Annotated in this window: 35 protein-coding genes (2 of these 35 running past the window's edge); 14 read left to right on the top strand and 21 right to left on the bottom strand. The window is 70.4% G+C overall.

Annotation, left to right across the window (positions count from 1 at the left end; translation table 11 throughout):
- From K7G60_RS02785 to K7G60_RS02775, 3 genes are all read left to right on the top strand, one after another.
- A protein-coding gene (locus tag K7G60_RS02785) for an acyl-CoA dehydrogenase family protein (protein WP_225799154.1) crosses the window boundary here: on the top strand, positions 1-956 show its 3' portion. 271 nt of this gene lie to the left of the window's left edge; only the last 956 of its 1,227 coding nucleotides appear in the window; the start codon falls outside the window, past its left edge; it ends in the stop codon at positions 954-956.
- The gene (locus tag K7G60_RS02780; protein WP_225799153.1) at positions 953-1,366 is read left to right on the top strand and encodes a RidA family protein; all 414 of its coding nucleotides are present in this window, start codon (positions 953-955) and stop codon (positions 1,364-1,366) included. The genes K7G60_RS02785 and K7G60_RS02780 overlap by 4 nt, the downstream gene beginning before the upstream one ends.
- A 91-nt stretch (positions 1,367-1,457) precedes the next feature.
- On the top strand, positions 1,458-3,011 hold the full coding sequence (locus tag K7G60_RS02775) for an MFS transporter (protein WP_225799152.1): 1,554 nt from the start codon (positions 1,458-1,460) through the stop codon (positions 3,009-3,011).
- 8 nt (positions 3,012-3,019) lie between these two features.
- On the opposite strand, the gene K7G60_RS02770 is transcribed toward K7G60_RS02775, so the two are convergent.
- Positions 3,020-3,847, bottom strand: coding sequence for a hypothetical protein (locus tag K7G60_RS02770; protein ID WP_225799151.1), 828 nt, complete (start codon positions 3,845-3,847; stop codon positions 3,020-3,022).
- A 233-nt stretch (positions 3,848-4,080) separates the two neighbouring features.
- Between K7G60_RS02770 and K7G60_RS02765 the strand changes: the two genes are divergently transcribed.
- Entirely contained in the window at positions 4,081-5,736 is a 1,656-nt protein-coding gene (locus tag K7G60_RS02765; protein ID WP_225799150.1) for an N-6 DNA methylase, read from the top strand.
- Between the two features lie 45 nt (positions 5,737-5,781).
- On the opposite strand, the gene K7G60_RS02760 is transcribed toward K7G60_RS02765, so the two are convergent.
- Genes K7G60_RS02760 through K7G60_RS02750 form a run of 3 tightly spaced genes read right to left on the bottom strand, consistent with a single transcriptional unit; the run spans position 5,782 to position 11,009 of the window.
- Positions 5,782-7,926 (bottom strand): UvrD-helicase domain-containing protein, encoded by a 2,145-nt coding sequence (locus K7G60_RS02760; protein ID WP_225799149.1) that lies wholly within the window; start codon positions 7,924-7,926, stop codon positions 5,782-5,784.
- A 36-nt stretch (positions 7,927-7,962) separates the two neighbouring features.
- The gene (locus tag K7G60_RS02755; RefSeq protein ID WP_225799148.1) at positions 7,963-9,213 is read right to left on the bottom strand and encodes an McrC family protein; all 1,251 of its coding nucleotides are present in this window, start codon (positions 9,211-9,213) and stop codon (positions 7,963-7,965) included.
- A complete protein-coding gene (locus tag K7G60_RS02750) occupies positions 9,210-11,009 on the bottom strand; it encodes a DUF4357 domain-containing protein (protein ID WP_225799147.1) in 1,800 nt (599 codons plus the stop codon). Before K7G60_RS02750 ends, K7G60_RS02755 begins: the two co-directional genes overlap by 4 nt.
- Positions 11,010-11,215: 206 nt before the next feature.
- Here K7G60_RS02750 and K7G60_RS02745 point away from each other — a divergent pair, with 206 nt between their 5' ends.
- From K7G60_RS02745 to K7G60_RS02730, 4 genes are read left to right on the top strand one after another with little or no spacing between them, the layout of a single operon-like run.
- Positions 11,216-12,649 carry an RNA polymerase sigma factor RpoD/SigA gene (locus K7G60_RS02745; RefSeq protein ID WP_225799146.1) on the top strand — a complete coding sequence of 478 codons (1,434 nt, stop codon included), beginning with the start codon at positions 11,216-11,218 and terminating at the stop codon, positions 12,647-12,649.
- Between the two features lie 39 nt (positions 12,650-12,688).
- Positions 12,689-15,838 carry a helicase-related protein gene (locus tag K7G60_RS02740; protein ID WP_225799145.1) on the top strand — a complete coding sequence of 1,050 codons (3,150 nt, stop codon included), beginning with the start codon at positions 12,689-12,691 and terminating at the stop codon, positions 15,836-15,838.
- Positions 15,835-17,718, top strand: a complete 1,884-nt coding sequence (gene drmB / locus K7G60_RS02735; RefSeq protein WP_225799144.1) for a DUF1998 domain-containing protein — start codon at positions 15,835-15,837, stop codon at positions 17,716-17,718. Before K7G60_RS02740 ends, drmB begins: the two co-directional genes overlap by 4 nt.
- Entirely contained in the window at positions 17,715-18,827 is a 1,113-nt protein-coding gene (locus K7G60_RS02730) for an AAA family ATPase (protein WP_225799143.1), read from the top strand. Before drmB ends, K7G60_RS02730 begins: the two co-directional genes overlap by 4 nt.
- Before the next feature lie 20 nt (positions 18,828-18,847).
- On the opposite strand, the gene K7G60_RS38755 is transcribed toward K7G60_RS02730, so the two are convergent.
- From K7G60_RS38755 to K7G60_RS02700, 5 genes are all read right to left on the bottom strand, one after another.
- Positions 18,848-21,352, bottom strand: a complete 2,505-nt coding sequence (locus K7G60_RS38755) for an Hsp70 family protein (RefSeq protein ID WP_263985412.1) — start codon at positions 21,350-21,352, stop codon at positions 18,848-18,850.
- A 46-nt stretch (positions 21,353-21,398) separates the two neighbouring features.
- Positions 21,399-22,016: a nucleotide exchange factor GrpE gene (locus tag K7G60_RS02715; RefSeq protein ID WP_225799142.1), complete on the bottom strand. Its 618-nt coding sequence runs from the start codon at positions 22,014-22,016 to the stop codon at positions 21,399-21,401.
- Positions 22,013-22,303 carry a hypothetical protein gene (locus tag K7G60_RS02710; RefSeq protein ID WP_225799141.1) on the bottom strand — a complete coding sequence of 97 codons (291 nt, stop codon included), beginning with the start codon at positions 22,301-22,303 and terminating at the stop codon, positions 22,013-22,015. The genes K7G60_RS02715 and K7G60_RS02710 overlap by 4 nt, the downstream gene beginning before the upstream one ends.
- Positions 22,300-24,135 (bottom strand): hypothetical protein, encoded by a 1,836-nt coding sequence (locus K7G60_RS02705; protein WP_225799140.1) that lies wholly within the window; start codon positions 24,133-24,135, stop codon positions 22,300-22,302. The genes K7G60_RS02710 and K7G60_RS02705 overlap by 4 nt, the downstream gene beginning before the upstream one ends.
- Positions 24,136-24,221: 86 nt before the next feature.
- The gene (locus K7G60_RS02700) at positions 24,222-24,728 is read right to left on the bottom strand and encodes an ATP-binding protein (RefSeq protein WP_225799139.1); all 507 of its coding nucleotides are present in this window, start codon (positions 24,726-24,728) and stop codon (positions 24,222-24,224) included.
- 176 nt (positions 24,729-24,904) lie between these two features.
- Between K7G60_RS02700 and K7G60_RS02695 the strand changes: the two genes are divergently transcribed.
- Complete coding sequence (locus K7G60_RS02695) at positions 24,905-25,786, top strand: helix-turn-helix transcriptional regulator (protein WP_225799138.1); 882 nt, start codon at positions 24,905-24,907, stop codon at positions 25,784-25,786.
- Entirely contained in the window at positions 25,783-25,974 is a 192-nt protein-coding gene (locus K7G60_RS02690) for a DUF397 domain-containing protein (RefSeq protein WP_225799137.1), read from the top strand. Before K7G60_RS02695 ends, K7G60_RS02690 begins: the two co-directional genes overlap by 4 nt.
- A gap of 47 nt (positions 25,975-26,021) precedes the next feature.
- Here the strand turns inward: K7G60_RS02690 and K7G60_RS02685 are convergent, their stop codons facing one another.
- The 11 genes from K7G60_RS02685 to K7G60_RS02635 form a co-directional block, all read right to left on the bottom strand.
- On the bottom strand, positions 26,022-27,671 hold the full coding sequence (locus tag K7G60_RS02685; protein WP_225799136.1) for a hypothetical protein: 1,650 nt from the start codon (positions 27,669-27,671) through the stop codon (positions 26,022-26,024).
- Between the two features lie 56 nt (positions 27,672-27,727).
- Positions 27,728-28,504, bottom strand: coding sequence for a hypothetical protein (locus tag K7G60_RS02680; RefSeq protein WP_225799135.1), 777 nt, complete (start codon positions 28,502-28,504; stop codon positions 27,728-27,730).
- Between the two features lie 66 nt (positions 28,505-28,570).
- Positions 28,571-29,584: an EcsC family protein gene (locus K7G60_RS02675; protein ID WP_225799134.1), complete on the bottom strand. Its 1,014-nt coding sequence runs from the start codon at positions 29,582-29,584 to the stop codon at positions 28,571-28,573.
- Between the two features lie 146 nt (positions 29,585-29,730).
- Positions 29,731-33,819, bottom strand: coding sequence for an Eco57I restriction-modification methylase domain-containing protein (locus tag K7G60_RS02670; protein WP_225799133.1), 4,089 nt, complete (start codon positions 33,817-33,819; stop codon positions 29,731-29,733).
- Positions 33,819-36,770 carry a DEAD/DEAH box helicase gene (locus tag K7G60_RS02665; RefSeq protein ID WP_225799132.1) on the bottom strand — a complete coding sequence of 984 codons (2,952 nt, stop codon included), beginning with the start codon at positions 36,768-36,770 and terminating at the stop codon, positions 33,819-33,821. Before K7G60_RS02665 ends, K7G60_RS02670 begins: the two co-directional genes overlap by 1 nt.
- 41 nt (positions 36,771-36,811) lie before the next feature.
- Positions 36,812-43,144, bottom strand: coding sequence for a protein kinase (locus tag K7G60_RS02660; protein ID WP_225799131.1), 6,333 nt, complete (start codon positions 43,142-43,144; stop codon positions 36,812-36,814).
- A 129-nt stretch (positions 43,145-43,273) separates the two neighbouring features.
- Positions 43,274-45,343 (bottom strand): Hsp70 family protein, encoded by a 2,070-nt coding sequence (locus tag K7G60_RS02655; protein ID WP_225799130.1) that lies wholly within the window; start codon positions 45,341-45,343, stop codon positions 43,274-43,276.
- Complete coding sequence (locus K7G60_RS02650; RefSeq protein WP_225799129.1) at positions 45,340-45,762, bottom strand: hypothetical protein; 423 nt, start codon at positions 45,760-45,762, stop codon at positions 45,340-45,342. The genes K7G60_RS02655 and K7G60_RS02650 overlap by 4 nt, the downstream gene beginning before the upstream one ends.
- Before the next feature lie 269 nt (positions 45,763-46,031).
- Positions 46,032-47,624, bottom strand: a complete 1,593-nt coding sequence (locus tag K7G60_RS02645) for a hypothetical protein (protein ID WP_225799128.1) — start codon at positions 47,622-47,624, stop codon at positions 46,032-46,034.
- Between the two features lie 251 nt (positions 47,625-47,875).
- Positions 47,876-49,405: a UDP-N-acetylglucosamine 1-carboxyvinyltransferase gene (locus K7G60_RS02640; RefSeq protein WP_225799127.1), complete on the bottom strand. Its 1,530-nt coding sequence runs from the start codon at positions 49,403-49,405 to the stop codon at positions 47,876-47,878.
- Between the two features lie 48 nt (positions 49,406-49,453).
- Positions 49,454-49,813, bottom strand: coding sequence for a VOC family protein (locus tag K7G60_RS02635; RefSeq protein ID WP_225799126.1), 360 nt, complete (start codon positions 49,811-49,813; stop codon positions 49,454-49,456).
- Positions 49,814-50,093: 280 nt separating this feature from the next.
- On the opposite strand from K7G60_RS02635, the gene acnA reads away from it, so the two are divergent.
- On the top strand, positions 50,094-52,808 hold the full coding sequence (gene acnA / locus K7G60_RS02630; RefSeq protein ID WP_374115568.1) for an aconitate hydratase AcnA: 2,715 nt from the start codon (positions 50,094-50,096) through the stop codon (positions 52,806-52,808).
- 96 nt (positions 52,809-52,904) lie between these two features.
- Here the strand turns inward: acnA and K7G60_RS02625 are convergent, their stop codons facing one another.
- The gene (locus K7G60_RS02625) at positions 52,905-53,825 is read right to left on the bottom strand and encodes a VCBS repeat-containing protein (protein WP_225799124.1); all 921 of its coding nucleotides are present in this window, start codon (positions 53,823-53,825) and stop codon (positions 52,905-52,907) included.
- Between the two features lie 528 nt (positions 53,826-54,353).
- Between K7G60_RS02625 and ngcE the strand changes: the two genes are divergently transcribed.
- From ngcE to K7G60_RS02610, 3 genes are all read left to right on the top strand, one after another.
- Positions 54,354-55,796 (top strand): N-acetylglucosamine/diacetylchitobiose ABC transporter substrate-binding protein, encoded by a 1,443-nt coding sequence (ngcE, locus tag K7G60_RS02620; RefSeq protein WP_225799123.1) that lies wholly within the window; start codon positions 54,354-54,356, stop codon positions 55,794-55,796.
- Positions 55,797-55,903: 107 nt separating this feature from the next.
- On the top strand, positions 55,904-56,833 hold the full coding sequence (locus K7G60_RS02615) for a carbohydrate ABC transporter permease (protein WP_225799122.1): 930 nt from the start codon (positions 55,904-55,906) through the stop codon (positions 56,831-56,833).
- On the top strand, positions 56,833-57,671 hold the 5' portion of the coding sequence (locus K7G60_RS02610; RefSeq protein ID WP_225799121.1) for a carbohydrate ABC transporter permease. 100 nt of this gene lie beyond the right edge of the window; 839 of the gene's 939 nt are visible here — the first part of the coding sequence; its start codon is at positions 56,833-56,835; its stop codon lies off the right edge, out of view. Before K7G60_RS02615 ends, K7G60_RS02610 begins: the two co-directional genes overlap by 1 nt.

Here is a 57,671-nt window from a genome sequence, read left to right as displayed (position 1 = left end):
CCGCCTTCGGCACCCCCGCCCAGCGCGCCCGCTGGCTCCCCGAGGCCACCGCCGGACGCGCCGTCGCCGCCTTCGCCCTCTCCGAACCGGACGCCGGCTCCGACGCCGCCGCCCTCGCCCTCGAAGCCGTCCCCGACGGACGCGGCGGCTGGCGCCTGCACGGCGAGAAGCGCTGGATCTCCAACGCCCCCGAGGCTGACTTCGCCACCGTCTTCGCCCGCACCACCCGGGGCGCCGGCGCCCGTGGCGTCACCGCCTTCCTCGTCCCCGCCGACCGCCCGGGCCTGGGCGGGGAACCGCTCGACATGCTCGCCCCGCACGCCCTCGGCACCCTCACCTTCGACGGCGTCCCCGTCGGCCCCGAGGACCTCCTCGGCGCACCGGACCAGGGCTTCCGGGTCGCCATGAACACCCTCAACCTCTTCCGGCCCAGCGTCGGCGCCTTCGCCGTCGGCATGGCCCAGGCCGCCCTCGACGCGGCCCTCGCCCACACCGCCGCGCGCCCCGCCTTCGGCGGCGTCCTGGCCGACCTCCAGGCCGTCTCGCACCGCATCGCCGAGATGGCGACCCGCACCGAGGCCGCCCGCCTCCTCGTGTACGCGGCGGCCGTCGCGTACGACGAGGGCGACCCCGACGTCCCCCGCCGCTCCGCCATGGCCAAGCTCCTCGCCACCGAGACCGCCCAGTACGTCGTCGACGCCGCCGTCCAGCTGCACGGCGCCCTCGCCCTCCAGCGCGGCCACCTCCTGGAACACCTCTACCGGGAGGTCCGCGCCCCCCGGATCTACGAGGGCGCGACGGAGGTGCAGCGCACGATCATCGCGAAGGAGCTGTACGCGAAGGTGCCGACCACGAAGGTCCCGGCCACCGAGGCGCCGGCCACCGAGGTGCGGCCAGGCGGGCAGCGGCCCGCGGGGGACACGTACGCCCTGGACCCGAAGGAGGCGACCGCATGAGCCTGCACCGCCACAACCCCGCCGAACTCTCCCCGCCCACCGGCTTCTCCCACGCCGTCACCGCCACCGGGAGCCGGCTCGTCTTCCTCGCGGGACAGACCGCCCTCGACACCGAGGGCAAGGTCGTGGGGGAGGGGATCACCGAGCAGTTCACCACCGCCCTCGGCAATCTGCTCACCGCCCTGCGGCACGCCGGCGGCACCCCCGCCGACCTCGCCCGCGTCACCGTCTACACCACCGACGTCCCCGGCTACCGCGACCACGCGCACGAACTGGGCCGGATCTGGCGCCGCTTGGCGGGCCGCGACTACCCGGCGATGGCCGTCATCGGAGTCGTACGCCTCTGGGACGAGCAGGCCCTGGTGGAACTCGACGGCTTCGCGGTCCTGGACGAACCCGCCCCCGCTTGATCAACTGGTCACCCGTCCGGCCCGGGCTTAGTGTCGAAAGGTGGACTGACCGGCCCACGGCACACTCACCAGGCGAGTCCCGAGGCGCCACATGAGTACACCCAAGCCGACGACACCTGCACAGACCACCGCCCCGAAGAAGGGCGGGGACGGCAAGGGCATCGCCCTGTTCGTGATCGCCTCCTGCCAGCTGATGGTCGTCCTCGACATCACCATCGTGAACATCGCGCTGCCGCACATCCAGACGGCGCTGGACTTCTCGACCACCAGCCTCTCCTGGGTCGTCAACGCCTACACGCTCACCTTCGGCGGCCTGCTCCTCCTCGGCGGGCGCGCCGGCGACATCCTGGGCAGACGACGCGTCTTCATCTTCGGCGTGCTGCTCTTCGGCCTCGCCTCCCTCTTCTGCGGGCTCGCGCAGAGCGAGTGGCAACTCCTCGCGGCCCGGGCGCTCCAGGGCGTCGGCGGCGCGATAGCCTCGCCGACCTCGCTCTCCCTGATCACCACGACGTTCGACGAAGGACCGGAACGCAACCGGGCCTTCGGCGTCTTCGCGGGCGTCTCGGCGGGCGGCGGCGCGATCGGCCTGGTGGCCGGCGGCATGCTCGTCCAGTGGCTCGACTGGCGCTGGATCTTCTTCGTCAACGTCCCGATCGCCGTGCTGATCGCGCTCCTCACACCGCGACACGTCAAGGAGTCCGAGCGGCACCCCGGCCACTTCGACTTCGCCGGCGCGCTGACCTCGACGCTCGGCATGGTGGCGCTGGTGTACGGATTCATCCGGGCCGCGCAGGAAGGCTGGAGCGACCCCTACACGATCGGCTCGTTCGTCGCCGCGATCGTCCTCCTGAGCACGTTCATCCTCATCGAGCGGCGCTCGCAGCAGCCCATCACGCCCCTGCACATGTTCGCCGACCGCAACCGCTCGGGCACCTACGTCATCATGCTCTGCCTGGCGGCGGCCATCTTCGGGATGTTCTTCTTCCTCACCCTCTTCGTGCAGCAGGTGCTGGGCTTCAGCCCCCTGACGACGGGGCTCGCCTTCCTGCCGGTCAGCGCGATCATCGCGGTCGGCGCCGGCCTCACGTCCAACCTGCTGCCCAAGTACGGCCCGAAACCCTTCATGGTGGTGGGCTCGGTGCTCGCCGCGGCCGGCCTGTCCTGGCTGACGCTCACCGATGTGAACTCCACCTATGCGGGCAGCATCCTCGGACCGATCCTCGTCTTCGGTCTCGGCATGGGCCTGATGTTCGTCTCGCTGACCATCATGGCGCTGTCGAACGTCGAACAGAGGGAGTCCGGCGCGGCGTCCGGCCTGCTCAACGCCATGCAGCAGGTGGGCGGTTCGCTCGGCCTCTCGATCCTGGTGACCGTCTTCGGCACGGCCAGCCGCAACGAGGCGGACAAGCAGGTCCCCGCCTTCCTCTCCCAGGCCGGCCCGCTGGAGAAGGCCCAGTTCGCCAAGACCGGCCAGCTCCCGCCCCCCTGGGGCGACCAGGTCCTCACCGCCGGCGTCTCCGCGGGCTTCGTCACGGCGGCGATCTTCGCCGTCGTCGGCGCCCTGGTCGCCCTCTTCGTGATCCAGGTCCGCGCCTCCGACATCGAACGGCTCAAGGGCGGCGGAGTGATGCCGGGCGCCGGCTGAGCCCTCCGCTACGGCGTCGGCGCGGGACGCAAGGTGGCGTACGGCCGCTCGGGACAGACGGCATCGGGCGGCGCCAGCTTCAGATAGACGGTCCCGAACTGCGGGTTCTCGACCGTCCCGCCCGGCTCGGGATCCTGGAAGCAGACCTTCCACGGGTCCGCGACGCCGGGCAGCGCCACATCGGAGTACGCGCTCTCCGGCTCGACCTTCCTGAACCCGATCGGCCCCAGCGCCTCCGCGGCCCGCTCGAAGGTCATGGCGGTGACGACGGGCATCTTCGGCCAGGGGATCTTCTCCCCGTCGACGGCCGGACAGGGCGCCCCGACGCGCACCACCCCGAGGTCCAGAACGGGCCGACCACCCTCCCGCTGCCCCGCCGACGTCTGGAAGCACACCGTCCACTCGTCCGCGTCCCACTGCCTGGCGTCCTGCTCGGAGGCGTCGTGCGACACGACGGAGTACCCGGCGGCGGAGGCGACCTCCCCCGCCTCCTGGAGACTCTTCCCGACGAGGGAAGGAGGCCCGGAGGGCTCAGGGGAGGCGGAGGTGGAGGCAGATGCGGTGACCGTGACCTTCGACGGCCGGTCGTCGCCCCGCACCGGCTTCTTCTCCGGCGAACCACCACCGAAGAAAAGCAGCACGAACCACACGGCCGCGAGCACGGTGGCGAGGACCTTCCGGTTCCGCTCCCAGCGACTCGTCCACGCCAGCACGATCCCGAGGGGCGGCAGCACCACCAGCGCCCCGACGACAAGCCCCGGATGCTGCCACCACCGCCGAACAGCCACCTGCGGGGGCAACGGGGGCGGCGGCGGGGCATAGGGGTACGTGTCCACGCCGGGATCGTAGACACCACCGGCACCCCGTCACTTCCCTGTGGCCGTATCGAGACCCGTCCGCCCCCGCTCCCGGCAGGAGGACCTCCGCGAGGGGCGCAGGGAGCGTGGCATGCCCTCGCGACATGGTCGGACGAGGTACTTCGTACACGAGAGAAGTTGAAGATTATCTGTGTATGATGTCAACGGGTCTCACTCTGGAGAGCTTATGGCGTCGCGTGTACGCTGTGGCTATGACAGAGAATGCCGCTACATCGGTCGGCGCCTTGGTCACCGGAGCCGAGATCGCTCGGTTGGCCGGTGTCACCCGGGCGGCTGTCTCCAACTGGCGACGGCGCTATGACGACTTCCCCGCACCGGCCGGAGGTGCCGCGAACAGTCCGCTCTTCGCGCTTGCCGAGGTCCAGGCCTGGCTGGACAAGCAGCGCAAGGGCCAGGAGATCTCGCCCGAAGTCGAGCTGTGGCAAGCCCTGCGCGCCGTCTACGGGGAGCAGATGGTCGCAGGCCTGGCCGAGGTGGCCGCGGCCCTGGCCGGGGCGCCCTCGCCCGGCCTGCCGGACGAGGTGGTGGCCCACGTGCGCCGGATCGTTCGGAGCGAGGCACCTGTCGACCTTGTCGACGGACTGACGGAACGGTTTGTGGACTCGGCGCGGCGGGCGGGATCGGATCAGGTGACCCCCGAACGCCTCGTGCGCGCCGTATGCCACTTCGCACCCGAACTTCCCGCGAATGCCACGGTCTTCGACCCCGCGTGTGGCATCGGGGTGCTGCTTCTCTCTGTCGCTTCGGGTGAGGACACGCGCTGCTGTGGCCAGGAAGCGGATGCCGACAGCGCTCGTTTCGCGCAGCTCCGCGCCGATCTCCTGGAACGCGCACAAGTCGCCATCACAGCCGGCGATTCCCTGCGCGCGGACGCGTGGCCGGACCTCAGAGCGGATCTTGTCGTCTGTGATCCGCCGGCCGGCGTCACCGAATGGGGGAGGGAGGAGCTGCTGCTCGACTCCCGCTGGGAACTGGGTACACCGTCCAAGGCGGAAGGGGAGCTCGCGTGGCTCCAACACGCTTACGCGCACACCGCGCCGGGCGGCCATGTCCTCATGGTCATGCCGGCCTCGGTCGCCTACCGTAAGGCAGGGCGTCGCATCCGCGCGGAGCTCGTACGCCGCGGCATCCTGCGCCAGGTGGTGGCCCTCCCGCCGGGGGCGGCCACCTCGCACTCCCTGCCCGTGCACGTATGGTGCCTCCAACGGCCTGAAGGCTCCGCGAAGACGGAGACGAACCACACCGTGCGCATGGTCGATCTGACCGGCAACAGCCCGGACGGTGCCCTGGACCCGCGTTCCGATCAGGTCGCCGACGTACCGGTGATCGAACTCCTCGACGACACCGTCGATCTCACACCTGGCACCCACCTTCGCTCCCGGCACCGCGACTATCCCGGTGAGTACGCCACCCTGCGCAAGCAAGTGGAGAAACGAATCCGCCGCCTTGCCGCGCTCCTGCCCGAGCTGGTCGAGGGGGACGGACCTGGCTCTCTGGACGCCGTGACCACCAGCGTCGCGGACCTCGCCCGGGCGGGGCTGGTCAGCTATGCGGAGTCGGAGCCGGTGTCGGCCAGTGATCAGCTCGACACGGACTACCTGCAGGGATTTCTGCGGAGTTCCGCGAACATGCGCCGGGCCACGAGCACCAGCGGGAGCTACCGCCTCGACACGCGCGGCGCACGCATCCCCCGCATGGGCATCGAAGACCAGCGACGGTACGGCTGCACCTTCCGCGCCCTGTCCACCTTCGAGCAGGACATGCGTGAGATCGGTGAACTGAGCAGGCAGCTCACCGATCTCGCCCGGGACGGTCTGGCGACGGGCGCACTGGCACCCGAGGAATGAGAGGTGGTGCGGGGTGGCGCCCGCCCCACCCCGCACCGGGGCCGGTCAGACGGGGCGGGCTGCGAGGGGCAGGAACGGGCTCGGGGCGGAGCCCCATGTGACGGCCAGTGCTTCGCGGGCGCGTGTACAGGCGACGAAGAGCAGGCAGCGTTCGCGGAGCAGGTCGGCCTCGTGCTGCAGTGGATCCGATTCTCGTGCCGTGATCTCGCGCGCGAACGGGACGGCCCCCTCGCTGACCCCGAGGACGGAGACGGCCCGGAATTCGAGTCCCTTCATCGCGTGCATGGTCGCCAGCCGCACGCCCTCTGTCCCGTACGGGACCTGACCCTTGACCCGCACGGCCGGGATGCCGGCGGCCCTCAGCTTTTCCTCCGCTGTGTCCAGGGAGAGGTTGAAGCGCGCGCAGACGCCGATCTCGTGCGGCGCGAGCCCATCGGCGACCCATGACCGGACTCGGTCCACCAGGGCCTCGGTCTCCTCCGCCCGCGTCGCGTACCCCTGGAGCTGAGGGCGGCTCCCGTGCAGCAGCGAGCGGTACCCGGTCAGCGAGTCCGTCCCCTCGCCCTCCAGGGCGTCGACGGTCACGGGGGTGAGGAGCCCCGCCGACCAAGTGAGGATCTCCTCGGTGGAGCGGTAGTTGACCCGCAGCCGGAAGCTGCGGCCGGTGGTGGCGATGCCCAGGGAGCCGAGCGACACCCGGGAGTCGTAGATCCGCTGATGAGGGTCGCCGGTGACGAAGAGGTCGTCGGGACCGGAGCGGACGGCGGCGCGCAGCACCCGCCATTGGGCGGGGTGCAGGTCCTGAGCTTCGTCGACCACGACGTGTGCGTACGGCGCCGGCCCGTCCGTGAGGATCTCCGCGGCTCGGGCACAGATCCGCAGGTGGGTGGTTTCGCCCCGGTCGCGCAGAAGCTGTTGGAAGTGTTCCACGCCGTTCCACACCGCGCGGCGGCGCGTGGGCCCGAGGCCGGTTCCGCGGCCTCGGCGGCTCGCGCCGAGGTAGGCGTCGAGATCACGCAGGTCCTGGCCGAGGACGACGTGACGGTACTCCTGCGCCAGGAACTGCGCCGTGAACGGCAGACCGAGCTGCTTGACCGTCTTCTCCCACAGCTGCCGCTGCTCCCGGTCCGCTATCGGTCTGGGCGAGGCGTTCGAGTTGGACCGTACGACTCCGCCGGCGAACGCGTCGACCGTCGTCACGTCCACGCGTGCGAGCGCTTCCTCGTTTTCGTCGAGGAGCAGACCGAGCATGTCCCGCAGTCCTGTGGCGAGGGCGTTCGTGTAGGTGGTGAGCAGGATGCGGCCGTCCGCGGACCTGCCGAGAAGGTGCCGCACCCGGTGCAGGGCGGCCACCGTCTTGCCCGTTCCGGGGCCGCCGGTGACCTGGACGGGGCCCCCGTAGGAAGCGCGGTAGGCGACGCGTCGCTGGGAGGGGTGGAGGAAGACCCGCCAGGCCTCGAACGGCTTCTCCAGGATTTCCTCAAGCTCCTGCGGCCCGGTGACCAGACGGATGCGGGCGGTGGTGTTGGCGATCACCGTGGCCAGGTCCTCGACCGGCTCGGCCGGTGCGTCCGCGGGTCGGCGGACGGCCACCACATCCCGGTACACCTCCTCAGGGCTGAAGCCTTCGGCGAGGTACTGGAGAACCTCCAGCTGGTCCTCCGGCAGAAGCGTGGCGAAGGCGTCGAGTTGTTGCTTGTCCACCAGCGAGCGGGCGGCGCGCAGCACCTGGTCGTCGATGCCCAGCTCGCGGAGGGTTCCGTCGGACACCTTGGCGAACAGCAGCTGCGGAGCCTGGCGTGCAGCCGTCTCGTAGAGCGGTGTCAACTCGTCCAGTGCCACGGCGTTGCGGACCTCCAGGGCCCGCGTCGCGGAGTTCGCGCTGTACAGACGCTTTGCCGCCCAGGTGTATGCGTCGTCGTGCGGAAGTACCTTGACCAGGAGGAACACGTCGCTGCCGTCATCGGGAGCGAGCACGACGCCCCGCCAGAAGTCGGTGATGCGAATGGTCCGCATCCGTGCGTCGCGGGCCTTCTCCACGGACTCCAGGTGCAGTCCCTTGTCCGCGTTGAGTCCGGCGACGCTCAGGGCCTGGAACTTCTCCATGGCCTTGCGCACTCCGGCGCGAACCGGTTTCTCCAAGGTCTCGTAACCGTCCCAGAAGCTCTGGGCGAAAGCGAGCCGGGGCATGAGTCCTCCCAATATCTGCCGGGGCGTGGTTCATGATCAAGGATTCGGCAGGGCTCCGGCCAACCGCCGGGCGAGCCCTTCAAGGGCCGAAAGAAGCCCTTCGGGCGAGCGCGAGAGGTCGAGGCTGTGCTGGAAGAGCCGGATTCCCGCTCCGTGCACCTCGTGGACGCGCATGGGCTCCCGACCGGCCGCGTACACCAGGTGCGCCGCGTCCAGGCCGAGGACGGTGGCGTAGGCGAGCGCCTGGTAGAGATCGGCGTTGAGGAGACCATCGGCCTTCTCGACCTTGTACTTGGCGTCGACGACGGCGACCGGTGTACGGCCGTCGCCGCTGCGCACGACGAGATCGGGGCGCATTCCCACGCGCCCGGCGGTGTCGAGGTGGTGGGGGTCCTGCAGGCGCGCGGTCAGATCGTGCTCCCGCAGGGCTTCGCGCAGTCCGACGGTGACGAAGTCCTCGAACAGCTTGTTCATGTCGAGCAGGAAACCGTCCACGGCGAGTGGGGCCGTCCCGGTCGGCCGGTGCTCCGGGGAGGTGCCGCGCAGGACGGCCTCGGCCAGCCGGAGCGCCGGCTGGTAGCGGGAGTTGAGGCGGGACGATTGCCAGCGGGGCAGCGCGTGGCCCCTCACCAGGGGCAGGGCGTCGGCGAGGCGGGCGCGCTGACGGGCCAGGCGCCGCCGGACGGGCGCGGCGACCCCGGGCAGGCGGAGCAGCCGTTCGACGGCGGCGCGCAGGATGCGGTTCTCGGCGGTGTCGGCCGTGTAGGCGTCGTACCCGATCTCGACGGGCGGTGTCCGACCGAAATGCCTGCGGACCTGATCGGCTTCGCGTATCCGACCGCGCACGAACAGCGCGGACTCCTCCACGGTGCGGTATCCCTGGAGGACACCCTGCCTCAGAGCCGCGTCGATCTGTCGCTCCACGGCGTGCGCGAGCGCGGGGACGACGTCGTCGTACCCCCCGGTGTCAACGGTGCCTTCCCGGCTGTCCCGCCACGCCCTGGCCGGATCGAGGCTGAAGCCGAGCAGGAAGAACAGCCGACTCACGGGCGTCTTGGGCATGATCCGCAGGACAGGACCGCCCGGGATCCGTACCGTACCGACGCTGCTTCCCGCACGCAGGAGCCAGTGGCCGGCGCGGCCGGGGTCGGGGGTGGCGCTCCGCAGGATGCCGGCGGCGGCGAGGGCCCGGCCGGTTTCGGTGCCGAGGGCCACGGAGACGGCGGGACCGTGCTCGCGCAGCGACACCTCTTCCGTGCTTGACGGTGACGTCTCCTCCTCGTTCACGGAAGGTGCTTCCGCAGCGCGTCGAGGCCGTAGCGGGCGGCGACGTCGATCCCCTCGCCGTAGTGATGCTCTTCGAGCAACGGCAGGATCTTCGTACGCCACGTCCGGTCGAGCCCGCCGTCGCGGTACACGCCCGGCTTCATCAGGTACGACGGGCCGACGGCGAAGTCTGGGTCGTCGATGAGCGCGTTGAGAGCGTGGAGGAGACGGGCGGGTTCCGCTTCCTTGCCCTCGCGTTCCAGCCAGCGCTCGAGGAGGCCGGCGGTGGGCTCGGTACGGGGGGACAGCTCTACGAAGGCGAAGCGTCGGCGCATGGCCGCGTCCACCAGCGCGATGGACCGGTCGGCGGTGTTCATGGTGCCGATGACGAAGAGATTGGGCGGCAGGCCGAAGTCGTCCCCCGAGTAAGTGAGACGGACGGATCGCTTGCGGTACTCGAGCAGGAAGTAGAGCTCGCCGAAGACCTTCGCGAGGTTGGCGCGGTTCATCTCGTCGATGATCAGGAAGTGGGGGATGTGACGGTTGCCCTCGCGGGAGGCGAGGTCGGCGAGTTCCCGGAGCGGCCCGGCCGTCAGGCGGAAGGCCACCTCCCGCGTCTCGGGGTCCTCCACGGGCCGGAATCCCTCGAAGAAGTCCTCGTAGGCGTACGACGGGTGGAACTGGACGATCTTGACCTGTTCGGGACCGCCCCCGAAGTACTCCGCCAGCTGCATGGCCAGATAGGTCTTGCCGGTCCCCGGCGGGCCGTAGAACACCAACTGCCTTTCATCGGTGAGGAGTTCACGCACCTCATCCAGCCAGGCCCGGTCACGGACGAGGAGCTTGGCCGCCAGGGCGTCCGTGACCTCCGGCAGGATCACCTCCCGCTGAGCCTGCCCTTCGGCGGCGGGTGGCTGGATGGAGATGCCGCCCTCCTCCGGGCTGACGGACCCGGTCAGTCCGTCCAGTGCTTCCAGCACACCGGTCAGGTCGACGACGTCGTGCTGCACGGACAGCTTCTGCTGCACCTCCTCGACGAGTTCCTCGTACGGATGGCTTCCGGGCATCCAGGACACGGTGCGTCGCAGATTCGACAGCCCGCCCTGGGACGCGGTCTGGACGGCTTCCCCCGTGATCCGTCCGGCGTGCAGCCGTCCGTCGCTTATGGTCGCGACCGTGTCACCCACCCTCATCTGGGTGAGGAAGGCGTGGAGTTCGTCGACGAGGCCGCGCTTCTGGTTGTACGAGGCCGCTCCCTCGTAACCGTCCTCGACGAAGCGACGCAGCACGCTCTTGGTCGGATCGCTCTCCTCCAGCACCGGCAGATGGGCTCCGGCGAGCGAGACGATTCCCTCCTTCAGCCACAGCTGTCGCACCAGGTTGTGCCCGGAGACGTTGGAGCCGCGTACCAGCCAGGCTTTCCGTGGTGCCCGCCAGCCGATGGAGAGGTAGTCGGCGAGCGGATGGCCCTCGGAGGTCCGCCAGGACTCGGGGCCGGAGGCGTCGTAGCCGTAGACCAACGCGGCCGCTGCGGACGAGGAGTTGCAGACGATGTCCCGGGTCGCCACCCAGTGCGGGTGTGCGCCCGGTACGTCGGCGAGCGCGCCGTCCGCTCGGAGCTCCGCACGTGAACGGCGGGCGTGGTCGCCCAACCCGGGCCATTCCTCGGCGGCGACCGGCGAGCCCTCGCGCAGAACGAACTTGTGCGTGCCGTTGCCGCCGAACTCGGTGAGGAGGTGGCCGTGCGCCACTCCGCCGCCCTTGGGCAGCCTGATGTGGAACTCGGGCGTGCCGGGGAGGTGTTCGGGCTGAGGCATGGGCGACCTTCCGGGGCGGGCCTGCGCGATCACGCACACCCTACCTGTTGACAATGTCAATGGACTCCTACTTGCGAGTACACAAATTTAAGGACTACGTTGACGATGTAAACAAACTGGGTCTAGGCTGATTATGTCGCCGGCACTTTCGTAAGGCACCGGCACATGGTCTCTGGGGTGGGGGCGCGATGTCTGGGGAATCAGAGATGTCCGAGGTCGAGCGCCGCGCGATCGAGGCGGAACTGCCTGCCGTGATCGAGCGGCTGCGGCGCTGCGCCTCTCGTGGCGGGATCGTCAGTCAGCAGGCCTTCGCGAGGGAGGCCGAGGGGCTCGGGCTCACCACGGATGAGCAGCGGCGAAGGCTTCGTACGGGACTCATGGCCTTCGATCTCCATGTGAAGCGCCAGGCACGGGCGACGGGCGCGCCGGATCGCCCTCCCGGGCCGCCCCCCGCTGCCACCACCCCAGGACCGCTCGCCTCCGAGGCGGCCTGGCGGCTGGCGCAGGCACGGAAGATGCTGGGGCGCTACGCCGACGCCGACGGCCGTGTCAGCAAGCTCGCTCACGACGGCGTGGTACGGCTCCAGGGGCTCGGCCCAGCCGAAGCGCGGGAGCTGAGCGTCGAATTCCCGATCAACAGGCCCCGGCCGGCCGGCGCGGTGGTCTGGCCGGAGCCGACCGCCAAGGCCAGGAAGGAGCGCGTCGGCCCCGAGATGTCCGCTGGGGACTCCTCGATGTCGGAAGCGGTTCGCGCGGCCAGGGCGGTGCTGGAGGAGGACCGGTGGCGGCGCGACCCCAAGGCGCGCCTGCTGAAGGCGGAGGAGGAGGTGGGCCTCGCCGTCCTGCTGCGCGATGGTGTCGGGGACCTCGGCCGGGACATCCCGGAGGAGGAGATCGCTGCCCTGCCGTACAACAGCGACCGGTGGCGCGCTCACGAGTGCCTCGTCCTGCACAACTTACGACTGGCGGGCCGGATCGCGCAGGGCTACCAGGGGCACGGGCTGGACATCGAGGACCTGGTCCAGTGGGGAACCATCGGGCTCTTGCGCGCGGTCCGTAAGTTCGATGCCACCAAGGGCTACAAGCTGTCGACGTATGCGACGTGGTGGATCAAGCAGTCCATCGGCAGGGCCATAGCCAACGAAGGCACCCTGATCAGGGTGCCCGTGCACATGCGCGAGAAGGTGAGCAAGGTCGCCAATGCCGAACGCCGGCTGGCGAGCGAGGGGCGGCCCAGAGGCGTTGCCGACGTGGCCTACGCGACCGGCCTCACGTTCGCCGAGGTGGAGGAGGTCCGCAGGATCAGCCGGCCCACCGATTCCCTGGACCGGATCATCGGTGACGACACGGCCCTCGGAGACCTGCTCATCGGACCGAGTCGACTGCCCGGCCCCGTCGCCGTGGTGATGCGCAAGGAGCTGCAAGCGAACCTCCGGCATGTCCTCGGGCACCTCTCCGAGCGCGAACGGCACGTCCTCATCCGGCGTACCGGACTCGACGGTGACGATCCGGAAACGCTGGAGGAGATCGGAGTCGTCTTCAAGGTCACGCGCGAGCGCATCCGCCAGATCGAATCCAAGGCCAAAGCGAAGTTCCGGGGCGAGCTGATCCGTCACCGGATGATCCGGTCCCACGTCTGACCACCCGCCACTGCTCCCGCTCACTCGAAGGAACCGCCCATGGACCCGCGCCAAGAGCTGGTCGACTACCTCACCCGCCAGCTCGTCGGCCCCGCCGGTGGAGAGGACGAGGTGCTCGACGCGCCGCCCGACCGGCAGTACCTCATGGGGACGCTCTATCCGCAGCAGGCGGACCTCCAGAGGCAGCTCGCCCACGCCGCCGACGACCCCGAGGCGCCGGGGGCCGAGCAGGACGCCCCGGACACCAACCCCGCCACCGATCCCGTGCCCGAGACCAACAGCTGGTTGCCCGCGTCCCTCGGGCTCAGCTTCTACACCGCCGCCGCGCAGATCGAGGTGACCTGTGCGGCCGCCCGCTACGAGACGCAGAGGAACGAGCCCGGACGTGGCCGCCGTTGGCGCCGGATCCCCCTTCCGTCCGAGACGCACGTCATCGGCCCCGACCGGGAGACCGTGACCGTCCTCGACGGCCGTGCGGAGCTCCGTCTGCGCCGACGTCCGTACGGTGGCGGGACGCTCGTCACCGTCGCCCTGGTGAACAAGGCGCGCCACGAGGGCTCCGACGGCAAGACGCCCAGCTGGGACGACATGCTGTTCCAGTGCCGCCTCGCGGCCCGGCCCGTCGACGGCCCTGTGCTGCCCTACCCCAGCGTCCGGCTGGCCAGCCGAGATCCCGAGGAGCGTGAACTCCGCCTGCAGTACCGGCACGTCGTCACCCACGCCGTCGGCCACGGCTGCGCCGTCCGGGAGGAGACCGTCGACCGCAAGGGCGTCGACCGTCTCGTCTGCGAGACCCTGCCGCACGCCGAAGTGCCCGCCGTCCGGGCCGGCGGACCGCTCGACGCCCCCGTCCTCACGATCTCCCACCTCGCGGATCCCACCGTGAGCGCGGACCAACTGCGTGAGGAACTAGCCGAATTCGCCGCGGCCTACCACGCCTGGTACGTGGGCCAGAGGTCCGTCGAGGTGCCGGCCTGGGGCCAGGAGGCCGCGGAACGGGTCCTCGGCCGGGTGCGTCAGGCCGTCACCCGGATCGAAGCGGGGGTGCGTACCCTCTGCGACCCGGCCAGGCCCGAACTCCTCGACGCCTTCCGCATCGCCCAGCGCGCCATGTTGCTCCAGATGCGGCACTCCGCCCCCGACCAGGCGGGCCAGCGGCGCCCCCGGTCCGAGTCCGTCGCCGTCGACCCGCCTGTCGACCCAACGGCGTCCTGGCGGCCGTTCCAGCTCGCCTTCTTCCTCCTCGCGCTCGACGGCGTCGCCGACCCCGGTCACCGTGACCGCGAGACCACGGACCTGATCTGGTTCCCGACCGGTGGCGGCAAGACGGAGGCGTACCTGCTCCTCGCCGCGTTCACCGTCGCGCTGCGCCGGATCCGCGGCGAGGGCGGCGGAACCACCGTGCTCAGCCGCTACACCCTCAGCCTGCTGACCACCCAGCAGTTCCAGCGGGCAGCGACCACGGTCTGCGCCCTGGAGCACCTCCGCCGGCGCGAACCGGGACTCGGGCTCGGCGACGAACCGATCACCGTCGGCCTGTGGGTGGGCGAGACCACCACCCCCAACAGCTTCCAGGCGGCCAAGGACGCCTTCGACCAGCAGCGCGAGGCCAGCCACCCCGAGGACGTGTTCATCCTCGACCGCTGCCCCTGGTGCGGTACACGCATCCTGCCGCCGGCCCGTTCCACCGTCCGTTCCGACTACGGGATCAAGGCCGAGACGGACGCGTTCGCCTTCCACTGCACCCGGGACGAGTGCGCCTTCCACGACGTCCTGCCCGTCGCCGTGGTCGACCAGCACCTGTACGAGCGGCCGCCCACCTTCGTCCTCGGCACGGTCGACAAGTTCGCCCGGCTCGCCTGGGAGCCTCTGTCCGGCCGACTCTTCGGAGCGGGCACGGGGAACCCGCCCCCGTCGCTGATCATCCAGGACGAGCTGCACCTCCTCACCGGGCCGCTCGGCACCACCGTCGGCCTGTACGAGGCGGCCGTACTCGAACTGTGCACCGGCCCCGACGGCCGCCCGCCCAAGATCGTCGCCGCGACGGCCACCATCCGGCGCTCGGCCGAGCAGGTGCGCGCCCTGCACCACCAGGACGTCCAGCTGTTCCCGCCGCCCGGACTCGACGCCGACGACAGCTTCTTCGCCGTTCCCGACACCGGCCGTCCCGGCCGGCTCTACCTCGGCGTGATGGCGCAGGGTCACACCGCGGGCCGTGGTGCCGTCACGACCACGGCCGCCATGCTGCAGGGCGTCCACCAACTTCCCGAGGAGCACCGCGACGACTACTGGACGCTCGTCGCGTACCACCACAGCCTGCGCGAACTCGGCCGGACCGTCACCGCGGCGGGCGACGACATCCCCGCCCAACTCCGGGGACTCGACGAGGGCACGGGCACCCGCTCGCTCGGCGGCGGTGACGTGCAGCAGCTGGACAGCACGGTGGCGCGCGCCGACCAGCCGATCCTCCTCGACCGCCTGGAGAAGCCCTGGACGGACCCCCGGGCCGTCTCCTTCCTGCCCTGCACCAACATGCTCTCCGTCGGCGTCGACGTGAAGCGGCTCGCCTACATGCTCATGCAGGGCCAGCCCAAGACCACCGCCGAGTACATCCAGGCCACCAGCCGTGTCGGCCGCCACCAGGTGCCCGGCCTCGTCGTCACCTACTTCAACGCCACCCGTCCGCGCGACCGGTCCCATTACGAGACCTTCATCGACTACCACCGGGCGCTGTACCGGTACGTCGAGCCCGCCAGCGTCACCCCCTGGTCCGTCCCGGCCCGACGCCGGGCCCTGCACGCCGCACTCGTCGTCCTGGTCCGCCACCGGCTCGGCCTGGCGGCAGAGAACCGGGCCGGACGGATCACCGGCCACCGGGCGGAGGCGGACCGGATCGCCGACGCGCTCGCCCTGCGGGCGGCGATCGCCGAGAACGGAGCCACCGGCCGCGACGGCGACACCGTCCGTGCCGAGGTCCGCGCCGAACTCGGCTACCTCCTGGACGACTGGTACGAGCAAGCCGCCAGAGCCGAGGCGGAGGGCAAGGACCTCTACTACCGCGGCCAGGGCAAGGGCCACTACAACCTGCTCAAGGCCTTCGAGCAGCGCTACGGCCTGTGGGAGACCCTCAACTCCATGCGCAGCGTCGACCGGGAGTGCCAGATCACCGTGACAGGAGCGGGAAAGTGAAGCGTAAACTCCGGGTCCGCCAGGCGCAGACCGTGCTGCCGTTCGGCGTCGGGGCCGTACTCGACGTCCAGGGCGAGTCCTTCGTGGCCGCCGGAATCGCCAACTGGCCGCAGAACAAGACTCCCGTGGCTTCCGAGCGGCTCGCCAAACGCCTCGGCGTCACCGGATTCTTCGCGGCCCCCCACACCCTCAACGACCGGTACGACGACCACGACCGCCCCGGCGTTCCCTACGTCCGCTTCCCCGGCTGGCTGTTCTGCGGTGCCTGCCGGACCATGGTCCGCTTCCTGCGCGAACACGAGAAGCCCGGCGAGCCGCCCGTCTGCGCGTCGTGCGCCGCCGCGCCGCGCCTCACCCCGATGCGCTTCGTCCGTATCTGTCCGGACGGGCACCTCGACGACATCGACTGGTGGTACTGGGCCCATTCCAAGCTCACGCCCGAACAGCGGACCACCTGCTCCGAGGAGAAGCGGGCATGGCAGGCCCGCCGCCTCAGCTTCCGCGTCGCCGACCGGGCCTCCGGCCTCGAAGCGCTCTCGGTGCGCTGCGGAGCGATCGGAGCGGCCGGCGGGACCTGTGGCGCGGAGCGCGACCTCCTCGACGTCCTCGGCCCGCAGGCCGGACGTTGCTCCGGCCGCAACCCCTGGCAGCGCTGGGAGGAACGTGCCACGTGCGGCCAGCAGGTCCACAACGTGCAGCGCACCGCCGGCAACGTCTATTACCCGGTCGTCTACTCGGCGCTCGACATCCCGCAGACCGCCGAGGCCCCGCGCGCGGAGCGGGACGCGGCGGAGTCCGTCCTGGGCCATCAGTACTGGACGAACCTGCTCGACGCCCTCGGCACGCCCCGGGCCGACCTCTTCCGCGGCCTCATCAAGGAAGACACCCAGGCCCCCGACAGCCTCATCGACCAGCTCGTCGGGGAGGCCACCGGGGCGTCCGCGCCATCGACCGCCGCCCGCCCGAACGCCGGAAAGATCGACCTGAGCCGCGACGAGTGGTACGCCTTCGACGCCGAACACCTTCCGGAAGCCACCCAGGAGTTCGCGGTCCGCCGGAGCGGCCTCGGCCTCGACGGGGAGACCGAGGAACCGTGGGCCTCCCTCGACGCCCACATCGGCGGAGTGGTCCTCGTCGACCGGCTCCGCGAGGTACGGGCACTCAAGGGATTCCGTCGTCAAACGGTGAGCGGCACCCTCGTCCCCGCCGACACCAGTGCCCGGCTGCGCTGGCTGCCGGCGACCGAGGTGTACGGCGAGGGAATCGTCCTCACCCTCGACGAGCAGCGCCTGACCGCCTGGGAGAACGACCCGCGCGTCCAGGCCCACGTCAACGGGGTCCGCGCGGACCTCGACGCGTCGTTCCGCGACGAACAGCTCGCCGAGACCGTCGGAGCGGAGCTCTCCCCCCGCTTCCTCCTCCTGCACACCCTCGCGCACCTGCTCATCCGCCAGCTCTCCTTCGACTCCGGCTACACCACCGCGAGCCTGCGCGAGCGCGTCTACGGCCGCCCCGAACACGACCAGCGCGGGCTGCTGGTCTACACGGCCGCGGGCGATGCCGAAGGCACCCTGGGCGGGCTGGTCCGGCAGGGCGAGAAGCCGCACTTCTCGGAGACGCTCATCCGGATGCTGGAGGCGGCGGCCTGGTGCTCCGCCGACCCGCTGTGCGCCGAGCACACGGGCCAGGGCTTCGGAAACCTCAACCGGGCCGCCTGCCACGCCTGCACCCTGCTGCCCGAGACGAGCTGCCAGACCGGCAACACCCTCCTCGACCGTGCCCTGGTCGTCGGCTCGGCCCGTGTCCCCGGCTACTTCGCCGACGTCCTCACCGCGAGCCGTGAGTACGCGGCCGCCACGGCCCTGGGACGACGCCCATGACCGCCGCGAACGCCCCCGTCCTCCACCCCGATCTCTCCCAGGCCCAGCGTGACTGCCTGGACGCCCTGCCGCTGACGGGCCACCACCTGGTGAGCGGACCGCCCGGGAGCGGCAAGAGTCTGCTCGCCGCACACCGCACGGTCCACCTCGCCCTCACCGGCCGTCCGACACTCCTGCTGTCCTACTCCAACCTTCTGCGCCGGCTCCTCGAAGGGACGCTCCAGGGCCTCGCCGTCCCCGGTGTCCCCGCGGTCGCGGCCACCGTCCACAGCTGGATCCACCGCCACTTCGGACGGGACGCCCGGAGCACCGCGGACGGCTGGTTCGACTGGCCGGCCCTCATCAACCGGGCGGCCGCCTCGTACGGGAACGACGATCCGGCCACACCGCACCTCGTCGTCGACGAGGGACAGGACCTGCCGCCCGGCTTCTACCAGCTGGCCCGCCTCCTCGGCACCACGGTCACGGTCTTCGCCGACGAGTGCCAGCGCCTCACCGAGACGAACTCCACCCTCACCGAGATCACCACCGCCCTCGGACGGCCCACGCGGCACCTCGAGATCGTCGGCAACCACCGCAACACCCGGGAGATCGCCGCCCTGGCCGAGCACTTCCGCACGGGAGGCCCCCACCCCGAGGTCCCCGGGCGTGGTGGACGGCTCCCGCTCGTCCGTCACTACACCGGTGACGGGGCCCTCGTCGAGCACATCGTCACCCTGGCCGCCCAGCGGCCGTACCACCGGATCGGCGTCATCGTCGGCTCCTCGCGCACCGCGGCCGACCTCATGCCACGCCTGGAGCGGGCCGGTCTCGCCCAGGAGCCGCAGCTGTACAGCTCGGCGGCGGCTTCCGGCCGCTACCGGGACCTGGACCTCACCCGCCCCGGTGTCGTCCTCGTCCACCGGGCCAGCGTCAAGGGCCAGGACTTCGACACCGTCGTCATCGCCGACGCCGAGACCGACGCGGCCTGTGACCCCACGGCGGCGGACCTCCGCATGACCTACTACGTCATGATCACCCGCGCGCGGGAGGAACTCGTCCTGGGCTGGCGGGGCAGCCGGCAGCCCCGCCATCTGGAGGGGCTGCACGGGCTGGTCAGGACGGCCTGAGGCGCTGTCGGCGCCCCCTCTCACCGCCGGGAGGGCAGGACGATCTCGGAGTTCGCGAGAGCGCCGCGTGTCGCGGACTGGTCGCGGCCCTGCTTGCCGAGTCGCCCGAGGCGGACGATCTGGGTGTCCAGGGCGTTCCGGTCGTCGCGGGCCACGGCGCCCTGCAGGGCATCCCGGGCGGCGATGACCTCGGTGTGCAGAGTCGCCGGGTAGGCGCCCTGTTCAGCGAGGCGAATGGTGTAGAGCGCGTTGCGGATCGCCGGGTCGATGCCTGCCGAGAGGTCCTCCACCCGTTCTGTGGCGGCCTGCATCGCGGCGGTGTCCATGCCCTCGCGTGCGTCCTTGACGGCCTCGGCCGCGTTCCGCAGGTCCGTCAGGAGCGCCGTCGGCAGCAGCCCGCGTCCGCCCTGGGCGAAGATCCCCGCCGAGGCCTGGGCGACCCGGGCTGCTGTGCACAGGGCCAGGGTGTCGCGGGCGGATTCGAAGAATCCGTCGAGGGAGCGGCTCACGGGCTCCCCGCGGCCGAGTGCCGCGAGGTCGTCTGCGATCTCGGTGAGGGCGTCGTGTTCGGCGTGGGTGAGCTCCCGCGACCATTCCTTCAGGAACGTGGCGTACTCGCCCCGGAGGGCGGCGGCCCTCCGGCCGACGGCGGGGGAGACCGGGTTGCGCCGGAGCCGGGCCCCGTGCTCGTCGCCGGAGCCGATGCGGTACCGCAGGGCGATGGTCCGGTCGCCGTCGAGCCTCACCTGGAGGGTGAGCGGCAGATCGCCCCCGAGCCCCTCGGACTGTTCGTGGAGGTAGCCGCCGCAGAACTCGTTGCGCCGCGCCGAGCGCAGGTGAGGTCCCTCCCAGACGTTGAACTGCACGGACGTGCCGTCGTCGCCGCGGATCGCGAGGTGCTCCACCCGGTGCCATTCGGTCGGGTAAGGGGTGCCGCCGGGGAAGACGACCTCCACGCTGCCGTCCGCCAGCTCGACGCCGATGTGCTGGGCCGTGACCTGCTGGGGACGGGTGGTGCCGAAGTCGCCGCCGCAGTACGAGCAGGCGCTGAGTCCGGCGGCGTTGATCATGGAGCAGCCGGGGCACTTCAGGCCGCCGGTGTCCAGGGCCGCGTCGCAGTCGCCGCACACGGTCGCGCCGGCGGGGTTGTCGTCCCGGCCGCATGCCGGGCACTCGGCGAGGACGACGGTCGGAGCGGCCGCGCGCAGCCCGGACAGGTCCGTGGTGCACACGGGGCAGGCGGCGGTGAGTTCGGGGGCGGGGACGTGGCAGCCGGGGCAGTCGACCGTGGCCGTGCCGAGCAGGGGGGTGGCGCAGGCCGGACAGGCGCCGGAGTCGACGGGGATCCTTTCGACTGTGCAGCTCTCGGACGGGCAGTCGAGCGTGTCGAGGAGACCGGCATCGACAGCGGCGCCGTGGGCGACGGCCGTCATGGGGTCCACCGCGTCGGACACCGTGTCCTCGCCGAAGAGGTCCTGGAGGCCGCGCCGGACGGCCGGGACCAGGGTGGAGCCGCCGACCAGCAGGACCCGCTGGATGTCCTCCGGCGTCGCGCTGTATTCCGTCAACACCCTGTCGACCGTCTCCCGCATCCTGCGCAGGTGGTCGGCGAGGAGCTCCTCGAAGTCCGCGCGCCGCACCGCTCCGGACCAGGAGCCGCCCTGTCGTCCGAGCGGGGCCAGAACCACCTCCGAGGAGTCCTGCGCGGACAGCTCGATCTTCGCCCGCTCGGCGGCGGCCCGGATGCGGGAGGCGTCGCCGTCCCCGTCGTGGTCGCGCTCGCCGAGCCGCTCCCGCAGGTGCCCGTCGAGCAGCGCGTCGAAGTCGGCACCGCCGAGGAGGTTGTCCCCGCCCAGCGCGGCCACCGAGAAGTGGCCGGGGCCGAGGGTCAGGAGCGACACGTCGAAGGTGCCGCCGCCCAGGTCGAAGACGAGTACGGTGGCGTAGTCCTTGAGACCGTCCTCGCCCGGTCGGACCCCGAAGGCGTGCGCCGCGGCGGTGGGTTCCTGCACGATCCGTGCCACGTGGAATCCGGCGAGCCGCCCGGCTTCGCGCACCGCCGCGAACTGCGGCTCGGCGAAGTACGCGGGCACGGTGATCACCGCGCGCCGGAACGGCACTCCCGCCGCCTCCTCGGCGTCCTTCCTGAGCCGGCGGAGCAGGACGGCGGAGACCTGCACGGGGGAGAGCCAGTGCGCGCCGAGCCGGATCTCCACCGAGCCCTCGGCGCTCTCCCGGACGGGCGGGGCGTCGTCGGGCCGGGTCTTCAGCACCCGCTGGACGAGCTCGTCGTCCCAGCGGCGTCCGATCAGTCGCTTGACCTCGGTGATCACGGAACCGGGGGCGCCGGAGCGCCAGTTGAGGGCCTCCTGCCCGACGAGCAGGCCGCCGTGGAGGTCGACTCCGACGGCCGAGGGGGTCGCCTCGCCGCCGTCCCGGTTGCGCAGGACGACGGGGACGCCGTCGCGCATCCAGGCCGTGACGGAGTTGGTGGTGCCGAGGTCGATGCCGAGAGTCCGGTGCATGAAGGGGTGCTTCCTGATCGTCGTGGTACGGCGGGGGCGGGGCGGGTCAGGCGCGGCGGGACCGGTGTCCCCGCGCGGCCGATCGCTTGCGGAGAAGCCGCCGCTGGGAGCGGGTGGTGCGCCGCGGCTGAGCTCGTGCGGGTTCGGACACGGGGTCGGGTTCCCGTACGGCATCGGGTGCGGGCTCCGGCGCGGGACCCGGCACCGCGACGACCACCTGCGCGGGCCGCAGGGTGGTGGAGCCCAGCCGGAAACCGGTGGCCTTCTCCCGCAGTACGGTGCCACCCGGCAGGCTCGGGTGCGGCTCCGTGCCGACGACGCGCATCTCCGCGGGATCGACGGCCTTGCCCACGACGTCCATCGGGCTGACGTCGTGCCGCTCGAACTCGACGCGCAGCATCAGGTGGGCCGCATCGATCTGCGCGCTCAGCGCGAGGGCCGCCGAGGCCGTCTCGCGGGCGGACCGCGCCTCGTGGAGGGCACCGGCCCGGCGGCGGGTGTCGGCGAGCACGTCGTCCAGCGACAGCAGCGAGCCCAGCAGGACGTGCAGCCGGGCCTCGGCCTCCTCGCGTTTCCCGGACAGGGCGGCGACCCTGCGCCGCAGCTTGTCGAGCTCGGACGGCGGACCGCCGGCGTCGGCGGGGAGGGGGCCAGGACCGGTCACGGGCGTTCCTCGGTGTCGGGGCGGGGCAGGGGCGGGGTGAGCATCTCGGCGACGAGGGCGGCGACGGGCGTGTGGGAGTTCTGGTCGGCCCGGTGGACGAGCGTGTGCCTGACCGGGTCCTTCCGGGCGCGGGCGGCGCTCAGTTCCCGGGCCGCCAGCGGTCGTAGCTTCACCGGCCGGGTGCCGAGCGGGGCGTCGGGCAGGAGTTCGTGGAGGGTGGGACCGAACCAGGGGAGCGGGGGCGGTTCGGCGCCGGAGGGCCGCGGGGAGGGGGTGGCGGTGCTCAAAAGAGGGTGTCCTGTCCGGGGTCGTTGCGGCGGGATGCGCGGCGGGCGGGGCCGAAGAGCGGGGTCTGGGGCGACAGTCCGTCGCCGATCCGTTCCGCGTGTTCGAGGTCGCGCAGCGCCCCGCCGAGGTCGCCCGCCCGTTTGCGTACGGCGGCACGGAGCACATAGGCGTTCTCCACGACCTTGTCGAAGCGCGCGCTGACCCCGGTCCGGATCAGGTCCCGGAGGAACAGTTCGATGACGTCGGAGGGGGAGGCGGTGGCCTCCAGGTGCTCGGCGAGGTGGAGGAGAGCCTCGTCGAGATCCTCTCGGACCCTGCCCTGGAGACGACTCGGGATCGCCGCAGCCGTGTGCAGGAGTTCGACGCGGCGTTCGAGACCGGCGCGGTCGCCGGAGTCGGTGTGCCGGGCCGCGACGACCAGGAGGCCCACGAGCATGTTGTCGTTCTTCTGGCCCGGCGGCCGTGTCGGGTCCTTGTACCGGAGCATCTCGCGGACGGCGCTCCGCGCCTCGTCCGTACGCCCGCTGACGGCGAGAGCCACGGCTTGCTCTTCGCTGTGGCGGCCCAGCCACTGCCGGGCCGGTAGACAGTCCGGGGCCCGTGTGAGAAGGTCCCGCACCTCGTCGGCAAGGGGCTCTTCGCCCACGTGCGCGCCGTCGAGCGTCCGGCGCAGGTCTGCTTCGAGGAGACCGTCGAGCCCTGCCTGGGCGGCCGGGTTCCCGGGCGTCACGACCAGGGCGCGGGTGAAGCGGTCCCGGCTCTCCCGGGGGTCGGTGCGGGCGACCTGCCTGCCCCGCCGTACCAGTTCGGCGGTCAGCTCGGCGGCCAGGGCGGAGTCCTGGGGCAGGAGTACGCGGGCCTGCTCGAGCCCGTCGATCCGTACGAGGGGGTCGTTGTCGCGGCCGGTCCAGCTTCGCCCGACGTTCTTCCACGCGCGGGCTACCGCTTCCTTCTCGTCGGCCTTGAGGGAGTGCCCGAGCCGTACCGCCGCACCGAAGTCGGCGAGCGCCTCGCTCCACTTGCCGCCTTGCGCCCGGTCCCGCCCCCGGCCCGCGAGGGCCCGGGCCAGCGGGACGGCACACGCACGGTGCTCGGGCGCGTCCTCGACCCAGGTGCCGGGGTCGGGGCGGCGGGCGGTGTAGGCGGCGAGGAAGGCGTCTCGGTGTCCGTACTCGACGAGGTGCCAGGCGGCTTCGTCGAGAGTGATCAGGGCATACGACCCGGGTTCCGCGGGCAGGTCGTCGAGGTAGACGATTCGGCCCTCGCACTGGGCCTCCCACGCCGTGTGCCAGGCCGAGAGGACGTCCCGCCCGGCCCGGGCGTCCAGGGCGCGCAGCAGGTCGGCGACGCGACCGCGCAGCTGACCGAGGGCCTGCTCCCAGAACTCGTCGGGCACGGGCGCGCCCCGTCGCTCGGTGAGCAGCGCGCGGAAGTCGCCGAAGTCGTACTCGTCCAGGAGGTACGCCCACAGCACGATCGCGACCGCCGCGGTGCCGGTGTCGGTGTGCCGGCCTTCCCGAGCCAGCTCGCGGAGGGCGCTGACCGCGAGGGAGTGGAGGACCCCGGTCTCCGCCAGGTCCAGGTCTCCGGAGTCGGGGCAGCGGCGGACCGCCTCCGGCCAGTTCTCGGCCCGCGCGGCCAGCGCGCCGAGGAGAGCGTCGTACCGCACGGCGGCCGAATCGGTGCCGGGCGCGCCGAACTCGCTCCGGAGCCGCTGCAGAAGCGGCCGTACGATGTCGAACTCGGCGCGCAGGAAGGCCTGCTCCGCAGCGTCCAGCAGGGAATCCGCTGTGACGTCCCGGCCGACCCCCCCGGCCTCGCCCACCTGCACGCGCGTCGCCCCCCTTGCTCCCCCACGCAACAAGAGTCACCGTATGGAGGTGTGTTGGCGACGTCAACGCGCTCCCCCCGAGGTAGTCAATCTTGGCGTGATTTCGCCTTGGAGGGCTCTTTTCGGGCGCGGAGGCCGGCCGGGTCCGGTGCCGTCAGGACGACCCGGACGGTCTTGCCGCCGGGCGGGTGGGGGACCGTCTCCCAGCGGTCGGCGAGCGCGGCGACGAGCGCGAGGCCGTACCCGTCCGTGGGGAGTTCCCCGGACGGGCCGTCCCCGTGGGGGAGCCGGGGGAACCGGGGAAGCCGCTCCCCGCGGGCGTCGGTCACGTCCGCGCGCAGCAGGTCGGTCACCGGGTCGAAGTGGAGTGCGAGCCGGAAGTCCCGACCCGGCACGTACCCGTGGACGACCGCGTTGGCGGACAGCTCCGCGACGACCAGCTCGGCACGCTCCGTGAGGTCCTGCGGCGCGCCCCAGGACCGCAGCGCGGAGGCGGTGAGCAGCCGGGCGAGCCGGGCGCCGCGGCGAGTGGACGACAAGAGCTGGATGAAGCCGCATGCGGGTGGGGCGAGTTGGGGGAGGGATTGGTTCATGGCGTCAGGGTGACGGGCGGAAGCGGCCGGAAGCGAGCGTCGAGCCCCGTACGCCGAGTCAGCGTACGGGCACGCAGGGTGGACGGTACGTGAGGCGACCCGTCACGCTGAGTCGTGAAGTCGAGCGACGTGCGCGCGAGTCGTCGCGGCTGCGGCGCGGAGGAAAGGGGCGGCGGATGAGCATCGCCGAAGAGGAGACGGCGGGGGCCGTCGAGACCCGGACGGTACCGGTGGGGGAGGGGGAGCGGGAACCCCGACCGTCGGACAGTCTGCGCACGTTCGGTGCCGTCGTCCAGGCCCTGCGCGAACACGCGGGTCTGAGCCGGGCGGAGTTCGCCGCCCTCGTCCGGTACTCCAGACACACCGTGGAGTCGGTGGAACTGGGCCGCCGCATGCCGGACGAGGCGTTCGTCGAGCGTGCGGAGGAGGCGCTCGGCAACACGGGTGCCCTGAGGAGGGCCGCTCGCTTCCTCAGCCGGGACGAGGTCGGCCTCGCGGCCTGGTTCCGGCGCTGGGCCCGCCTGGAACGGGAGGCGGTGAGCCTGTGCACGTACGAGTGCCGGCTCGTGCCGGGGCTGCTGCAGTCGGAGGCGTATGCGCGGGCGGTGTTCGAGGGCACGATCCCGCTGCGGACCGACGCCGAGCTGGAGGCCCAGCTCGCCGCGCGAATGGAACGGCAGCGGATGATGAGGGAACGGCCGACCGTGCCGTTCAGCTTCATCGTCGAGGAGCACGTGTTCCGGCGGCGGTTCGGGGACGCGGAGGCGATGCGCGGGCTGGTGGACCACGTCCTTGAGCTCACCGCTCCGCGCAACGTGACGCTTCAGGTGGTGCCGGTGGGGGCGGGGTTGCACGCGTGCCTGGACGGGCCGGTGCAGGTCCTGGAGACCCGTGAGGGCCGCCGACTCGGTTACTCCGAGGGCCAGGAGAACGGACGGCTCATCTCCGACCACAAACAAGTGAGTGTGCTCTGCCACCGCTATGAAACACTGCGCTCGCAGGCCCTGGGGCCCAAGGACTCCCGGGACCTGCTGGAGCGACTGCGAGGAGAGCTATGAACAGCGGTACGACGGAACTCGCCTGGTTCAAGTCCAGCCACAGCGGCAGCCAGGGCGACAGCTGCGTGGAGATCGCGGTCGCCGAGGACGCTGTTCACGTACGGGACTCCAAGGACCTGGCCCGCCCGGCCTTCGCAGTGGGGCGCGCGGAGTGGGCGCCCTTCGTGAGGTTCGTGTCGGGAAACTGACGGAACGACCGGTGTGCCGCTGCCGCAGCGGCACACCGGACTCTTGCTCAGGTGAGCGTGTTGCGCAGGTGCGGGCCGAGATAGCCCACGTAGACCTTCCCGGACCGGGGGCCGTCCTCGTAGAAGTGGAGGCGCGGGGCGACGGTGTTGCCACCGCCGATCTTCAGATGCGCCTGCATGAAGACCCGGCCGCCGGCGTCGACCGTCTTCGGGACGGGCAGCATGCGCTCGCCGCGCAGCTTGCCGTTCTTGGCGACCGTGTCGGACTCCCGCATGGCCACCTTGGCCGCCGGGAACGGGAAGTCGCCGGACGCCTCGGACTTGCACCAGCTCAGGAAGTCGCCGGAGACCTTGCCGAGAGCCGAGGCCTCGGCGAAGTGGTTGAGCGCCAGGAGACCGTCCCAGGCCACGTTCAGCCAGTTGTCCACCGACTGGCTGTCGAGCTTCTGGGTGGTCTTGTGGTGGCCCGTGAAGACGAGGAAGGGAAGCTCCTTCAGCCGGTCGAGAAGGTCGGCGAAGGTCTCCGGGTAGGTGATGACCGGAATGCCGGCCGCGCCGTAGGCCGTGGCGAAGTCGCCCGCTGCCTCAAGGCGTTCCCGCAAAAAGCGGATGAGGCGCTGGGACTCCTGGAACTTGTCGTAGAGCTCCTCGTTCTCACCGCGCAGATCATCGCTTCCCCGCTCGGTCCTGGCGAGTTCCGCGTAGAGGTCGTTGATCTCGTTGACGCGGATCGCCTCCGCCTGCTCCGCCTCGTCGAGGAGAGAGGTCAGGGCGAGGTTGTCCTTGCGGAGCTGGACGATGTCCGCGCCGTCCGAGCTCGGCCGCAGTCGCGCCCGTTGCTGCGGAACGCTCAGCAGGGCGGCGGGAAGCGCGTGGCGGGAGGCGAGCCGCTGCGGGAGCGCGGCGAGTATCTTCGCGGCGCGACGCACGTCGGCCTCGATGGTCCGGCGGGACATCACGGGATGCCGCTGGGCATCCGGTTTCCAGGCCGGGTCGAGCCCCGGCAGGTAGGTGCGGACGCCGCCGCCGAACACCGGGTGGTACTCCAGCGCGGTGTTGAACTTGGCCTGCGCCGCCGGCATGAGGACGTACAGCACAGCCAGCCCGTGCAGGTTCCGGAACAGCGGTTCCACGACCGTACGCGACCACTCGTCGGGATCCTTCCCGTACGGCACGGTGGCGATGACGACGGGCATGCGGCGGTTGGCGTCGCACAGCTCTTCGAGCAGGTCGTCGACGTCGTCGGCGTCCTCGATGAAGGACGGCGAGGTGGTGACGTCGGCCTGACCGTCCCGCGCCTCCAGGGCGTCGAGGAGAGACCGAGCGATGTTCGGGGTGTTGGCGGGCTTCGGGAACTCGTCCGTCTTGGCCGGCTGGTGCTCGATGTCGACCTGCACCCAGGTGCGGCCCTTGTCCTCGGGGAGCCCGGAGCGCACGACGAGCGTCGACTGCCAGGTGCCCGATGCGGTGGAGGGCGTCTCGCGCATGCGCCACCGGCTGTACGCGCCGTTCATGCCGGACTCGGAGTCGCGGTCGAGGGTCGCGTGGGCGGCGACCTCGGTCCGCCCCTCGGCGAGCCCGGACGTGTCGTACTGCTTGGAGTCGAGCCATGCGATCAACTCCCGCTCCGCTATGGCACAGGTGTCGACGTAGTCCGACTCGGTCGACACCACCATGCGGTAGCCGCGTGGTTCCATGACGGTCTCCCTTCAAAGGCTCGGTACGCGAGACGAGGTTGAAGAACTGGTCGGTGTCAGGGGGCCGACCGTGAGGGAAGCGCCCTGTCGAGCGTCCATTTCACGAGGTCGAATTGGTGGACGAGTGAACTGACTTCGGATTCGAGAGGAGTAAGCGGAGGGAGATCCTCCGCGCCCATGACCTCCACGGTGGTCCACTCGCCGGTGGCGCACCTCGTCGCCACGTGAGTGCTGCGGTCGCTGGGACCTTCCACCTCGTTCCGCGCGGTGGAGTAGAGAAGGCGTGCGGAGCCGTCGATCGACGGCGACTCTTCGCGGGGGAAGGTGAAAAGCACCTCGTCCTCGGCGACCAGACCGACCGTGTACCGGTGCGCTTCAATGTTCCGTTCCACCGACAGGTTCAGCACCTTGTCGAGCGTTGCGAAGAAGTCAATTCCCAGGTGGGGATCGGCTATTTGCCGCCACAGTGGAGTTTCGCACCGCGCTCTGACCTCATCGCGGTCACGCAGGGTGAGCGCGTGGAGGACCTCCTCCGGCTCGCGGTCCTCCGCACGGCACAGGGTGCGCAAGACGTCGTGAGCTGTCGCTCCATTCCCGCAAGGCCATGCCAGAACCCACGAGGCGCGGTCGTGAACGGGACAGGCGGAGTCGTTCAAGAGGGAGTCGTCGCAGTGCGGACAGAGGTCACGTGCAGCTTCTTGGCGGTACCAGATGTTGCGCGGACCCTCACCGAGGTTCCGCCGCCAGCCCTTGGACTCCAGATACGCCTCGATGACGACGGAGTCGTGGGAGCGGAACGTGGCGGCCTGGGCATCCGATATCTCGTAGGTCATGCGTCACGCTTTCTGTGGAGTTGAGTGGCAGGGCCCGGCCCGAGCGCCCACCACTCGACGTGCTCTTTACGGGGCGTCGTCCTCGGGGTCGTCGTCCTGGTCGGCCACGAGTGCGGCCGGCAACGGCAGCCCGTACTTCTCGCACAGGAAGCGGGTCTGGCAGTACCGCTGGGCGTCGGCGGCCACTCGGCCGAGGACCGCGGAGTTCATTCCGGCGCTGATGAGGACGCCGACGAACGGCACGACCTTGGCGACGCTCTTGACCGACACCTTGGAGCCGGCCGGGCTCAGCTGCTGCATCAACTTCTCAAGCGCGGCCACGAGTTGGTGGTCATTGCGAAGCTTGGCCGACCACCTTGTGCGCCCCTTGAGGGCCTGAGCCGCCTGTGCGGTCTTGTGCAGCGGCTCGGCTTTGGCCGCCTGCGTCATGAAGGACCGGCGCACCAGGCGCTGGATGAAGAGCTGCTCTTCGGGGTCCTTGGCGTCGTAGCCGTAGGAGTACGCGATGCGCGTGGCTATCGACGCGCTCAGGACCTGGATGACGAGGATGTCCGCCGTCATCGCGGCGGGGATGCCGGCGACGGGGACCATGGCCAGCAGGCCCATCACGCCCCCTTCGAACGCGCCGGCGGTCCGCCACTTCAGGGTGTTGGAGCTCAGCAGCCGGTCGCAGACCTTGAGGTCCTGCTCCCGCAGATCGGTGAAGCTGTCGACTTCGAGGCCCTGCTTACGGGCGAGCTTCTCGACGCTCTTCGGGTCGTTGAGCTCCAGCGCCCAGTCGTTGACCAGTTCGAGCAGCGCTGTCGCGCCCGCGACCGCCGGCCGCATGGTCTTGTCGGCGACCACGTCGCCCGCGCGACGTATCGGCTCCTTGACCGCTTCCGGCACGGCGTCCTTGATCCGACGACCGGCGTTTCCCGCGACCTCCCCGGTGCGGCCGAGGGCGTTGCTCGCCCAGTTCGGCAGACCACGGCGGTTGTTGCGGCGCTCCCAGTGCTCGTTGAGAACCTGCCAGACCTTCTCCTCGTACGCGCTCATCGAGGGCGGGCCCTCGACCAGTGGGGCCGCGTGAGTGCTCAATGAGGTTCTCCGTTTCGACGGTGATGACAAGGTCCACGGACCTGCCGGCCGGCAGGGGAGTGCAGCCGTGGTGCGGGGCCGATGCCCGTGGCCGAGTGAGCGGCGCTCTCCGGGGTGGCCGCAGATACGGCCACCCCGGAGGCGGATCAGTTGTGGCGGGGCCCCTGGCCGGGGGGCGGGGTGAGGGTGGACCGGTAGTCGGTCAGGCCCTCGGTAGCCATTCGGTCGTACTCGGCGAGGATGAGGTTCTTGGTGCGGTACTCGCCGTGCGCCTTGATGTCGTTGTCCCGGGTGACGTTGAAGGTGTCCAGGATGTAGGCGGTGTCGTCGCGGTTGATCCCGTAGAGGTGGAAGAACAGGGCGTCCAGCTCGGCCCGGATGACGGCACGACGGTCGGTGTCCCAGATGAAGGGGGCGCCGGTGTCGTTGAGGTCGCGGGCGAAGGGGGTCATGTCGGTTGCGGTGTAGGTGAGTTCGAGTACACGGGGGGCGATGAACTCTGTATGAGGCGCGAGCTGGTCGGGGGTGGGAACTGGTACCTGCTGCATGTAGCCATAGGTGAGGTGCGTGCCGCCGATCTTCTGGCGGACAGCGTAGTCGCAGACCATGGACGACCAGACGGCTGCGAGGAGAGGAGCCTGTTCGGGGCGGGTGGGAAGGGCCAAGAAGAACGAGTTTCCGAAGCCGTGGGCAGGTGCAAGAGCGGTGATCAACGTGCGCTCGTTGCTCTTGTTAGTGATGTCTCGCCACCCCATCAGCCAGTTCCGGTCCCACCCTCGGGCGGCCAGACGGCTGCGGACACCCGGCTCCATGATCGGTTTGCCGTTCTTGTCGACTTCCCCGGTCGGAACATCCTGCTCTGGCACCCAATAGCGCGGTAGCGGCACGGCGGAGGCATCCTGATGCTGCTCCATGGTGAAACGCGGGAGGGTGCCCTTGTTGAGCTGTTTCTCCGTGGCGTTCTCGTACGTGGAGAAGCGGTGGTCGTAGTGGTGCAGCATTTTTGCCTCGTACAGCGGGAGCAAACGCTCCTCGCCACGCACGAGCGCGTTGCCTTCGAGGGCCCAGCCGGTCTTGAGGAGATCGTCGAAGCTCTCGTTGTCCTGGGCGAAGGGGCGGAATAGGTCGGATTCGTTCGACATGTGGAACATCGTCATGAACCCGATATCCCAAGGATTCTGGTCCGCCTCACCGGCCTCGTTAATCAAGACCGGCATCCGGCGGTAGATCCCCAGCGTGATGTCTGCATCCCGCTTGTGGCTGAACACGGGGCAGGTGCCGGTGTTCGGGTTCATGGTCAAGATGTCCTCGGCTGCCAGCAGATAGCTCCGATCGGCGATCTGCTCGGGTTGCCGTACCTTGAATACCATCCGGATCGGTTCATGAAGGCTGCCTGAGCCGCGCAGCATAAACAGACAGAACCGCATCTGGTTGTGGACCTCGGGGAATACTTTGTCTTCGTTCTCGAAGTCGTACAGCGCTGTGAGCTGCCCATTCGTGACGATGTCTCTAACGAATAGCTGAGTCGTTGTATCCGTTGCGATACCTGTAGGAACGATCACGCCCGTCCGCCCCCGCGGCCCCGTCAGCGTCCGGTCCGTCTCCGTGAACACGGCGTACGTGTTGATGTCGCCCCGCCCCGTCAACGGGAACCGGGCGCTGGTGCGCAGGAAGTGGCTCTCTCCCTCTGCGCGCCGCTTGGCCGCCTCGAACTCGGTGTACAGATAGGCGCCGTCGCGGTCGTCGCGCAACTCCGCGATGAGCCGCTTGCGGGCGGCCGAGGTTTTGGCCTCGGCGATCCGGGGGTCGCGCTGGGCAAAGAACTCCAATTCCTGGAGCTTCACCCGCTCCCACGGCGGATTCCCCACCACCGCGTCGAACCCGCCGGCCCACCCCGTCCCCGCCTGCACGCCCGCCCCCGACTCCGGGACGGCGAACACCTCCGGGAACTCCAGGTGCCAGTGGAAGAACCGGTACTGGTCCCGCAGCTCCAGGATCTGCTGGTGCGTCGCGTCCGGCACCGACGCCTGGTCCCGTCCCCGCAGCGCGCGGAACACCTGGTCCGTCGGAGCCTCCGGCGCCCCCGCGTGCTTCGGCCAGACGAACGCGGCGCACCACGCATCCGCAGCATGCAGGTCCTGCACATACGCCGACGACTCCACGTACACCCGGTACGCGGCCTCCTGGGCGTGCACGTCTTCCAGCGACTCGGCCGGAGCCCCGGTGATGGCGGCGAGCTCGACCGCGTACCGCTCGTTCCCCGGCAGGGGCTCCGTGTCGAAGAGGAGCTCGTCCTGGCCTCCCCGCTGGGCCTTGTTGCGCTTGACGAGCACGGACGCGTGCTTCTTGTCGTCCCCCTCGATCGGCTTGAAGGCGTCATCGGGGACACCGCCCGCCAGGAGCTTCGGCGTGGCGCCGATCAGGCCGTTGCCGTGCTTCACGTGCGCGTCGAGGAAGCTGAGCGCCTTGCCCGGCTCCATGGCCTCCAGCCACAGAGAGACCTTCGCCAGTTCCACGGCCATCGGGTTGAGGTCGACGCCGTAGATGCAGCGTGCGACGACCTCGCGCAGCGCGTGGCGCATGGCGCCGTCCGTGGGCTCCGGGTTGTGCTCACGCACCGAGGCGACCCGCTTGGCGATGCGCCGGGCGGAGGCGACGAGGAAGTGGCCGGAGCCGCAGGCCGGGTCGCAGACCGTCAGGGACAGCAGCTCGTCGACGATGTCGTCGGCCGGGTCAGGGCGGCCGGCGGCGGTGGCCCGCTGCTCGCCCCGCTTGACGGCGTCGTCTATGACCGGGTCCAGCGTCGTGTCGAGGAGGCACTCGATCAGTGACGACGGGGTGTAGTAACTGCCCGTCGTCTTACGGCTGTTGCCCGCCACCTCCACCAGTTCGAACGACCGGTCCGTCGCCGAGTGCTTCGGCTCCAGCTCAAGCAGGGACTCGTAGACCGAGCCCAGTTCCTCGGCGTCCAGGTGGCGGTAGTCGACGGGCCGCCAGCGGCGGGCGCCGGGGTCGCGGACCTGGGCCAGGTGGCGTACGGCGGAGAGCAGCGACTCGTTGGAGAGCTTCAGGCCGTCGAGCGGGGCATCGGTCTCGGAGCGGGAGAACAGGCCGCCGAGGCCCGGCAGCGCCAGCTCGGGACGGCCGCCCTCCGTACCGAGGGCTTCGAGGACGATGCGCAGGGCCTCGTACTGGTCGCCGTGGGCCGTGCCCTGGCGGCGGCGGGCGCGTTCGCGGAGGCGGGCGGAAGAGAAGTACCGCTCGTACACCTCCCGGCGCGGGTCCTCCGGCTTGCCGTCGAGCAGCGCGCCCCGGTCCTCGGCGACGAAGACGAACAGCAGCCGGTAGACCAGGCGCAGCAAAGCGTCCCGGAGGGCCTTCGGGTCGGTGTTCTCCCGCAGCGCGGTGTTGTCCGGGTGGCGGAGGAAACCGGTGCCCAGGACGGTCAGGGCGTTCTGCACGCCCAGGCGCAGCTGGTCCAGGGCGCGGGTGCCGGAGGTGACGGCCTCGGCGCGCCACTTCTCCAGCCAGCAGCCCGACGCCGCCGTCCCCTCCGGGACCGTGAACCGGGAGGCGTGCAGCAGGCTGTAGAGGAGCACGAACTCGCTGAACAGTTCACCGTCGAAGAGCGCTTCCAGGTCGAAGTCGACATACGCAGCCGTGGAGAAGGACGACGAGTCGCGCAGCAGGCGCAGCCGCCGGCCGTTGGTGACGATCGCCCACAGGTGGGCCTCGGTGCGGTTCAGGCAGTCCTGCACCATCGACTGGGGCGGGACCTGGCCGGCTGCCGGGCGCTTGTCCAGCTCCTGGTTCCAGGGGACCTGGTGGACGAGGGCCGGGCCGTGGCGGTGGGAGACCGGGAAGCGCTTCTCCGGGTCGGAGTCCGCGGGGATGCCCGCCGCGCCGACCTCCGTCAGCGCGCCGAAGTCCAGCTTGCGGAAGAGCTGCGCGAGCCAGTCCGTGCCCGCGCGGCCCGTCGGGTCGGCGGCGGGCGCGCCGGTCGCCGGGTCCGAGGGCAGCGCGGCGCGCAGGTCGCGCCAGAGCGGCTTGAGGTACTCCCACGCGCGCTCGGCCTCGTTGCGCACCGGCACCGAGGCCGGCAGGCCGTAGTCGGCGGGCTTGGTGCCCGGGAGGTTCCGCGCCTCGGCGATGCGCAGCAGCATGTCGGAGGGGAGCAGGCCGCCGACCGGGGTGACGGCGGTGAAGGCCAGGGCGTTGCGGGTGGCGGCGGACATCAGGCTTCGGCTCCGGACACGGTGGGGGCGGATGCGACGGGGGGCAGGTAGAGGTACACGCCGAGCACGTCGGCGGGCTCCTGCGGGACGACCTTCAGACCGCGGACGATCTCCTCGTTCGCCTTGCGGACCCGGCGGTGCGAGGCGTCGAGCTCGGCGGCCAGACGGGTGCCGTACTCGGTGAGGTGCGCGGCCAGGTCCGGCAGGCCGGCGAGGTCCTTGGAGATGTGGTTGCGGGCGGCCTGCTCGTGCGTACTGGCCGTCGCCCGGGCGGCGAGGAGTGCGGCCGCCGCGTCGTCGTCCAGCCAGCGGGCGCGCGCCGGCACGCCCTCGTACGCGAGGAGCCGCGCGTCCTCGGCGACCAGCTGCCGCTCGCCGGTACGGGACGGCAGCGTCAGGTGGAAGCGGTAGCGGACCAGGAGGAGCGTGGTGCGGACCTTCACCGCGTCCGTGGTCACGACACCGCAGCGGCGTGCCGGGCGGGGGCCGGGGGTGTTCGCGTCGAGGGCCGAGTCCAGGACGTACGCGGCGATGGCGCCGATCGCCGGGTCCGTACGGACCAGGGCGGCCTCGCCCCGGGCGATCGCCGGGGTCGTACGGAAGGGGATCTCCCGGTCCTCCTCGACGATCCGCCCGCCGAGCGTGGCGGCCAGCGCGTCCCGCAGACCGGCCGGGGTGCCGCCGGTCTGGGCGGTGAAGTCGCCGGAGCCGTCGCGTGGGTCGCGGACCAGCGCGTCCAGGTCGCGCAGGGCTTCCAGGGCGAAGCCTCGGACCTCGTCGGCGCCGCCGAGCGCGGCCCGTACGGCGGCGACCTCCCGGGCCACCTCCTCCGGGTGGATCGCGCGCTGGGCGTACTTGGAACGGGAGGTCTTCTCCCGTTCGGCGGCCGAGTTCCACTCGCGCTCGATGCGGTCGAACGACTCCTGGTGGCCGTCCAGGTCGAACAGGCTCTCCTGGCTGCCCTGTCGGCCGTGCAGCAGCAGCCACTCCACCACCGCGTCCGTGACGCCGGAGGCGGTCTCGTCGGGGACGGAGACGGAGATGCCCAGGTCCTTCAGGATCTGCCGGTGCTTCTTGAACAGCACCTCCAGGACCTTGCCGTCGATGCCGTTGTCCTCGCCGTACATGGTGATGACGCGGACCTGGTCGCGCTTCTGCCCGTACCGGTCGACGCGGCCCTCCCGCTGGTCGTGACGGGTCGGGTTCCAGGCCAGGTCGTAGTGGACGACGGCGTCGAAGTGATGCTGGAGGTTGACGCCCTCGGAGAGGCAGTCGGTGGCGATCAGGACCCGGCGGACGGCCGGGTCGCCGGCGTCCTCGGCGGACCCGGTGGCGAGCTGCTCGATCCGTTCGAGGCGCTGCTGCGGGGAGAGCGTGCCGGTCACGGCGGCGATGCGCGTCTTCTTGCCGAGCTTCCCCTCCAGCTGCGTGGCGAGGTACTCGGCGGTGGGGATGTAACGGCAGAAGACGATCGGGTGGTACCCGTCGGCGACCAGACCCTTCAGGTGCCGGATGAGCGCCTTCAGCTTCGCGTCCTCGGCGGGGCCGACCAACTCGGCCGCGCGCCGGGACAGTTCGAGGAGACGAGCACCCGCCTCCTCCGACTCGGCGGCGCCGGGCGCGACGTCCATGCCCTCCAGGCGGTCGTTCTCGGCGGAGTCGGAGGCCACCGGTGCGCCCAGGAGGTCCGCCTCCAGGGCGGTCCGGGCGGCCGCCGACTCGGAGCGGGTCTTCAGGGTCTGCGCGGCGGCCGCCGGCGAGGACACCATCGAACGCAACAGGGCGATCACCGACCACCAGGCGATCCGGGCCTCCCGCTTGCCCTGCTCACCGGCGGCCGCCACACGGTCCCGGGCATAGGCGATGGCGTCGTCGAGCAGCGCCCGGTAGGCGGGCGTCAGCTTGTACGGCTCGTCCTTCGTCCAGCGGTCGGACGGGAAGGCGGTCCGCTCCGCCAGGGAGTCGTCGGCGAGACCGTCCTCCTTGGTGAGGTACTCACGGACGTCGGCGCGCTTGCGGGCCACGAAGTGCTCGGCGAGCTTCGCCCGCCCGGCCGGGGACTCCAGGTCGAGCGTGGCGAGTTCGGGCCTCACCAGGCCGAGCAGGTTGCGGAACGCGGACTCCTTGCCGGAGTGCGGGGTCGCCGTGAGCAGCAGCAGGTGCCGGTCCTCCTTGGCCGACACCCTGCGCAGCAGCTCGTACCGGAGCTGGTTCGCCGCGGAGGAGGTGCCGCCGTTCGTGGCGTCGTCGGCGGCCACACAGGAGTGCGCCTCGTCGACGATCACCAGGTCGGGGCAGTGCTTGACGAAGTCCTCGCGGTGCCGGGTCGACTTGATGAAGTCCGTCGAGATGATCGTGTACGGGTGCTTGTCGAAGAGCGACTGGCCCAGTTCCAGGCCCCGCTCCAGGCGCGAGACCGTGGAGGCCAGGACCAGTTCGGCGTCGATGCCGAACTTCTCCCGCAGCTCGGCCTGCCACTGCTCGGCGAGCGCCGGGGAGCACAGCACCGCGAGGCGGGTCGCCTCGCCCTGCGCGAGCAGCTCCTTGGCGATCAGTCCCGCCTCGACCGTCTTGCCGATGCCGACGTCGTCCGAGATCAGCAGCCGCACCGTGCGCTGCCGCAGCGCCATCAGGAGCGGAACGAGCTGGTAGGCCCGGGGCTCCACGGCGATCGACGCCAGCGAGCGGAACGGGCCCGCGCCCGAACGGAACCCGATGCGCAGCGCCGTACGCAGCAGCCCGGCGGCCCGCTGGTCGCCCAGGTCCGTCGCGTTCGGCGCCGCGAACTCCGCCGGCCGCACCTCCTCGAAGGCGGGGAACACCGCCGCGATGTCGTCCTCGCTCCCGCCCAGGGGGCGCAGGACCAGCATGTCGGGGGCGCTCTCCGGCAGTACCACCCATTCCCGGCCACGGGCGGCGACCAGGGAGCCGGCTGTGTACGTGAGGCTCATCAGTTGTCTCAGTTCCTTGGGGTCGAGAGGCTGCGGGGCGGTCAGCGCAGGTGGAAGTAGGCGGCGTTGAGCGTGGTGATGGCGTCCCAGTCCGCGTCCGCGGGGAAACGCAGGACGTCCCAGCCGGCGTCCTCCAGGCGGTAGCCGGCCTCGATGTCGCGCGTCGAGTCGGCCGTACGTCCGGGGCCGTCGACGAACACGGCGAGGCTGGCGCCGTCCAGCCGGAAGACGAGGTCCGGGCGGGCCGCCGCCTCCGGGACGAGGACGTCGACCTCGTCCGGCAGCCGGTAGCCCTTCGCCCGGAGCCAGCCGAGCAGGTCGCCCTCCGCGACCAGCGCCCCCAGGTCCGCCTCGAGGGGCGTCGGATCCGTCGTACGGACGGGATCCGCCGGGGCCAGCCTGCGGAACTGCTCGCTGCGGGACTCGCCCCGGTCCTCCCGCTCGGTACGGGCACCGGCCAGGCGCAGCAGCAGCGGCCGGGCGCTGTGCCGGCTCAGCCGGCGGTGGTGCGTCTGGTTGCCGTAGGTGAGCAGGCAGGCGTAGCAGCCGCGGGCGCACTCCTCGTCGGCCGAGGGGCCGCCCTCGTCCTCTCCGGTGTCCGGGTCGAAGTGGCAGATCTCCAGAGCCGTCCGGGCCGCCTCGGAGAGGGCGCCCTTGTCGTGCTGGAGCCGCCGCAGCACACCGGCGCCGCCCTCGGCGGCCTCCGTGAAGAGGAGGCGCCGCCGGGGACCGTCGTCCGGAGGCAGCAGCTCCGCCGTCAGTTCGGAGTCCTCCAGCTCGAACGCCGCCTCGATGCCCCGCTCCAGGGCGTACAGGAACGACAGGGCGACCGGTTCGGGCTGCGGCTCGTCCAGGGTCACCACGAGGATGTTGCGGCGGTCCTCCACGTACGGGAGCACGCGCTTCTTGCGGCGCTTCTCGTTGCCGTCCTCGTCGACCACCGGCATGCCGGTGCCCTCGATGGCGTCCGCGGCGGCCCGGTCGTTCAGCCAGCGGCCGTCGCCCAGATCGAGCCAGTAGCCGTCCGGCTCGCCCTCCTTGTCGCGGACCCGGCCGAGGTTGGTGATGCGGACGGTCGCCGAATCGCCGTAGTCCAGGTCCAGGACGGGGGCGCCCTCGGAATCGGTGACGTGCGAGGAGAGCCGGCCCTTGCGGGCGCCGTGGTCCTGGAAGGCGTACGAGGTCTCCAATCGGAAACCGGCCCGGCGCCGCTCCTCCTCGTCGGAGGAGATCCGCTCACGCGGCGTCGTGTACACCGTGTGCAGGTGCAGCAGTCCGGTGCGCTTGCCCCGCAAAGACTCGCCGCACATGCCGCAGACGTCCGCGCCGACCTTGACGGCGTAGTGGTAGCCGCAGCCGTCGCAGCGCCGGGCCTCCGCCGTCGCCAGATCGCCCGAGGCGTCCGGCGGCAGCTGGACACGGGTCACCTGGTAGCGGGCGCCCTCGTGGTAGATGAGCGCGCCCGGGCCGAACTCGCGGATCGCGAGGAAGCGGGGACGCTGGAGGTAGTCCCCGTCGGCGTTGCGGCGGTTGCCGGAACGCGGGATGTACGCGGCCAGCGGCAGCCGGGGGAAGCTGTAGCCGGGCAGGAACCCCTCGGACGCCAGGTACCGGTACGGGTTGAAGTCGCTCATCACCGACTTGTTGTCGGACGACCGGTTCAGGAGCAGGTTCGTCTGGGTCTCCGCCTCGCGGCGGCGGGTGCGCGCCCGGCTCTGCTCGCCCTGCGAGAGGGTGTGGTCGACGACCCGCTTGTTCTGCTCGTACTGGTCGATGACAGCCGCCCGGAACAGCTGGCGCCACCGGTCGAAGGCGTCGTCGAACCGCTGCGGGGCCCGTTCGATCCGGTCCTCCACCCACTCGTCGTACCACCAGGTGGTGGCCGCCAGGTCCGGGGCCAGCGGTGCGAGGACGGTGTGGGCGGCGGCGATCGCGCGCCGGCGGGCCTCCTCGTCCAGGGACTCGTCGCGGATGTGGGCCACGAGCGGCAGCTGCATCTGCGGATCGGGCCGGTCGTCGCCGTCGGGGTCATAGGCGACGTCGACGATGTCCGGGATCGCGGTGCCGAGCTTCATCCCCGTCTCCGCCAGCCAGATGGCCTGGAGGTGGGAGCGGACCAGGTCCTCGTTGGCGAGGTCCAGGCGGGGCGGTGCCACCTGGCCGGCCACCATGTCCTGGGAACGGCGGAAGTAGTACTGGTCGTGGCTGTTGCCCGTCGCGCAGTACGTGGCCACCAGGGCGGGCTGGCCGGAACGGCCCGCCCGGCCCGAGCGCTGTGCGTAGTTCGCCGGGGTGGGCGGCACGTTGCGCATCAGGACGGCGTTGAGCGAGGAGATGTCCACCCCCAGCTCCATCGTAGGTGAGCAGTACAGCAGCGGCAGTTCGGCCGTACGGAAGTCCCGCTCCCGCTCCAGACGGTCCTCCGGCGGGACCTGGGCGGTGTGCTCCCGGGCGTACAGGCCGGCGAGCTCGGCCGCCGCCGTCCGGTACAGGTCGCGGAAGAACGGGTTGACGCGGGGGCCCTCGCCCTGGTTGTACGTACGGGCCAGCGGGTCGACCGCGCCGCGCTCACCGCCTCCGGCGCGCCAGACGAGCGCGGCCGCCGACACGCGGTAGCCGGTCCGCTTCTGCGCGGCCTGGCGGCGGAAGGCGGGCCCCGAGCGCTCGGGTGTGGCGTCCACCTCGCGGACCAGTTCCGCCTCCACCAGCACCTTCAGCAGGTCCTCGATGACACTCTGGACGTCGTCGAGGGGAAGGGAGCGCAGCTCGGGCATGTTCCGCTGGAGGTACTTGCCGAACTTGCCACGGGCGGACAGGAACAGCGCGGAGCGCTCCATGCCGGGCTTCGAGCCGTACGGGTAAGCGGTGCCGACGGTGGGCCGGTCGCTCTCGCTCAGCACCCACGGGCCGGTCAGCCGCTCCTCGCTCGCCCCCTGGAGGGTGTCGAAGTCGTCACGGAAGTACTGCACGTCGATGGCGAGGGCACGCCGCATGTGGTCGAGCAGCGTCCGGGCGACCTCCTCGCGCAGCGCGGGGTCGGCGTCGCGCAGCACGGCGTGCGCGGACTGCCAGCGGTCCGGCCGGGCCGCGATCCAGTCCAGGTCCTCGTAGTCGATGCGGAGCAGTCCCGTCTGCTCCAGGTTCGGCATCGTGATGCGCCAGCCGCGCTCCAGGTCACGGTAGAGGCGGTACCCCACGACGTCGCGGAAGGCCTTCGTCGCCCGGCGCTCCAGAGAGGGCGGCAGCGACGCGGACCCCGTGTACTCGCGCGGCGAAAGACCCATCACGGCGGTCACCGCCTCGGCGAGGTCGTCGTGGTGCAGCCCCTCCTCACCGGCCTGGAGCGCCGCCTGGTACAGGGCGCCGCGCAACTGGGTCACCTGGGCGAAGTCGTTGAAGTGACCGGCCTGGAGAGAGGCGTCCTGCCGGTTGTCGACGAAGGAGAGGAGCTTGCGCGCCTCCTTGCCCAACCCCTCCTCGGGAACGGCCCGCAGTGACTTCACGATCGACGCGGAGATCAGGGAGGTGGCCGAGGAACGCCCCTCCTGGTCCAGGGTGGCCAGCTTGGCGAAGTCCCGGCCGCGGGTCTGCTCGTACGAGACCTGGCAGTGCACGCAGAACAGGAAGGGCGCCGGGACGAACGCCGCGATCAGCCCCTCGCCCGACTCGTTCCCGAACGGGTCCACGACGACGCGCTTGGGCACCCGGGGGCGGTACGACTTCTTGAGGACGGTCACGCCCTGCGCGTCGGACTCCAGCCACGACTCCGGCAGTCTCCGGTCGTCCACGGCCGTCTGGGGGTCCGCCGGCCACTCGTAGTCCTCGCCGGGCACGCCGACGTACAGATAGCCCTCGCCGGCCCGGCCGCCCGAAGCGGAGGTGTCCCGGCGCGGCTCGTACCGGAACGAACCGTTCTCCTCGGTGCGCCACACGGTCAGGTACTCCTGCCCGCACTCACGACAGAACGCCAGCGGGAACAGCGGCATGCCGCCGCTCTTCGGTTGTTCCAGCTGGTAGGTGCGGGTGAGCGGTCGGCTGAGCGGGTCCTGCAGCGTCGTGTAGACGGTGTCGCCCTTGGAGAGGAACTGGTGCAGCCGAAAGGCGAACAACGGTCGTTCCGTCACCGGGTGCTTCGCCCGGGCGCCCGCCTCCAGGGTGGTGCGGATCGCTTCGGCGACCTGCTCCTCCGACACCCCGGACTCCGCGGCCAGCTCTGCCGCCGCGTCCTCGACGGTCCCCGGGGCGCAGCGGCGCAGCCGCCCCGTGCCGTCCTCGCGCTCCAGGCCGAACCGCGACTCCAGCCAGCGGGCCAGCGGGTCCTTCGTCAGCGCCTCGTACGAGAGGGGTGCCGCCGGTACCCGCAGCCGTTCGGCGGGCACGCTCGCCGGAGCCTCTTCGGTCGCCCGGATCAGGGTCTCGCCGATCACGCGCTGCGGCAGCACCGTCGTACCGAACAGCCGTGCGGCGACTCTGGCGACCTCGCGGCGCTGCTCCTCCCAGGAACCCTCGGTGGACATGGTCGCGGAAGTGCCGATGCACTGCAGGGTGGCAGAGGCACGGCAGGCCTCGCGGACCCGGCGGATCAGGAACGCCACGTCGGCGCCCTGCCGTCCCCGGTAGGTGTGCAGCTCGTCGAAGACGAGGAACTGCAGCCCGTCCGCCATGCGGATGAGGCTCGACCGGTCGTCCGGCCGGGTCAGCATCAGCTCCAGCATCACGTAGTTCGTCAGCAGGATGTCCGGAGGGTTCTTGCGCAGCTCCCGACGCTGCTCGTCGGACTCCTGGCCGGTGTAGCGGGCGAAGGTGACCGGCTCCCGGCCCGCTCCGAAACCATGGCGCAGGTACTTCTCCAGCTCCATGAGCTGGGAGTTGGCCAGGGCGTTCATCGGGTACACGACGATCGCGCGCACCCGGCCGCCCGCCTGGGGGCCCGCCGCCTCGCGCTCCTTCAGGACGCGGTCCACGATCGGCACGATGTACGACAGGGACTTGCCGGAGCCGGTACCCGTGGTCAACACGTAGGAGTCGCCCGCCTGGGCGGCCTCGATCGCCTGTCGCTGGTGCAGGTGGAAGGTGAGGGGCCGTCCGTCCGGACGCCGCGCGCCCTCCTTCTTGCCCGCCTGGAAGATCTCCGCGCACCGGGGGTGCAGCACACCGTCCCGGACGAGGTCGGTGACCTGGCCACCGTCCGCGAAGAACGGATTCAGCGACAGCCACGGGTCGGGCCACTGCGACTTCGCCCTCAGGTCCTCGTCGACGAAACCCTCGATGCGCGGGTCCCGGATGACCGTCGCGCTCTTGGTGAAGCTCTCGTACTCGTCGATCAGTTCGGCGTGGATGCCGAAGACGTCCATCGTCTCGGGCAGCCGGGGTGCCTTGCGAGGCACCGGCGCGGGTACGGCGGCGGCGCGCTCGGGGAGCAGGGCGCGCAGCCGCGCCACCGGGTCCATCGCCTGCCAGTGCGGGGCGAGGAGAGTGGCGGTGTCGTCCGGTGCGAGCGCGAGGGGGACCAGCGCGTCGTGGACCAGGGCGGCGTTCTCGGGCCGCAGTTCGGCGTCCTTCTCCAGGAGGCGCTCCACGAGCCGGACCAGCTCGGCGGGCAGGTCCGGGCGGACCAGGGTCAGCCGCGGCGGCTGTTCGTGCTGGTGCTGTTCACAGAGCTCGTAAGGGGTCCTGGCGGAGAACGGCGGCCGGCCGATCAGCAGTTCGTACAGGATGCAGCCGAGCGCGTAGAGATCGGCGAGGCCGGAGACCCGCTCGGCGCGGAACTGCTCGGGCGCCATGTAACGGGCCGTGCCCACACTGACGCCGTCGCTGGTCAGCCGCGTCTGGTCGGGATCGTCGACGATCGACCCCATGCCGAAGTCGAGGATCTTGACGCTGCCGTCGCCCGTCAGCATCACATTGGCCGGCTTCAGGTCCCGGTGAACCACACCGGCTGTGTGCGCGGCGGCGAGACCGGAGGCGATCTGCGCCCCGACGGCAGCGGCCCACGAGACCGGAAGCTGCGGCTCCTCGTCGATGAGGTCGGCGAGGGGGTGACCGTCGAGCAGTTCCATGGCCAGATAGGGCAGTCCCTCGCCGCTCGCGGTGAGGTCCACCCCGCCGTCGATCAGCAGGGTGAGGTTCGGATGCCCCTGGGAGAGCATGCGCATGATCCGTACTTCGCGGCGGAAGCGGTCGACCTCCTTGCCGGAGCCCGAAGCGTCGATCGAGGAGCCGGTCCGTCCGCGCAGGATGGTCTTGACCGCCACTTCCCTGAAGGGGGAGTCCGGCGTGGCCCGGAGGTCCTCGGCGCGGTGGACTTCTCCCATGTTGCCGCGCCCGACGGACCCCGTGACCCGGAAGCGTCCGTCGATGATCTCCAAGCTCACTGCCACTCCCGTTTCACCCGATCGCGCGCAAGGCGGGTCAGTCCCGCTGGGAGCGTATATCTTCACCCGTCGACGTTGACGGCGTCAATCCGTTGACGCCGTCAACGCGTACGTGGCGGGCTTGGTGTGTCACCTCCGTTGGCCGGATGTCGCGGGGTTCGGTACGCGCCGGTTGAAGACCCACACCCCCTGCGACTGCGTGGCCCCCATGACCCGCCCGGAGATCCGCAGCCACGGATTCGCCTTCTGGAACGGCGCGAAATTGTCGTTCGAGACGATGATTCCGCCGACCTCGTCGGCGATGCTGATCACCAGCGCGTCACCCCGGCCCTCGGTACCGGCCGGGGGCTGTACGACGGTGCCGTCGGCGATGGCCGTCTCCACGAGAGGCCGTTCCTCGGGGGACACGTCGTGGCGCAGGCTGGCGTCCACCACCACGTGGATGTCTCGGTCCGCGTGCTTGAACCGCAGCGACCGGACTGCCGCCTGCAACGCCGCGAAGCTCGGCCTGCCGCCCGCCGCGCGCGGAGGCCGGCCGTTCCATGCGAGGTTGGAGCCGTCGATGACGAGCGGTGCCGACGCCGTGACCGCACCGGCCGGCGCGGGGGAGGAGCTGGGGCGGGTGGGCCCGGGCGCGCCGCCCCCCTGGCTCCGGGGGGCGGCCTGCTGGGGGTGGGTCGGTGCGGTCGCGGGCCGTGAGGCCGGTGCGAGGGCACGCAACCGGTCGAGTTCCCTCGTCAGCTCCGGCAGGACGTTCCCGTCCCCGAACACCTTCACCTCGTCGTCGAGGACGACCTCGCCGGTCTTCTGCAAGGTCGCCTTCACCGTCAGCAGGCCTTCCTTGCTGTAGGTGTACTCCAGATCGAAGACACCCTCCTCGGCACTGCACCGCCGGGGGTAGGTCAGGACCAGGTCGGTCAGTTTGACGTTGTCCGGGTGATCGACCTCGCGGTCGGGGTCGCCCTCCCAGACTTCGACGGTCAGCTGGGAGAGATTGTCCTTCGTCGGCTCGTACGACTTCACGCGCTGCTGCGGAAGCCGCTGGTTCCGGTCGATGACGGAACTGAAGCTCCGCCTTCCTTCGCGGTCCTTGGTGACCGTGCCCAGGGCGTGTGTGTTGACCACCCGGATGATGCTCTTCAGCTCGCCGTCCATGGCGGCGGCGCTGATGGCCGCTCCCTCGGCCACCGCGGTCATCGGGTTGCACAGGGCGCTGTCCACGAGTTCGCAGTCGAGCGCCTCCGAGACGGCGGCGCGCACGGCGGGAATCTGGCTGCTGCCACCGATCATCAGCACCGCGGTGAGGTCCTGCGGATCGATCCGGGCCTGCTCCAGACACTCCTCCACCGGGTCGAGCGCACGGCTGATGAGGTCCTGGATCGCCTCGGAGAACTCGTCCTGTCCGATCTCGACGGTGACGTCGTCGGGCGTCAGGACGCGGACCGACTCCTGATGGGAGAGCAGGATCTTGGCCCGCTCGATCTCCAGGGCGAACATCCGCTTCTCGGAGTCGCTCCACCGCCCCCGCGCCGGTGCCCGATCGAGGACCATGCGGCGCAACCGCTCGTCGATCTCCAGGCCGCCGAGGCGGTTGACACCCCGGCTCGCCTTCTCGTCGAAGAACCCGTCGTCGTGCAGGAGGAGGGTGGCGTCCATGGTGCCGCCGCCCCAGTCGAAGACCAGGAACTCGCCGTCGGCCTCCATCTCGTGCGCGTACGCGATCGCGGCCGCGGTCGGCTCGTTCAGAAGGGTCCGGACCGTGATCCCCGCGGCACGCGCGGCCTCGCGGGTCCGGAAGCGGGCCGCTCCGGTCGCGTTGGCGGGAACGGTGACGACGGCCTCGCGGATCTCGGTGGCGGCCTCTTCCTCCGCCGCCCGCGCGATGGCGTGGAAGACGCCGGCGGCCGCGGTGGTCGCGGCGAACCGTTCACCGCCCAGCGTGACGAACGGTTCCTCGCGCAGCATCCGCTTGCACGCCTCGACGGCCTGCTCGGAACGGAGCTTCGCCTCCCAGCCGAACAGAGTGCCCGGCCGCAGGGAGCTCGTACCGACGACCGACGGGTACAGCTGCTCGAAGCCTTCGCGCCGCCAGTTCGCGTCCAGACCCTGTCCGCCGATCTCCAGCACCTCGACGAATTCGCCGTTCCACTGGGCGGCGACCGAATTTGTGGTCCCGAAGTCGATTCCGGCTGCCGTCATGCTTCCTTCCCCACCTTCATGCCCGCCTGCCCGGCGACGCGCCGCAACTGGCCGGCGAGTATGACCTTTCCTGTCAACTCGTCCACATACGCCGGACTCAGCAGCTCGAAGGCGCTCCCCTCGCCCTCGGTCACCACGAACCGGTCGCTCTCCTCGGGCTCCGTGACCCGCAGCAGCCGCAGCTCCCGCAGGTGCTCCGTCATCGCCCCCGCGACGGTCTCGCGGCTCTCTCCCGCCCGGGACCAGAGGAGCGCGTCGATCTCGGCGAGCCGTCCGGCGAACTGCGCGCGGGTACGGAACTCGTCCAGGACCGCCCTGCGCACCGCCGCGGTGAGCGCGCCGGCCGGAGGCACCTCGTCGGCCCCTGCAGCCTCCAGTGCCTCCGGCACGCGGGCGGCCACTCCCTTGATCACCGTCATCGCGTCGATCGGGTCGGGGCGCGGCGACGCTTCGACGGCCCTGTTCTCCGCGGGCTGGACCGAAGCGTCCCTGCGTCGCTCCCTGCGGCGCTTCAGCCCTCCGGCCTTGTGCACCGGCGGCGAGCCCTTCGTGCCGGGCTGTATCTGGCCGCACGCGGGGCACGGGCGGTGTGGCCGCTCCCTCTTGGGAATGTTCTTCTTGGGAGGCATCAGGTCCGCTCTGCTTCGTTCGGTTCGGGATCGTGGGTCGGATCAACGGCGTCGACGGGTCATCGCACGGAATGATGGCGGTCGAGGCGTGGTGCGGTGGTCCGGAAGTCGTCCAGGAGCTCGACGGCGGCACGGGCACGGATGGCCTCCAGCTCGCCGCCGCTCGTCACCGGGGTCCGGCGCGGCAGAGCTGCGAGCGGAGGCACCAGATGCCGTGGCACTTCGGAGGGCATGACGTATCGGGAGCGGTCGAGCGGCAGCCGGTAGAAGACGTCCCAGCCCGCGTCCCCACGCAGCGCGTCCCGGATCCGCCCCTCGGCCTTGTTCAGGTCCGACTGCGCCTTGGTGTCACCCTCGTGCTGCCGGTATATCTCCCGGCAACGTTCTTCCCAGCCGCCGTCCCCATGCTCCAGGCCGATGTCGAGAAAGGGATTGCTGAACGGATCACGGCTGTTCTTGTTCGTCCCTCTCCAGGCGCGAAGCAGCCGGAGGTTGAGTTCGGCGACGGCTCCGCCCTGAGCCGCCGCCGCCTCGGCGTTCTCCACGGCGGCGTCGAGGAGCTTGCCGCGGCCGGCGGGGGAACTGATCCGCTCGCTCTGCGCCACGGCCGCGTACGCTGCCAGGGCGTGGGCCTCCTGGACCAACTCCGCCGGGACCTTGCGGTTGTTCTTGGCCAGGGTGAGAGAGCGGGCCTGTTCGGCCGCGGCCTCCGGATCACCGGACTTCACCAGGTCATAGGCACGGTTCAGGGCGACAAGGGCGTAGAACGGACTCCGGCCGGCGTCGACGAGACCGGTCGGGCGCCACAAGGCGGCCATCAGCCTCCAGAGCCCCCGGTCCTCGGCCAGCGCCCGCGGCCACTGCCCGAGCAGTGCGCCGGACCTGAGGTCGCGCAGCTCGATCTGCTGGGTACGGGGCAGAGCCGCGTCGAGTGCGTCCATGGCCGTCACGTCGACGTCCATGACCACGTCGTACAGCAGGTCCCACACGTCGTCCGGTTCCTGCCGGACAAGCGTTCGGCCGTGCCGGAAGGCCCGCCGGCGCAGGTACGCCTGCCACCCGAGGTGCTCGGCCTGTTCGACGCCGATGTCGGCAGGGGCGAGACGGGCCCGCAGATAGAGGCTCTCGTCCTCGTTCCGCCCTTCCCACGGCGCGTCTTCGGCCATGAGGCCACCATGGTCGATCAGGTCGTCGACGACGGACAGCGGCGCCCACGCGAGGAGTTCGTCGAGGAACCGGTTCGGTACGGGTATCGCGCCGCGGGTGGCCGCGGTCACGAAGAGACTGAAGGCCGGCCCGCCCGACACCGCGTGGGAGCGCGTGCTGACGAGGTCCGGGCCGGGCGCCGTCGAACACAGCACGCTGCACCGCTCGAGACCCGGCTCGTTGAGCCATCGCACACCGGCGGCCCAGAGGCTCCGTAGGTGACCGAGGACCGACTCCGGCGGCAGGAGGTTCAGGCCCGAACGCACCACGGGCAGCAGGGCCTCGCGGTTCGGATCGCCTTCGACGGCCTGTGTGAGGACTGCCCGTTCGGCCTCGGACTCCTCGGTGACGGCCACGATCTCCGTCAGCATGGCCAGTACGGCTTCGACCGCCTCGCCGCCCCCGACGCCGAGCCAGCGCCACTTGCGCTGGGCGAAACCGCTCACGCCGGAGGACTCCTTGTTCTCCCGGCGTTCGCGCGCACGCTTCAGACGCTCTTGTTCGGCAGCTTTGGCCGCCCGGCGAGCGGCGACGGGGTCCGTCATGTCGTACACCCCGACAGATTATCCGGGTGGCCCGACAATCCGTACGGCCTCGTGCACATCGTGACCTGGGACGGAGGCGGGATGCCGCCCCTTCCGTGACCGGCCCCGGCAGGTCACGTGGGGAAGGGGCGGCAGCGGCCTCTGAAAGGGGCTCAGATGTCCCGGAAGATCTCGATCTGCGCGCCGATCGAGTTCAGGCGCTCCGCGAGGTCCTCGTAACCGCGGTTGATGACGTACACGTTGCGCAGGACCGACGTGCCCTCCGCCGCCATCATGGCGAGCAGGACGACCACGGCCGGGCGCAGGGCCGGCGGGCACATCATCTCGGCGGCGCGCCAGCGGGTCGGGCCCTCCACCAGGACGCGGTGGGGGTCGAGGAGCTGGAGGCGGCCGCCGAGGCGGTTGAGGTCGGTGAGGTAGATGGCGCGGTTGTCGTAGACCCAGTCGTGGATGAGGGTCTTGCCCTGGGCCGTCGCCGCGATCGCCGCGAAGAAGGGGACGTTGTCGATGTTGAGGCCCGGGAACGGCATCGGGTGGATCTTGTCGATCGGCGCCTCCAGCTTGGAGGGACGGACCGTCAGGTCGACCAGGCGGGTGCGGCCGTTGTCCGCCGCGTACTCCGCCGAGCGGTCGTGGTCGAGGCCCATCTCCTCCAGGACGGCGAGCTCGATCTCCATGAACTCGACCGGGACCCGGCGGATGGTCAGTTCGGACTCCGTGACGACCGCCGCGGCCAGCAGGCTCATCGCCTCGACCGGGTCCTCGGAGGGGGAGTAGTCGACGTCGACATCGATGTCCGGGATGCCGTGGACGGTGAGCGTGGTGGTGCCGATGCCGTCGACCCGGACGCCGAGGGCCTCCAGGAAGAAGCAGAGGTCCTGGACCATGTAGTTGGAGGAGGCGTTGCGGATGACGGTGACGCCGTCGTGACGGGCGGCGGCCAGCAGGGCGTTCTCGGTCACCGTGTCGCCGCGCTCGGTCAGCACGATCGGGCGGTCGGGGGAGACGGAGCGCTCGACCTGGGCGTGGTAGATGCCCTCGGTGGCCGTGACCTCCAGGCCGAAGCGGCGCAGCGCGATCATGTGCGGCTCGATCGTGCGCGTACCGAGGTCGCAGCCGCCGGCGTACGGCAGCCTGAAGCGGTCCATGCGGTGCAGCAGCGGGCCGAGGAACATGATGATCGAGCGGGTGCGGATCGCGGCCTCGGCGTCGATGGACTCCATGTCGAGCTCGGCCGGCGGCGTGATCTCCAGGTCCACGCCCTCGTTGATCCAGCGGGTGCGGACGCCGATGGAGTTGAGGACCTCCAGGAGCCGGAAGACCTCCTCGATGCGGGCGACCCGGCGCAGGACGGTGCGGCCCTTGTTGAGGAGCGAGGCGCAGAGCAGCGCGACACAGGCGTTCTTGCTCGTCTTGACGTCGATGGAGCCGGAGAGGCGGCGCCGGCCGACGACCCGGAGGTGCATGGGGCCCGCGTACCCCAGGGACACGATCTCGCTGTCGAGGGCTTCGCCGATCCGGGCGATCATCTCAAGGCTGATGTTCTGGTTGCCGCGCTCGATCCGGTTGACGGCGCTCTGGCTCGTGGCCAGCGCTTCGGCGAGCTGCGTCTGCGTCCAGCCACGGTGCTGCCGGGCGTCACGGATGAGCTTGCCGATGCGTACGAGGTAGTCGTCTGCCATGGCGTCACGTTATCTCAGATATGAGATGTGACTCGTCATCGGGGTGGGCTATTGGGGTGAACCGTCGTGCGCGGTCGGGTGGCGCGGTTCGTACAGGGGGAGTTCGGTGCCGCTCGGCAGCCGGACGGCGGCGAGCAGGCCCCAGCCCTGGTCGGTGATGGCCCGTGAGATCTCCGCGCCCCGGTCCTCCAGGGTTGTCAGGGTTTGGGTGAGGTCGTCGCACATGAGGTACACCTCGTGCTCCGGCTCGCCCGTCGTGGGGTGCACCGCGATCTCGGCGGGCGGCAGCTTGAAGATGAGCCAGCCGCCTCCGGCGTCCACGTGCTCGAAGCCGACGACGTCCTTGAGGAAGTCCCGGTCGGCCTCCGCGTCCCGGGTGTAGAGAATCACGTGCGCGCCGCTGAACATGAACCGATCGTCCGCCGGGGCGTCCGCCGCGGCAATCGGGCCGCATCCGTTCGGGGGCGGGGAGGGGGTGGGCTGCGGATCCCGCGGATCCGCAGCATGCCAGGCATGACCGGGCGGCGGTGATGTACTAGAGTTATCTCGACATCGAGATATCTGCCGAGGCGCACCGCTGCCGCCACCTTGGTAAGGATTACCTAACTTAGCCTTACCTTAGCGGATCGACGACGCGTACGTGGCGGCAGGATGTGGTGGAACGCGCACATATATGAAGGAGACTGTCGTGTCGGCGAACAGCTTCGACGCCCGCAGCACGCTGCGCGTGGGCGACGAGTCGTACGAGATCTTCAAGCTGGACAAGGTCGAGGGCTCCGCGCGCCTCCCTTACAGCCTGAAGGTCCTCCTGGAGAACCTGCTCCGCACCGAGGACGGCGCGAACATCACCGCCGACCACATCCGGGCCCTCGGCAACTGGGACTCGCAGGCCCAGCCGAGCCAGGAGATCCAGTTCACGCCGGCGCGCGTGATCATGCAGGACTTCACCGGTGTCCCCTGTGTCGTCGACCTCGCCACCATGCGCGAGGCCGTCGCGGCGCTCGGCGGCGACCCGGCGAAGATCAACCCGCTCTCCCCGGCCGAGATGGTCATCGACCACTCCGTCATCGCCGACAAGTTCGGCACCAACGACGCCTTCGCGCAGAACGTCGAGCTGGAGTACGGCCGCAACAAGGAGCGCTACCAGTTCCTGCGCTGGGGCCAGACCGCCTTCGACGACTTCAAGGTCGTCCCGCCGGGCACCGGCATCGTCCACCAGGTGAACATCGAGCACCTGGCCCGCACCGTCATGGTCCGCAACGGCCAGGCGTACCCCGACACCCTCGTCGGCACCGACTCCCACACCACCATGGTCAACGGCCTCGGTGTGCTCGGCTGGGGCGTCGGCGGCATCGAGGCCGAGGCCGCGATGCTCGGCCAGCCGGTCTCCATGCTCATCCCGCGCGTCGTCGGCTTCAAGCTGACCGGCGAGCTGCCCACCGGCACCACCGCCACCGACCTGGTGCTGACCATCACCGAGATGCTGCGCAAGCACGGTGTCGTCGGCAAGTTCGTCGAGTTCTACGGCGAGGGCGTCGCCGCCACCTCGCTCGCGAACCGCGCCACCATCGGCAACATGTCGCCGGAGTTCGGCTCCACCGCCGCGGTCTTCCCGATCGACGACGAGACCCTGAACTACCTCAAGCTCACCGGCCGCTCCGAGCAGCAGGTCGCGCTCGTCGAGGCGTACGCCAAGGAGCAGGGCCTCTGGCTGGACCCGAAGGCCGAGCCGGACTTCTCCGAGAAGCTGGAGCTCGACCTCTCCACCGTCGTCCCGTCGATCGCCGGCCCGAAGCGCCCGCAGGACCGCATCGTCCTCGCGAACGCCGCCGAGCAGTTCGCCCAGGACGTCCGCAACTACGTCGACTCGGTCGACGAGGCGGGCCAGGAGTCCTTCCCGGCCTCCGACGCCCCCGCCGTCTCCAGCACGGTCCCGTCGAACCCGGTCCAGGTCACCGCCCCCGACGGCTCGACCTACACCCTCGACCACGGTGCGGTGACGGTCGCGGCCATCACCTCCTGCACCAACACGTCGAACCCGTACGTCATGGTCGCCGCCGCGCTCGTCGCGAAGAAGGCCGTGGAGAAGGGCCTGACCCGCAAGCCGTGGGTCAAGACCACCCTCGCCCCGGGCTCGAAGGTCGTCACCGACTACTTCGACAAGGCGGGCCTCACCCCGTACCTCGACAAGGTCGGCTTCAACCTCGTCGGCTACGGCTGCACCACCTGCATCGGCAACTCCGGCCCGCTGCCGGAGGAGGTCTCCAAGGCCGTCAACGACCACGACCTGGCCGTGACCTCGGTGCTCTCGGGCAACCGCAACTTCGAGGGCCGCATCAACCCCGACGTCAAGATGAACTACCTGGCCTCCCCGCCGCTGGTCGTCGCGTACGCCATCGCGGGCTCCATGAAGGTGGACATCACCAAGGACGCGCTGGGCACCGACACCGAGGGCAACCCGGTCTTCCTCAAGGACATCTGGCCCTCCGAGGCCGAGGTCAACGACGTCGTCGCCAGCGCCATCGGCGAGGACATGTTCGCCAAGTCCTACCAGGACGTCTTCGCCGGCGACGCCCAGTGGCAGGCGCTGTCGATCCCGACCGGCAACACCTTCGAGTGGGACCCCGAGTCGACCTACGTCCGGAAGCCCCCGTACTTCGAGGGCATGACGATGGAGACCACCCCGGTCACCGACATCACGGGCGCCCGCGTGCTCGCGAAGCTCGGCGACTCGGTCACCACCGACCACATCTCCCCGGCCGGCGCCATCAAGGCCGACACCCCGGCCGGCAAGTACCTCACCGAGCACGGTGTGGAGCGTCGCGACTTCAACTCCTACGGCTCGCGCCGAGGCAACCACGAGGTCATGATCCGCGGCACCTTCGCCAACATCCGCCTGCGCAACCAGATCGCGCCGGGCACCGAGGGCGGCTTCACCCGCGACTTCACCCAGGCCGACGGCCCGGTGTCGTTCATCTACGACGCCTCGCAGAACTACCAGGCCGCCGGCATCCCGCTGGTCATCCTCGGTGGCAAGGAGTACGGCTCCGGCTCGTCCCGCGACTGGGCGGCCAAGGGCACGGCCCTCCTCGGCGTCAAGGCCGTCATCACCGAGTCGTACGAGCGCATCCACCGCTCGAACCTCATCGGCATGGGCGTCCTCCCGCTGCAGTTCCCGGCCGGCCAGTCGGCCGACTCGCTCGGCCTGACCGGCGAGGAGACCTTCTCCATCACCGGCATCACCGAGCTGAACGAGGGCACCACCCCCAGCACGGTGAAGGTCACCACCGACACCGGTGTCGAGTTCGACGCGGTCGTCCGCATCGACACCCCCGGTGAGGCGGACTACTACCGCAACGGCGGCATCATGCAGTACGTGCTCCGCAACCTGATCCGCGGCTGACGCCACCGGATCCGGTAGACGGAAAGGCCCCGCTCCTCGGAGGAGGAGCGGGGCCCTTTCGTTCGTCACGCGCGCCGTCTCACGACGGAGCGAGGATCAGAACATGAGGCGGTAGGTGTTCCAGCCGCTGGTGCCGATCTTCACGCGCGGCTTGAACGGCACGGTGCCGTTCGCGGTGCCCTTGTACAGCCACAGGGCGCCGTTGCTCTCGCGGGCGACCAGGTCGGTGATGCCGTCGAGGTCGATGTCGCCGGTCGAGACGAGGGCGTTGTAGGCGTTCCAGCCGCCGCCGATCTTGGTGCGGGCGGCGAACGGCGCCGTGTAGCTGCCGGTGCCCTTGTAGAGCCACAGCACACCGGCGCTGTCGCGGGCGACGATGTCGTCCTTGCCGTCGCCGCTCAGGTCGCCCTTGCCGGCGATCTGGCTGTAGGCCTGCCAGCCGCCGCCCACCCGGTAGCGGGTGGTGACCTTGCCGTTGCCGTAGCCCAGGTACAGCCACAGCACGCCGTAGCTGTCACGGGCGAGCAGGTCGTCGGCGGTGCCGCCGCCCAGCTGGCCCGCGGACAGGACCTTGTTGTAGATGCTCCAGCCGCTGCCGATGGCGATCGGGTCGCCGCCGTAGGCCATGTACGACAGGCGGCCCGAGGTGACGTCCCAGATGCCGTCGGCGCTGCCGTCGTGGTCCTGGTCGACCTGGGTGATGAACTTGGCGTTGCTCCAGCCGTAGCCGGTGTAGACGCGGGCGTCGAGGCCGCCCTCACCGTTCGGCGCGTAGCCGTACATGTCGCCGCGGGAGTCGACGCCGTAGAGGGCGTTCACCTGGGCGTCGGAGGTGCTCTCGGCGGCGAAGGCGCTCGCGTTGCCCGAGGGCTTCTGGACGGCGGCGGACGCGGTCCGCTCCTGCGGCGCGTCGGCGGCGACGGCGGCCGTGGTGGTGCCGACGAGGGCGGCCGTTATCGCGGCGACCGTGACACGGGACAGGACGCCCGTGCGGTTCAGGCCAGAAGAGTTGGCCACGTAGTACTCCAGATCCGTATGGGATGAGACAGACCCCGCCGCGCGCCCGTGCCGGAGGCAGGGGAGGGCGGGACCTCTATGATCCCGGATCCTTCTCACGAGATCTTCACCGGGCAACTGGTTTGTGACACAACTGTTTCGATGTCGGTCGTATGCCCCATTTGCGCGTTTCCTTCCGCGCGCCTTCCGCCGCCTGCCGCGCCGGTCCCGGTCATGGGGTGACCCTGATGACATGTCAAGGGTGTTGTGCGGCGAATGCTTGGACGAAACGCCGCAGATCCAGCGTGCTTATCCCGGAGGTCTCAACTCGGGAAAGATGGTCGTGGAAACCTGGTTTCGATCTTGCTCCCGTGAAGGGAAGTGGACTATACCTGTCGGCGTCCAGCCAGTCGGAGCAATCCGGCGACGGCCCGACGCGTGCACGACCCGGCTGCAAATGACCGCGGTGGCGGGGCCCTTCGCCTGTGGCGAGTGAGTACGGGCGACCGGTACACCGCCTGAGTCCTGAATGAAGGCGAGGACTTGAGCATGGGATCCACCTCCGCACACAACAGTGAGGGCCTCGGCCGTCGCGATCTGATCAAGCGTTCCGCCGCCATCGGTCTGATCTCCGTGCCGACCATGGGCTTCCTGTCCGCCTGTGCGAGCAGTGACAGCGGTGGCAACGGAAAGGTCGAGAAGGGCGCGAAGTCCGATAAGAACCCGCTCGGGGTGAACGAGTCGGCACCGCTCGATTTCGTCCTTTTCGACGGCGGATTCGGACAGCAGTACGCCAAGGACGCGATCAAGGTCTACGAGACGAATTACCCCAAGGCGAGCGTCAAGTTCACTCCGACCCAGAAGATCACCACCACGCTGCAGCCGCGCTTCAACGGCGGCACCCCGCCGGACCTCATCGACAACTCCGGCGCCGAGCAGATGGACATGGGCGTCCTCGTCGGCCAGAAGCAGCTGGCGGACCTCACCCCGCTCCTGGACGCGCCGTCCATCGACGACCCGAGCAAGAAGGTCCGCGACACCCTGCGGCCCGGCATCGTCGAGATGGGCCAGTTCGACGGCGACCCGGTGTGGGTCATGTACTACGCCTACACGGTCTACGGCGTCTGGTACTCGCAGAAGCTGCTCGACTCCCTCGACGCGAAGTACCCCGAGACCTGGGACGAGATGCTGGCCGTCTGCGAGAAGGCCAAGAAGAAGGGCATCGCCGGCTGGACGTACGCCGGCAAGCACCCGTACTACGTGCCCTTCTCGCTCTACCCGATGATCGGCAAGGTCGGCGGACGCGAGGTCCTCGACGCGATCGACAACCTGGAGCCGAAGGCCTGGGAGCACCCCGCGGTCAAGGCCTGCTTCGAGGCGTACTACGAGCTGGTCAAGAAGGGGTACATCCTCAAGGGCACCCCCGGTCTCGACCACATCCAGTCGCAGACCGCCTGGACCGAGGGCAAGGCGCTGTTCATCCCGAACGGCTCCTGGGTCGAGAACGAGGCCGCGAAGACCATGCCGGCCGACTTCGACCTGGCCGTCTCCGCCCCGACCGGCATCGACTCCTCCGACAAGATGCCCTTCGGCACCATCTGGGCCTCCGGCGGCGAGCCCTTCATCGTCCCGGCGAAGGCGAAGAACCTGGAGGGCGGCCTGGAGCAGCTGCGCATCATGCTCAGCGAGGCCTCCTCGAAGAACTTCACCCAGTCCGTGAAGTCCCTGACCGCCTTCAACGGCGGCACCGACGGCATCGAGCTGACCCCGGGCCTCAAGTCCGGCGTCGCCGCCCTGGAGAAGGCGGGCCAGAACGTCGTCAACCCGCGCCTCCAGGACTGGTACGTCGCCCTCCAGAAGGAGAAGATCGGCGTCGCGGGCATCGGCGAGATGATGGCCGGCCGCGCCACCCCGGCCGAGACGATCAAGAAGATCCAGAAGTTCGCCGACGAGGCGGCCAAGGACTCGAGCATCAAGCACTACAAGCACTGACGCACAAAGCGCCGGGGCCCCTTCCCGCCGACCGGGAGCGGGCCCCGGCCCCTTCGCGCGCGGCACCGGCGGCGCGCCCGGCGCGGGAAAGATCGGGGTCGGTAGGAATGCAACACGGCAAGTACCGTTTCATCGTGGGGTTCCTCGCGGCCCCCCTCGCGCTCTACGCGCTGTTCGTGATCTGGCCGTTCATCCAGTCCATCTACTACTCGTTCACGGACTGGTCGGGACTGAGTCCCGAATTCGGGATGATCGGATTCGACAACTACAGCAGGATGCTGGACGACGAGGTCTTCTGGAAATCGCTCCAGCACAGCCTGACCTTCGCGGTGGTACTGCCGCTGGTGACCGTGGGGCTCGCGCTTTTCTTCGCCTTCATGCTCAATGTCGGAGGCCGGCGCCGCAGGGGCGCGGCGATCGCGGGCGTGCGCGGTTCCTCCTTCTACAAGATCGTGTATTTCTTCCCGCAGGTGCTGTCGATCGCGATCGTCGCGCTGCTCTTCCAGTTCGCGTACAACCCGAACAGCGGAGCCATCAATTCCGTATTGAAGGGCGTGGGGCTCGGCAGCGTCCAGCCGGACTGGCTCGGCGACCCGGACCTGGCCCTCATCTGCGTGATGGTGGTCCTCGTCTGGTCCACGGTCGGATTCTTCGTCGTCCTCTTCTCGGCCGGCATGGCGTCCATTCCGAGGGACTTCTACGAGGCGGCCCTGCTCGACGGCGCCAACCGCATCACCACCTTCTTCAAGATCACCCTGCCGCTGCTCTGGGACACCGTGCAGTCGGGCTGGATCTACATGGGCATCCTCGCGCTCGGCGCGGAGTCCTTCGCCGTCGTCCAGATCATGACCGTCGGCCCCAACGGCGGCGGGCCCGACTACTCCACCATCGTCCTTCCGCTGTACGTGTACCAGAAGGCGTTCCGGGACGGTCAGGCCGCCTACGCAACGACCATCGGCGTCGCGCTCCTCGTCGTCACGCTCGCCTTCGCGGCCGTCGTGATGAAGCTGGGCCGGCGCGAGCGGCTGGAGTTCTGATGAAGACGACCGACACTGCCTCCACCGGCGTCGAGATCCCCGGCTCCCCGGCCGGCCCGGGCCCCGCGGTCACCAAGACGACGGCGTCCGTCCCGCGCAGGACCGCCAAGGCCGAGGGCGCGACCCTCAACGTCTTCTCGCACGGCGTCCTGATCATCTGGGCGATCATGGTCGTCATGCCGCTGCTCTGGGCGGTCATGACCTCCTTCAAGACCGACAGGGCGATCTTCACCTCCCCGTGGTCGCTGCCCGACAGGCTGCACTTCGAGAACTGGTCGCGCGCCTGGACCGAGGCGCACATGAGCGACTACTTCCTGAACACCCTCCTGGTGGTCGGCGGCTCGCTGGTCGGCACGCTCCTCTTCGGCTCGATGGCGGCCTACGTCCTGGCCCGCTTCGACTTCCCGGGCAACCGCTTCATCTACTTCCTCTTCATCGGAGGGATGAGCTTCCCGGTCATCCTGGCGCTCGTGCCGCTCTTCTACGTCCTCCAGAACATGGCCCTGCTCAACACCCTGCACGGCCTGATCCTGGTCTACATCGCGTACTCGCTGCCGTTCACGGTCTTCTTCCTCACGGCCTTCTTCCGCACCCTGCCGACCTCGGTGGCGGAGGCGGCCTTCGTGGACGGCGCCTCGCACACCCGGACCTTCTTCCAGGTGATGCTGCCGATGGCCAAGCCCGGCCTCATCAGCGTCGGCATCTTCAACTTCCTCGGCCAGTGGAACCAGTACCTGCTGCCCACGGTGCTCAACACCGAGCCGGAGCGGAAGGTGCTCTCGCAGGGCCTCGTCCAGCTGGCCGTCAGCCAGGGCTACAAGGGCGACTGGTCCGGCCT

The organism is Streptomyces sp. NK15101, from assembly GCF_020400725.1.
Lineage (GTDB): Bacteria > Actinomycetota > Actinomycetes > Streptomycetales > Streptomycetaceae > Streptomyces.
The sequence above is the reverse complement of the archived record's forward strand: the minus strand, read 5'-3'. Positions and strand labels throughout refer to the sequence as shown.

What these genes read in the sequence shown, in the direction of transcription:
- K7G60_RS02765 (WP_225799150.1), top strand. Translation starts at nt 4,081, where the DNA reads ATGACAGAGAATGCCGCTACATCGGTCGGCGCCTTGGTCACCGGAGCC.
- K7G60_RS02655 (WP_225799130.1), bottom strand. Translation starts at nt 45,343, where the DNA reads ATGACGGCAGCCGGAATCGACTTCGGGACCACAAATTCGGTCGCCGCC.
- K7G60_RS02665 (WP_225799132.1), bottom strand. Translation starts at nt 36,770, where the DNA reads ATGAGCCTCACGTACACAGCCGGCTCCCTGGTCGCCGCCCGTGGCCGG.
- K7G60_RS02670 (WP_225799133.1), bottom strand. Translation starts at nt 33,819, where the DNA reads ATGTCCGCCGCCACCCGCAACGCCCTGGCCTTCACCGCCGTCACCCCG.
- K7G60_RS02650 (WP_225799129.1), bottom strand. Translation starts at nt 45,762, where the DNA reads ATGACGGTGATCAAGGGAGTGGCCGCCCGCGTGCCGGAGGCACTGGAG.
- K7G60_RS02615 (WP_225799122.1), top strand. Translation starts at nt 55,904, where the DNA reads ATGCAACACGGCAAGTACCGTTTCATCGTGGGGTTCCTCGCGGCCCCC.
- K7G60_RS02750 (WP_225799147.1), bottom strand. Translation starts at nt 11,009, where the DNA reads ATGCCTCAGCCCGAACACCTCCCCGGCACGCCCGAGTTCCACATCAGG.
- K7G60_RS02780 (WP_225799153.1), top strand. Translation starts at nt 953, where the DNA reads ATGAGCCTGCACCGCCACAACCCCGCCGAACTCTCCCCGCCCACCGGC.
- K7G60_RS02640 (WP_225799127.1), bottom strand. Translation starts at nt 49,405, where the DNA reads ATGGCAGACGACTACCTCGTACGCATCGGCAAGCTCATCCGTGACGCC.
- ngcE (WP_225799123.1), top strand. Translation starts at nt 54,354, where the DNA reads ATGGGATCCACCTCCGCACACAACAGTGAGGGCCTCGGCCGTCGCGAT.
- K7G60_RS02740 (WP_225799145.1), top strand. Translation starts at nt 12,689, where the DNA reads ATGGACCCGCGCCAAGAGCTGGTCGACTACCTCACCCGCCAGCTCGTC.
- K7G60_RS02680 (WP_225799135.1), bottom strand. Translation starts at nt 28,504, where the DNA reads ATGACCTACGAGATATCGGATGCCCAGGCCGCCACGTTCCGCTCCCAC.
- K7G60_RS02700 (WP_225799139.1), bottom strand. Translation starts at nt 24,728, where the DNA reads ATGAACCAATCCCTCCCCCAACTCGCCCCACCCGCATGCGGCTTCATC.
- K7G60_RS02745 (WP_225799146.1), top strand. Translation starts at nt 11,216, where the DNA reads ATGTCCGAGGTCGAGCGCCGCGCGATCGAGGCGGAACTGCCTGCCGTG.
- K7G60_RS02635 (WP_225799126.1), bottom strand. Translation starts at nt 49,813, where the DNA reads ATGTTCAGCGGCGCGCACGTGATTCTCTACACCCGGGACGCGGAGGCC.
- K7G60_RS02760 (WP_225799149.1), bottom strand. Translation starts at nt 7,926, where the DNA reads ATGCCCCGGCTCGCTTTCGCCCAGAGCTTCTGGGACGGTTACGAGACC.
- K7G60_RS02730 (WP_225799143.1), top strand. Translation starts at nt 17,715, where the DNA reads ATGACCGCCGCGAACGCCCCCGTCCTCCACCCCGATCTCTCCCAGGCC.
- K7G60_RS02775 (WP_225799152.1), top strand. Translation starts at nt 1,458, where the DNA reads ATGAGTACACCCAAGCCGACGACACCTGCACAGACCACCGCCCCGAAG.
- K7G60_RS38755 (WP_263985412.1), bottom strand. Translation starts at nt 21,352, where the DNA reads ATGCACCGGACTCTCGGCATCGACCTCGGCACCACCAACTCCGTCACG.
- K7G60_RS02695 (WP_225799138.1), top strand. Translation starts at nt 24,905, where the DNA reads ATGAGCATCGCCGAAGAGGAGACGGCGGGGGCCGTCGAGACCCGGACG.
- K7G60_RS02690 (WP_225799137.1), top strand. Translation starts at nt 25,783, where the DNA reads ATGAACAGCGGTACGACGGAACTCGCCTGGTTCAAGTCCAGCCACAGC.
- K7G60_RS02685 (WP_225799136.1), bottom strand. Translation starts at nt 27,671, where the DNA reads ATGGAACCACGCGGCTACCGCATGGTGGTGTCGACCGAGTCGGACTAC.